This is a genomic window from Alteribacillus sp. YIM 98480, assembly GCF_009765375.1.
Taxonomy (GTDB): domain Bacteria; phylum Bacillota; class Bacilli; order Bacillales; family Marinococcaceae; genus Alteribacillus.
The window spans coordinates 1-57198 of record NZ_VTOK01000014.1 but is presented as its reverse complement, the minus strand read 5'-3'; the positions used below and the strand labels follow the sequence as shown (position 1 = coordinate 57198).

Genomic DNA, 57198 nt, shown 5'->3' with positions numbered 1-57198 from the left:
TGATTACTTCTACTTCATGCTTTACAAACCAATTTTGTACATAATTGCTAAGACGTTTTGGAAACATGGGCAAAATCGTTTCGCCGCGGTCAAAAAGTTTTATATGCAGGTCGGAGCGGCTTTCTCTAAGTTCACTTGCCACTTCTACACCACTTAACCCAGCACCGACAATAGAAACAACAGATTGAGCAGGCAGGTTATTAAGCGCTTCATATGTTCGTCTCGTTTTTTCCATGCTTTGAATGCTGTACGTATTTTCCTCTGCACCGGGTACACCGTGATATTTATCTTCACAGCCAAGGCCAATGATTAATATGTCATAAGAAAGAGGCTCTTCTCCTCTCATATGAATAAGTTTGTTATCTCTGTCGATAGAATCAACGGTGCCAAAATGCAGGGAAAGGCGGTCATGCTTAGGAAAAGGCACTCTTACATCGTGATCGGATTCCGTCCCTGCAGCTAATGCATAATACTCCGTTTTAAAACAATGATATGGAAGTTTGTCTACAAGCACTAATTCTATATCGTCTGGAAGATCGTTAGGAAGCAGCCGCTGTAAAATCCGCATGCCTCCATAACCCCCTCCTAAAATAACTAATCTTTTCATAGCACGATTACCCCTTTTAGTAAGAATTCCTTTTAAGCTGGTATGCAATAATAACATAAGCTCATCTAAAAACGCTTCACGGGTATCTTCCTTGCAAGCTGCTAATGTGTAATAAAAGTGACTGTTAATGACGTTAGCCCATAATGAGACATCTGTATCGGCTTTTACTTCTTCACGTTGTATACCAATTTCTAGCAGTTCATTCCATTTCTCAAGAAGAAGGGAGTCACTTTCAACAACATGCTGCCAAATGCGCCGGGTTAATTCTGGGTTAAAATGATATTCACCTAGAAAAAAACTAAAGTGCGCCCGGAGTTTTGAAATAAATGTTATCGTTTGGAGTCCATATGTTTTTAAATATTCATCTACCTCATAAAGCCGGTCTTCAGCTAACGTTTCCATGATGGACTCTTTTGTAGGGAAATAATTAAAAAAGGTTCCTTTAGCTACCTCTACTGTTTCTGTAATTTCCTGAACTGTGGTCGATTCAAACCCTTTTTCTCGAAAAAGAGAAACGGCAGCACTTAATATTTTTCCCCTGGTTTGTTGTTTTTTTTCAGATCTTTTCATTTTTTTATCTCTCCAATAGAACAGAGAAAATTTAATGTACTAAGAATATGTAAAAAATGACCTCGGTCACTTAAGATTATAACGATTTTATGGCAAATTTACAACAATCTGAAGAAAAATCTAATTATTATGAATTGCCGCGATGTAATAGCGGTTTATTCTTCTCTAAATTCCTGATAAGTAAAACGTGTTGACTTATTGTACATGCAGCGATAGGATAATTGCAGACCCTTAAAGAGGTGAGAATAATGAGGCCGATTATAGAATTTTGTTTAAGTAATCTGGCGAGCGGCACTCAAAAAGTAAAAGAAGAATTAGAAAAAGACCCCAACCTTGATATTATTGAATACGGCTGTCTCGGTAACTGCGGGCAGTGTGCTGTCAGCATGTATGCCCTAGTAAACGGAGAAGTTGTAGAAGGGGAATCTTCAGAAGAGCTGCTTTCCAATATTTATAAATACTTGGATGAAAATCCAATGTTTTAGAAATAAGGAGCTGTTTCTTTAGCATGGAGCCCGAAGCTCCGCTTTGGAAACAGCTTTCTTTTTTACGCCTTACATAGAGAAAAGCAGGCTGCTCAAAATACATAACTAAGGGGGAAGGGATATAATGAAATTGATTCCTTTTGAAAATACGTGGCCGTATGAAAAAATGGGTGATGATATTTACATTGAAGACTGTCCCTATTGTGGTGCTGATAATGTTCTTACGTATATGAAACCAGCTGACTTAGAAAATGCGATGGATGAAATAAAAACACCGCTTGTAATGCCTTGTTGTCACACCAAAATGACAATCGTTCAAGCCGATAATGATTATTTTTGGACCACAGAGCCGTTGAGGAAACGAGGGAGTAAATGATGAAGTTCACTAAAATGCACGGTCTAGGCAACAGTTATATTTATATAAATCTTTTTGAAGAATCATTGAAAGAAGAAGACTTACCTGAACTAGCAATAAATCTTTCAAATAAAAATACAGGCATTGGTTCAGATGGAATGATATTAATTGGACCATCTAATGATCAAGATATTCGGATGCGAGTTTTTAACGCAGACGGTTCCGAAGCAAAGAATTGCGGCAACGGCCTGCGCTGTGTAGCAAAGCTGGCCTTTGAAAAAAACCTCGTGACAAAAAAAGAGTTCACCGTTGAAACGCTTGGGGGCCCAGTGAAAGCAAGTGTAGAGTTAAGCGAAGGTGGACAGCAAGTAAAGCTGATTTCTGTGGATATGGGACCTCCACGTTTACTAAAAAAAGACGTGCCTATGGAGGGGAATCCAGACAGTAAAACAATCGAAGAAGCCGTAGAAGTGTCTGGTACCACTTTTTATATGACTGCCCTTTCAATGGGAAACCCTCATGCAGTGTTTTTTGTAGATGAGATCGAAACTGCTCCAGTGGAGAGAGTAGGCCCTATTCTTGAAAAGCATAGCATGTTTCCAGAATCAGCAAACATTGAATTTGTAGAAATGGCAGCTGATGACAACATGCACTTTCGTGTGTGGGAAAGAGGTTCAGGGGTGACACAAGCATGCGGTACCGGAGCTTGTGCTGCTGTGGCAGCAGCTATAATGACAGGTCGAACCAAAAAGGATATTGATGTAACCGTTCATCTTCTTGGAGGAGATCTTCATATTAGGTGGGAAGAGGACGGCAACATATGGATGACAGGACCGGCCGAGATAATATGTGAAGGAACGTATATAAAGCAAGAGTAAGAGAAAGTAAAAGGTTTAATTGACGCGCTGGCATTCGCCATTGGGACTAAACCACAAGCAGATTGTTCTAATATCCATTTTGGCAGAATAACCTCTCCAAAGAAACCTAAATATAAATGAAAGAATGTTCAATTGATTGGATTAAAATTGTTTGTTGCATGGGAAATAAGGTAAAATGAATTATATCGTTTAACCATTTACTCTAAAAAGGGGAGGGAAGGGAATGGAAAAACATGTATTCCCTGTCATGGAGAAAAAAGAGTTAGAAACTCTACGGCAAAAGATGATGGAAGCTGCTGAACTCCATGGTTTAGAGCATCCTTTAGTCTTGCATTACAGCCAAAAAGTGGATCAGGAACACAATAAAATGCTTAGGACGGACACGAAATCTTTCCCTTCTGTAACTTCCCTCAGTCTAAGAAAATGCCAGATCATTTGAAAGGTACTTTGAAAAACGATATACTACCATAAAGAAATCAATCTCCGAATTGATAAACTTTAAAGGAGGTTTTTCAATGATTAACATTACAGACGCTGCTATTGAGCGTGTAAAGCATATGATGAAAGAAGAAGACGATGATAATCTGAAGCTTAGAGTCGGTGTTAAAGGCGGCGGCTGCAGCGGTTTATCTTATGGAATGGGTTTTGATGCAGAAATAGAAGATACAGATAAGGTACAAGAAAAAAATGGGTTGCAAATACTTGTAGACAAAGAAAGTGCCCCGCTCTTAGATGGGGTAGTCATTGATTATAAAGAAAATATGATGGGCGGCGGCTTTACGATCGACAATCCAAACGCTATCGCTTCTTGTGGATGTGGAAGCTCATTCAAAACAGCGACAAACGCCGGCACACCGGAGGATTGCTAATGAAAACCCCCTTACTGTTCAATATTGAACGGTAGGGGGTTTTTTCAGTAAGAGGTTGTTTTCTTTTGCTCGACATTTATTAGACTTTTGCTTTCTAATATTAAAACATATGAGAGCTGTGGCCTGGCTGAAGACGGGCGCTTGGATCAATATAAGCCTTCGCATTGTTAACTGCTGTAGGAGCTTCACCAAAGCCAGTAGCGATAAGCTTAACTTTTCCATCATACGTTGCGACATCTCCTGCAGCGTAAATTCCTTTAATGTTTGTTTCCATTTTGGAATTAACACGAATCATATTTTTTTCAATATCAAGACTCCATTCCTTAATTGGGCCAAGAGAGGATATAAAACCATAGTTAACGATTAAAGAGTCAACATCTATTGTCTTAACGGCGTCTCCTTTAACTTCTTCAATCGCTACCTGTTTAATTTTTTCTCCATCACCGATAAGTTCTTTCACTTGGAAAGGCGTGACAATATCAACATTTGATTGTTTAAGCTGCTCTACACTGTGCTCGTGAGCACGGAATTTATCACGGCGGTGCACAAGCGCTACATCAGCAATCGGATCAAGCATATTGGCCCAATCTACAGCTGAATCACCGCCTCCGCATATCATAACTTTTTGATCTGCAAATTCTTTTAAGTCATTCACAAAGTAATGAAGATTGGTGTTTTCATAAGGTTCTGCACCTTCTACTTTCAGCTTGCGCGGTTGAAATGCACCTACGCCTGCAGTGATAATAATGGTTTTAGAATAATGGATTTCTTTATCTGTATGCAGTTCAAAGAAGTCGTTATCAGTTTTGATAACATTATTTACCGATTGGTCGAGTACGACCTCCGACTCAAACGTGTGCATTTGTTCAATGAGGTTATTCACTAGTTCTTGTGCCCGTACTTTTGGAAAGCCTGCCACATCGTATATATACTTTTCAGGGTAAAGGGCCGAAAGCTGGCCGCCGAGTTGAGGCATACTTTCAATAATTTTGACTTTCGCCTGCCGCATACCTCCATAAAAAGCAGTAAATAAACCAGTCGGACCTCCCCCGATAATGGTAATATCATATATCTCATTTTCTAGGGTCAACACGTCCACCTCCATATGAACTTATAAAACGCTACCTCCTATTATAAGCATATGCCTTCATTTTTTAAAAGACAAATAGATAACATGTTATGTAAGAAGTTTTGAAAAAAAGGTTGAAAAACGTAAAAAAAAGAAATATCATAATATATGTGATTTGTGACTATTTTGCAATACAAATGTATTATTCATTAAACGGAAAAACAGAAACAGCATGTTCATATCTTATTATGTTTTATTGCTGTTTTCATTTTTACTATCCCGTAGAGAGGGATTTTTCTTACGTTCATATACGTGAAATTAATCACATGTGAATTTAATTTGTCGTAATCGTTAAAGTTCCGGGGAAAATATTAATGAGCAAATACTTTAAAATGGATGTGATTTCGATGGCTACTAAACCAAATATTTTAATTTTAGGTGCTGGTTACGGTGGAATGGTAACCGCTACCAAAATTACGAAAGAGCTAGGACACAATGAGGCAAATGTAACTTTAGTTAGTAAACATGATTATCATTACCAAACAACTTGGCTTCACGAACCGGCTGCGGGAACAATGCATCACGATCGTACACGGATGAAAATTGATGATGTGATTGATATCAATAAAATTAATTTCATTCAAGATGAAGTGGTTGAAATCCACAGAGAAGAAAACAAAGTATCATTGAAAAACAGCGGACAAGTAGAATTTGACTACCTTGTCACTGCTCTTGGTGCGGTTCCAGAAACGTTTGGCGTAGAGGGTGTGTTTGATTATTCCTTTAATAAGTGGACAGTAAATGGTGCTCGCGAAATGAAAGACCATATTGAATATATGTTCGCAAAATATAATAATGAGCCTGAACCAAAAGACGAGCTGTTAACATTTGTCGTTGCAGGTGCCGGCTTTACTGGTATCGAATTTATTGGGGAATTGAGTGAACGTGTGCCTGAGCTTTGTAAGGAATATGATATTCCAAAAAGCAAGGTGAAAATGTATGTTATCGAAGCAGCACCTACTGCTTTACCAGGATTTGATCCTGAACTGGTAGAATACGCCATGAACCTTCTTGAAAATCGCGGTGTAGAATTTAAAATTAATACCCCTATCAGTGAAGTGAAAGAAGACGGCGTCATTTTAAAAGACGGTGAAGAAATAAAATCTTCCACTGTAGTTTGGGCAACTGGTGTTCGAGGTAATCCAGTTATTGAAAAGTCTGGATTTGAGAACATGAGAGGCCGAGTGAAAGTAGACCCTGATCTGCGCGCTCCAGGACATGAAAACATTTTTATTATCGGAGATTGCTCCTTAATGATTAATGAAGAAACAGAGCGTCCTTTCCCTCCTACAGCCCAGATTGCCATGCAGCAAGCTGAAACAGTAGCAGCTAACTTAAAAGCTCTTGTAAAAGGGGAAGAGTTAAAAGAATTTAAGCCGGACATTAAAGGGACTGTTGCTTCTCTAGGTGGAAAAGAAGCAATCGGGGTTGTCGGTAATAAAAAACTCTTTGGAACATCTGCTAACTTTATGAAGAAAATGATTGACAACCGCTACCTTTGGATTTTGGGCGGAGTCGGTCTAACGCTGAAAAAAGGGAAAAACCCATTTTAAAAAAGAAACAAGGCTCTGCAAATGATTAGATGTTGCAGAGCCTTTTTATGCGTTACTATACTGGTATTAAAATATTTAAATAACGATGCCATTTTACGTAAAGGACGCAAAAAAGCGCATGGGCCTCGTTTTTGAAAGATGTCCTCAAAAACATCAATGTTAGAGTAAGCATTGAATCAGGTATTTTCGATACAATTAAAGCTGCTTCACACTTTAGTCATATCTATTGTGTATAATGAAAAAGTGTGAAAAGTTGACGACGGATTTCATCTTTCGGTACACTTACAATGATTTGGGGGTGAAAGAGAATGAGCGGCATAGGAAGCCTTCCTCAATTGATTATTTCAATGGCGTTGTTTTTACTTTTATTTTTTGGTATTGGATTTCTTTTAAATATGATATTGCGGTCTACGTGGATAATGGCGGTTGTTTATCCGCTTATTGTTATTGCCATAATAGATAATGTACGTTTTTTTGATTATATTTTATCGCCGGGAGCATCTTTTAGTGCTTTAGGTAATGATTTAATTTCGTTAAAACTCGTAGATATAGTCATTTTATCAAGCGGATTGATAGGAGCGATTATAGCGGGTATTGCAATAAGAATGCTGCGCGTACGCGGCTATCAAATGTTTTAAGGGTTGTTCTGTAGTAGAGCAGCTCTTTTTTTACTTTAGGAGGTTTAAGTTTGTTAAAAGATCAAAGTATAAGAAAACTATGACTTCCGCGATAGGACTCGGCGACAAGCCGAGTTTTTATAATATGAAAAAACGGAACACTTTTCTTCACAGGAATAAATTCTCTTTTTTTGGAGATGCTGTTTCTGTGAGAGGAGTGATTTTTAATGGATAAAAAAATAACATTTTACAGAAGGATGTCAATGACTTTATTTTTCGTCGTCGCAGTAACTACCACCTTATCTTATGTAACAAATGTAAAAGCACAAGAGCTGCCAGGGTATTTTTATGATTATATAAAAACCGAATATATACAGGATAAAAAGATTTCGGATGTCCCTGAAAAACGAGGAACGAACAACTATAAGCGCGGTATAGATGAAGAGTGGCCGGAACCTGCTTTTAATGAAGAAGCAGAGATATTATTTGAAACAGAAGGACCGACAGAAATGGTAACTGCGACAGGATATACAGCAGGCTATGAGTCTACGGGAAAAACAAAAGAAGATCCCGCCTACGGAATTACGTATTCAGGGGTTAAAGTTAGACGTGATCAGGTTTCTACTATTGCAGCTGATCCTGCGTATTTTCCAATAGGAACGGTTTTATATATTCCGGAGTACGGCTATGGCATTGTAGCAGACACCGGCTCAGCAATAAAAGGAAAAAAACTCGACTTATATTATGATTCTGTAGAAGACGTTTACGACAAATGGGGGAAACGCAATGTAGAAGTGTATGTGCTGAAAAAAGGAGATGGCACGCTGCGAGAAGAAGAATTAATGGCATTAAACAAAGAAGGAGCTTTACCGGTGGTTCAGCAAAGCCCATCTTTTTAAATTAGGATTCTTCTAAAAGGGGATCTAAGTTGGTAGGTTTTTGAAATACTTCCGGGTGTAAAAGGTGAGCAAGTTTTTGCAACCCTATCAACAGTCTTGGAGATGGCCGGCAGTACAAAGGTTCTTCTAAAACATGTACGTTATTCGTTTTTAGTGCTTTCATAGAGGACCAGCCTTCTCTTTTATACAATATTTCAGGTTTGACCTTTTCCGTTTGCACCCCAACCCATGCCATACAAATATGATCAGGTTCCAAATTTTTAATCTCTTCCCAGCTTACTTGGCAGCTTGCTTCGGTTCTGTCTTCTAATATATTTCTTGCACCGGCTAATCTGCTTATAGAAGACAGCCAATTCCCGCCTCCTGGACTGAAAGCCGGTTTAGGCCACCACTCCCAATAAAGACGAACTGGGTTGCATTCTGATGCTTTTCTTTCATAATCAGCCAGTATATCATCCATTCGACTCACCAATGTTTGAGCTTTTTTATAAGTACCGGTAGCTTCTCCAATAAGAAGAAGATCGCTCCTTACATCTTCAAGAGAATTTGGTTTTGATACAATGTACGGTAAATTTTTTTCTTTTAATTTCTCTATGTTTTTTTCCATTCCTGGGACACTTAACGAGGCAAGGACCAGATCAGGATTCAGATCTGCTGCTTTATCCATATCAATAGAAAGGTCAGGACCAAGCCGAGGCAAAGTATTTACAGTGTTCGGCCAATCCGAATAGTCATCAACGCCGATCAATTGCTCTGTTAGGCCAAGGTAAGCAGCGATTTCGGTATTACTGGGACATAGTGAAACGATGCGCATAAATCTTCTCCCTCCATTATCCAAACATCACAAAATGACCAATAACAGCAATAAGAATGCCAAAGAGAGCTCCAAAAAATACTTCGATTGGCTGATGGCCAAGAAGTTCTTTCAGTTCTTCTCTTTTTTCTGTTTCTTCTTTCTGCTGCCATGATTTTGCTTCTGTAACAAACTTATTAAAATCTACAACCAGCTGGTTTAAAACGGTAGCGTGATAACCAGCGTGGCGTCTAACACCCGTTGCATCGAACATAACGATGACTCCAAAAACAGTACATATCGCAAAAAGTGCGGAATCAAAACCGTGGTCCATGCCAATAGCAGTTGAAACGGAAGTGACAGCTGCCGAATGAGAACTAGGCATACCGCCTGTACTAGTAACTAGAGTGATATCCCATTTTTTTGATGCAATGTAGGCAAGAGGAATTTTAATTCCTTGAGCAAATAAGATAGAAATAAGAGCAATCCACAAAGGGAAATTATTCAATAGTTCCATTCATTAGAACGTCCTTTCGGTATATATGCTTTTATATAAGTGAATCAACTTCATAAGCGCTATTTTGATTACGAGGAAAATTTATATAATGTTCGATTATAATGATATAGAAATGAGTGATGAAATTCACTCAAGTAAGATAACTTTTCATTATTTATTATTTCTAATCCTAGTTTCGAAGAACTGCCTCTTTTATAATTTTCCAACTGCTGTTATACTAATATATACCTTGAGTTTTCGAATATTTTAGACAATTACTATATTATTATTTTATATCTTAATCTAATTATATCACAGAAAAACAAGCTACCGTTTTCCGATTTCGGTGACAAACTGTGCACCTTCCTGATGTATTACTGTATTACTCTTTTAGAACTATATGTTTATTAAAAAGAAGTACAATAGAACTAAAAGATATAATTAACAAGGGGGTGTATTGTAACAGGTATGCTACAAATATAGTGTTCTCATTTATGCTCAGGTTCATTATCAGTGAAATTTAAGGTGATATGATTGTTTATGCAATTTGAACAGGGAAAGTCCTTTCAGTTATGATAAAAAATGTTGTTATATGTTAAAAAATGCAAATAAGAAACGGCTGTCAGCGTAATGGACGTTAAATGCCTCTACCAACTGAGATACGGTTCAGGCTGCTTTCTTTACAAGGCGCTATGCTGATTTTTTTAATATTTTTCGAAAAATAAGTATAATAAAAAAACCACCTAAACGTTAGAATGGATGTTGATTAACATGAAAATGGTAAAGTGGTTAGATAACCAATTAAGAAGACTTGAAGAATTTATTTTGAGTCTTTCTATTATTACGATTACTGTAATGGTTGCAGGAAATGCCATCAGCCGGAATTTTGCAGGAAGAAGCTGGGCTTTTGCAGAAGAGATCAGCCAGCTGGCACTATTTATGGCAACATTTATGGGAATTAGTTACGTTGCACGGAAAGGCCGGCATATTAGTATGTCAGCCATATTTGATAATGTGCCTTTTAAGCTGCGGAAAACACTTGCTCTTCTCATTCCCTTCATAACAGGGGTAATCATGCTTGTTTTTGCTTATTATTCTTATGGATATGTACAATCGGTAATTGATGCAAATCGTGTAACATCGGCATTACGCTTACCATATTATTTGATGATCATGTGGGCGCCGATAGGGTTTGTATTAGGGGCGATGCAATTTTTCCGAAATTTCTGGGTAAACGTGAAAAATAAAGATGTTTATCTTGCAGCTGAAAGAAAAGATTATGACAAGGAAGAAGATATAGAACAATCTGGTTCAATATAAAATTTCTTTTGTAGAATGGCGGGGAAAAGCAAATGGTGACAACACTCTTACTTATTATGGTTGTCTTTTTACTTTTAGGTTTTCCAATGATGATTCCATTAACTTTGGCGCCATTGGTCGTTGTACTTATATACTTTCCAAATCTAGAACCATTTTTTATGGTGCAGCAGATGCTCGAAGGGATCTCTAATTATGCACTATTAGCTGTACCGCTGTTTATTTTCGCAGCAGATATTATGTCTATGGGAAGAACTTCCAATCGGCTCCTTGATTTTGTAGGGTCATTTGTAGGGCACTTGCGCGGAGGGTATGCGATCACTACTGCTGCAGCTTGTACATTGTTTGGGTCTATTTCCGGTTCGACACAAGGTACAGTTGTAGCTATCGGAAAACCAATGCGAGAAAGACTATTAAAGGTTGGCTATAAAGATTCTACAGCTATTGCTTTTATTATTAATTCCAGTGACGTGGCGCTTTTAGTTCCACCTAGTATCGGAATGATTATTTATGGTATTATATCCAATACTTCAATTGGAGACTTGTTTATTGCAGGTATCGGTCCAGGAGTGTTAATATTTTTATTTTTTGCTGTTTATGCATATATACACGCTCGGTTGTTTAACATCCCATTAGCGGAGAAGGCAACCTGGTCGGAACGTTTTCGTTTTACATGGAAAGCAATTTTTCCTCTGATGTTTCCGGTTATTATCATCGGAGGGATTTATACAGGATTTTTTACTCCGACAGAAGCTGCTGGGATCTCTGTTTTATACGCGTTATTGCTCGAACTTGTGATTTTCAGGTCATTTAGCTTGAAAAAAATACCAAAAATAGCGCTCTCAACCGGTCTTGTCACTTCAGCTGTTTTTATTCTCGTTGCTGGGGGTCAGGCATTTGCTTATATTATACAATTTGCAAGAATTCCCCAGATGATCTCTGAAGTATTTTTATCGGGAAATCCGGGGCCAATTTATGTATTGATTATTGTTTCTATATTCTTTTTTATAGGGTGCATGTTTGTAGATCCAATCGTTGTTATATTAATTTTAACGCCAATATTTGCACCCGCAGCACAGCAGGCTGGTATTGATCCTGTTCATCTTGGTGTTATTGTGACGTTCCAGGCTGCCCTGGGATCAGCAACACCGCCTTTTGGTGTAGATATATTTACAGCCAGTGCAGTGTTTAACCGATCATACTTAGACACGATAAGAGGGACACCTCCATTTATTGTTATGATGATTATAGTATGTGTGCTGCTTATTATGTTTCCACAGATTTCTCTATTCCTGCTGTAAATTAAAAATAGCTTAATGCAGGATTGAGATAGATTTAAGAAAATTTAAGGGGGTAATGTAACAATGAAAAAAAACAAATTTAGATGGCTGGTCAGCACGGCTTTGCTATCATCACTAATGCTGGCTGCTTGCGGCGGCGGAGAATCTGATGACGGAGGCGGAGACACTGATAATGGTGAATCAGCAGAAGGAAACGGAGAAACATATGAATGGCGTTTTGTAACAGAAGAAAATGATGGACAAGTACAATACGAATATGCAGAAGAATTTGCGAATCGTCTTGAAGAAAAATCAGACGGGCAGATTACAATGGATGTATATGAATTTGGCGGGTTAGGAAGCGAAGTAGACCAGGTCGAACAGCTGCAAAGCGGTGCTGTTGAATTTGCGATCGTTTCCCCAGGTTTCACAGGAACAATGGTGGAAGAAGGACAGATTTTCGCACTGCAGTTTTTGCTTCCGGATGATCAAGAAGTAACACATGAATTATTAAATACAAGTGAAGCACTAAATGACGATTTGGCCGCTCTTTATGAAGAAAACAATATTAAGCCGCTATCTTTCTGGACAGAAGGTGCAATGCAATGGACAGGTAATAGTGAGTTGACTGAGCCTGCAGATTTTGAAGGATTCAAAATGAGAACCCAGGATTCTCCTTTGATCCAAGAATCCTATAAAGCTTATGGTGCAGACCCTTCCGTAATGAGCTGGGGAGAGCTTTACTCTGGACTTCAGACTGGTACGGTAGATGGCCAAGAAAATCCAATTTTCTTTATTGCTGATGCTTCTTTCCATGAAGTACAGGATTATATGACGATTTCCAACCACAATACTTATGTTGCAATGACAACAGTTAATCCATCTTTCTATGATGGTCTGCCAGATGACATTAAAGGCATCATTGATGAAACAGTAGAAGAAATGCGCGATGTTGGTTTTGAACTACAGGATGACTTAAACAACGAATTGTTATCTGAAATTGAAGATAACGAAGAAAATCCAACTGAAGTTACTGAACTAACGGAAGATCAGCGTGATGCATTCCGTGAACTTGCGATTCCACAACGTGATTTTTATAGAGAAAATGCTGGGGATCAAGCAGGAGAGATTCTGGATAAATTAGAATCTGAAATTGAAGAAATACAAGGAGAATAAACGTACAAAAGGAACCCCGTCCAATGGGGTTCCTTTTGCAATAGGTAAGAAAGTAAAGTTATTGCGTTTTTGAACTAACCAGCCGTTGCTGTTCGGAATTTTTTTCCACTTTGCTAAATATTTAAGCAATTCGCTGAGAGAGTTTTAACCTTTTGTTTCGTAACCGATGAAGCTTCGGCACAGAAGCTGCTGCTAACGCAGTGAAAATGGTGTCTTTAATAAGCGGGAGTATCATCCATGCCCAGACCATCGAATAAGAAAAGCCCTCTGGAGCTTCAGCAATCCAAAGATACGCATAGTACATATAATTTGTACCTAACAAATAATTAATAGCTAGTCCAGTAAATGCAGCTATAAAAAATACTGCCATAGAAGGATTCTGTTTTCTTTCTATTATTTTTCCTGTCACATATGCTGATAAAATAAAAGATAAAATAAAGCCGAATGTTGGGCTGACGAGCGCTCGAAATCCTCCTGAAAATTCAGCGAATACAGGCATACCTACTAAGCCAATCAGCATGTAAATAATCATAGAAAGAGCTCCTAATCTGCTGCCAAGAAGAGCACCTGCTAGTATCGCAATAATAGGCTGGAGAGTAATGGGCACACCGCCAATCACTAAATAAGCGGTAATGTTAGCTCCTATTCCCATTAAAGCAGCAAACAGAGCAGCGGAGACTATATCAAGAGATTTTAACTTCATAAACATCCCTGCCTTTTTATGTGGATATATTTTTTTACATTGATAGGAAAGCATAAAATTTTAGCATGGATGAATCAGCGAGTGCTAGCCAAATTTTCTTTATACCTTTGGGAAAGTTTAACTTTGTTTAAAGGATCAAAGTATAAATAAAACGATGACTTCCGCCATAAGGACTTGGCGGCAAGTCGAATTTTACTAATCATATTAAAGGTAAGGGGGTAATATGTCAACTTATATTTTATATAGGTTAACAAAAAAGATTAATCCAAAGTAGTATGGTGTTTTACGTTGGTTTCGTTTGTTCGCTGGTGTGAATATTGTCGTTCTCTTTGAAGTACAATCCATAAAATACATGCGCTTATAATAAAGAGGCTTCCTGAAAGGATAAAAACATAGGATATATTAAGTAGTCCTGCTATTATTCCACCTATGATGGGACCAAAGACATTTCCGAGAAAGCGGAAACTGATATGATAACCTAGTACTTCGCCTTGCATTGAAATCGGACAGATCTGCCGTATGTAGGCTGTCATACAAGGAATTAATCCACCAATCTGCATACCAAATAAAAAACGAAGAACAATTAATTGCCAAATACTAGTGACAAATGCTTGAGGGATAAAGAAACATGCTGAAAGGATTAGAAGTACTACGATTATTTTTTCGTGACCAACCCGATCGCCAAAACGTCCCCATTTTCTTGTTGCGACCAAATTTCCAAGACCTGTAACGGAAAAGGCAATCCCTGCCAGAAAAGCAATATTTTCAGAATGATGCAGGTTATTAACATACAATGCAAGCAAAGGTTGAATGCTGAAATTGGCTGTTTGAATAATCATGGACATCCCAATAACCAATATGAGTACGGGGCGTTTCCAGATAAATGATACTATTTCTTTACTAGAAAAAGTTTGAGTTGTTTCGTTTTTATCAGTGTACACGACTTCTTTTAAACCGACCCATACAAGTGTAGCAGCTGCAGTAATTACGCCTGATGTTATAATAAACGTAAGAAAATAGCCGGTTGTATCTGCGAGCAGACCCCCAAGCACTGGACCTAATAATCCACCGGAAACAGTACCTGTCTGCAATGTTCCGAGTTTGTCTCCTGCATTTTTTTTGGCACTTTGGGCAGAAATAAGAGCCGTTGCAGTAGGAATAAACCCTGTTACAATACCCATTAGCAATCTTATGACAAATAAACTTTCAACGGATTGAGCAAATCCCATACATAAAATACATACTGCGATTCCGTATCCAGTCAGAATTAAAATGATTTTACGTCCATAACGGTCCCCAATTTTTCCCCATAAAGGCGCTGCAAAAAAGGCTACTAAAAAGGTGATCCCGAAAATGTAGCCAGCCCAGCGCTGAACGTATGAATCAGAGAAATCGCCAAATGTTTCAATATATAAGGAGATAAATGGAAGTACCATGGTTGCGCTTGCTGCCACGAAGAAATTAGCAATCCACATAATCAGCAAATTCCTGTTTTCAGTAGAAATAAGTCATCATCCTCAAATATTTCGTCACTCTAAATAGTATAGAATAAATAGAGAGCGTTGAAAAGGATTGAAAAGGGTAGGGTACATCTACGTTCTTATTTGGAATACATAAAAGGGAAACGTATAATGGGTACGAAGACACAAAAAGAGAAAAGAACAGCAAACGGAGGCATGCAGGAGCCATGAGCTTATCGTCATCAGCGCGTTTACAAATTATTTCTCACCGCGGTGCAACGACTGAAAGTATTAAAGAAAATACAATAGAGGCATTTCAACACGCAATTGACGTGCAAGCTGATATGATTGAAACAGACGTAAGACAAACAAAGGATGGAGAATTAGTATGTGCACATAACCCAGATTGGAATGGGATTATACTAAAAGAGATGACTTATGAACACTGGAAAAAGAATACAGAGGCAAAAGAAGGATGGCGCCCGCCGCTTTTAAAAGAAGTTTTGCATCTTTGCAAAGGAGTCATTCCGTTAAATCTTGAATTAAAGGAACATGGGTTAGAAGAACAGGTGATATCGAGCCTGCCTCATTCATATCCGTTAGATGATTTATTGTTTTCCTCTTTTGAAGATGAAGTTATAAAAAAAATAAAAAGTATGAATGAAACATTTCAAACGGCTTTAATCGTTGGCAAGTCCTTATTTAACTCGTCCTCTAAAACATTTTCTTACTGGAAAGACTTTTATCCCGAAAATCGTTTAAAACAAGCGAAAGCAGATGCCATTTGCCCTCATTATCGATTAACAAACAAATCCTTTGTCGATCGTATGCATAAACATGGATACAAAGTAAATGTATGGACTGTAAACAGTGCTGAAAAAATGAAGAAAATGCAAGGAGCAAGGGTGGACGGCATTTTTACAGACAATGTAGCATTAGCACAAAAACAGTTGTAAAGATACATCTTTATTGCCAAATGAAGCATGCTCGTTGTATGATCGTACTAAGAGTTATAAAAAGGAGTGTTAAAATGGCTCGTGTAGAAAGTTTTGAGTTAGACCATACCATTGTAAAAGCCCCGTATGTTCGGCACGCAGGAGTTCAAAGAGTTGGATCTGATGGTGTCGTTAATAAATTTGATATTCGTTTTTGCCAGCCAAACAAACAAAATCTTCAACCTCCGGTAATTCATACTTTAGAACACTTGTTAGCATTAAATATCCGCCGGTTTGCAGAAGAATACGACCATTTTGAAGTGATTGATCTTTCGCCTATGGGTTGTCAAACCGGCTTTTATTTAATCATGAACGGGGAGCCTAAAATCGAAGAATTAATTGATGTTCTTGAAAAAACGATGAAATATTCTCTAGAACTAGAAGAAGTACCTGCTGCAAATGAAGAACAGTGCGGGCAAGCGAAACTTCATAACCTTGAGGGTGCGAAAAAGTGGATGAAATACTGGTTAGAACAAGATAAAAATGCGTTAAAAGAAGTTTTTTAACGATATCAGAAAATTTGGCTTTCATGCCAGTATACTTTGCTAGAGAAAAGGGGCTGATTTATGTCAGCCCCTTTCTTGTGAATAATATTCGCTTGCTTCTTTTATAATGTTAATAAAGTTATAGGTGGAAGAAGAAGAAATATCCGCTTTCAACACCTTGCTCATCAAATCCAGGGCCTGGTCATTATCTTCTTTTTGATTAGAAGCGGTAGCATCAGATGGAATGAGTAATTTGTAATGTCTCATGTAGGCGTCATTAGCGGTGAACTGAATACACATATTACCAGCTACACCCGTGATGATTAACGTTTTTACTTCTAAATAATCAAGCAGCAAATCCAGCGGTGTAGCAAAAAATGCAGAGAATTGTGGTTTTAATACAAAATAATCATCATCCTCAGGCTCAACGAGTTCTGTTATCGGTTTTCCTTTCACGTTATCTTGTTTGCAATGGTCTACTAGTTCTTTGAAATCACTCTGCCAGCGGCCATAGTTGTCATTGACATAGATAACGGGGATGCCATGCTGTTTGGCCCTTTTTTTTAAATGGGCTATATTTTCTGCCGCTTGAAGTGCTTTTGGAAATATTTTTTCACTATCCTCAAATTCCATATCGTTAATCATATCAATAATTAGTAACGCGACACTTGCTTTTTCTTCAATGTGCGGAAGATCTTCTGCCAAAGCTAATCCCTCCTGTCCATAGCACTCTTCCCTTTTTTTATAATGTTCAAAATGAAAAATAAGCTTACACCGGCTTTCACCATAAAAATTCGGGGCAAGTCGAGTTTTTCTAATACTTTAGAATGTTTAACTTTGTTAAAGGATCAAAGTATAAGAAAAACTAAGACTTCCGCCATACGGATTTGGCGGCAAGTCGAGTTTTTCTAAAATTTTATAAATCTGACCATACAACTCCTAGAGTAAAGTGTAATATGATAAGATAGACGTTAAATGTATATACTTTGTTGTTTTAATGAAAAGAAGAGTAATGGTTTTTCAATGGAAAGGAGTCATCAAGGTGGAAGATAAGCTGGAGATTTTACGTTTGTTAGAAGAAAATGGACGCATGGATGTTCCCACCATTGCTAAAATGGTAGATAAATCCGAAGAAGACGTCCAGGCCATTATAAATAAATTAGAAAAAGAAAAAATAATATTAAGCTACGCAGCAGTAGTTGATTGGAGTAAAGTTAACGACCGAGAAGGTGTTACAGCAATGATTGATGTGAAGGTGACTCCTCAACGCGGTGTCGGTTTTGATGAAGTGGCGGAAAGAATTTATCGTTTTCCAGAAGTAAAAGCTCTGTATTTGGTTTCTGGAGCTTATGATTTATCCGTGGTCATTGACGGCAATACGATGTCGGAAATTGCCAGCTTTGTATCCGAAAAACTATCAGCATTAGATTCGGTCATCTCAACCACCACTCATTTTAGGCTGAAAACATATAAACATGATGGGGTTGTGTTTGATGATGAAGACGATGATGATAAAAGGATTGTGGTGTCACCATGACGATTTCTTCTATCAAACAAACAGAAAGATTGTCTCAGGCCGTTCAAAAAATACGTCCTTCAGGAATTCGCCGTTTTTTTGATATGGCCTCTACCATGGAAGATGTCATATCACTTGGCGTTGGGGAACCTGATTTTGTTACGCCTTGGAATGTAAGAGAAGCAAGCATTGCATCGATGGAAAGAGGTTTTACAGCATATACTGCCAATCCCGGCGTAATAGAATTAAGAGAAGAAATTGCTTCTTATTTAGATAAACAATTCTCTACCCTATATAACCCTGAATCGGAAATTATTGTAACAGTTGGAGCAAGTGAAGCGATAGACATTGCAATAAGGGCAACGGTAAATCCAGGAGAGGAAGTAATCGTTATAGAGCCTGGTTTTGTTGCGTATGCACCGATTGTTTCTTTGGCAGGCGGTGTCCCGGTACCAATTGGAACAAAAAAAGAGAATGAGTTTAAAATCACAAAAGAAGAATTGGAAGCTGCTATTACACCGAATACAAAAGCTGTTATGTTGAGTTTTCCAAATAATCCAACGGGAGCTGTAATGGCTAAAGAAGACTTGCTGCCGATTGCAGAAGTTATTGAAAAACATAATTTGCTTGTGTTATCCGATGAAATTTATGCGGAACTAAGCTATGACAACAAACATTACAGTTTTGCGAATCTCCCTGCTATGCGAGATCGAACCATTCTCATTTCAGGTTTTTCTAAAGCGTTTGCGATGACGGGCTGGCGCATAGGTTTTGTATGTGCTCCACAAGATATCGCTCAAGCGATGTTGAAAATTCATCAATATACCATGATGTGTGCTTCTTCTCTTGCTCAATATGGCGCATTAGAAGCACTGCAAAACGGAAGGGAACAAGTAGAACGTATGGTTACAAGCTACAGGCAGCGCCGCAATTTTATTGTTAAAGCTTTTTCTGAAATTGGTCTGCCATGTCACTTGCCGGGCGGTGCCTTTTATGCGTTCCCTTCCATAGAACAAACTGGGATGAGTTCAGAAACATTTGCAGAAGCTCTTTTAAAAGAAGAAAAAGTCGCCGTTGTTCCGGGTGACGTTTTTGGAGAAGGCGGGGAAAATCATATCCGTTGTTCTTACGCGACATCAATGGATTCCCTGCAAACAGCTATTGAACGGATAGGGCGTTTCCTGAAAAAACATCGATAAAGATTTTGATATTTGTAAACCTGTACCCAAAAAATAAGGTACAGGTTTTTTGCTTTCTAAAAAATTATATATTTTCTATTCTGATAACTATCACCATTTTATTTGATCTAAGTCTAGCTTAAGCGCATAGCAGCTCAGGTGCACACGATAATAAGGATCTTTGCTAAAATGGCGAACTTCCTGTTCTAGGACTAGGAGGTTTTTAATGAAAAAAAGACAAAGCGAAGTATGCTTTGCCTTTAAAGAGGGGGAATATACTATTATTTTCCCACATTTTTACTTTTTAATCCCTGGATTTGAAATTTATTACCAAACTCCTAGCACATCTAAAAATGCAAATAAAATAGCTATAGGTGTGATATAACGAATCATAATCATCCAGCTGCGGAAAAACCCTTCTCCTAATCCAGAACCTCGAAGCAGCTCTTCCTTCAAGTCTTGATGCTTCATTTTTAATGGAACAAAAAGCGCAATAAGAAGAGCCCCTAATGGCAGTAAAATATTACTAACAAGAAAATCTATATTATCGAAAAAGGTATTTCCGAAAACAAACCACTCAGAAAGTACCCCATAAGACAAGTTGGACGGAATACCAAGTACAAAAATGCCAAGTCCGCCAATCCATGCGGCTGCCATTCTGCGCTCTGGCTGATTTCTAGCCGTAGAAGATACGACAATCTCAAGTAAAGAAAAAGCAGAAGTTAAGGTAGCAAATAACAATAAAAGCAAAAATAATGATAAAAACACACCGCCAAATGCCATTTCACTAAAAACGGCCGGTAAAACGGTGAATATTAAACTAGGTCCTTCGTTAGGTTCTAAGCCAAAAGCAAATACCCCTGGAAAGATGGCTAAGCCTGATAAAAAGGCAATTAATATGCTTAGACCGACAATGGAAGAAGCTGAGCGGACAAGGCTCTCTTTCTTATCGAGATAAGAGCTGTAGGTCACCATAATGGAAACGCCAAGGCTAAGGGAAAAGAAAGCTTGCCCGAGAGCGAAAAGAATAGTGTCACCGCCAACTTTGCTAAAATCTGGCTGCAAGAAAAATCTGACACCTTCCATTGCGCCGTCAAGAGTAAGTGAACGTATTACTAAAATAATAAAAATGACAAAAAGTGCAGGCATCATAATGCCGCTCGCTCGTTCAATTCCTTTTTGAATGCCTCCTTGTACGACGAGAATCGTTATAATGATAAAGGCAAGGTGAGCAATCCCGACTTCCCAATGGTTCGAAATAATGGAACCAAACAGCATACCGTAGTCACCGGTGGGTGGATTTGTCATGCCGCCAGTTAAGCTGCGAACAAAATAAGTAAGAATCCATCCGCCGACCACAGCATAAAAAGATAAAATTAAGCAAGAAGAAATAATACCAAGAATTCCGACCCAGTACCATGGCGTCCCAGGGGCCAGCTCTTTATATGCTTGAATGGGCGATTTTTGTGTTTTTCTTCCAATGACAAACTCTGCAAGTAAAAGGGAAGTCCCTAATATTAATGTAAAAGCTAAAAATATAATAAAAAAGGCGCCGCCTCCACTTGTTCCTGCTACGTATGGAAGTTTCCATACAGCTCCAAGCCCAATTGCAGACCCGGCTGCTGCCAATATAAAACCTATTTTCGACTTCCACTGATCTCCTGCGTTACTCATAGGTGTCTCCTCTCTCCTTATCATTTGACATTAAATCACATTAGCTGATAAATCCCATCATTGTCAAGTTCACAGCCAATTTTTTAAACAAGTAAGAAATAATAAATATTTGGCGTTTTTGATGTCTAGCTCCAGCGCCCAGCCGCTCAGGCGCACACGATAAAGAGGAACTTTTGCTAAAACCGCGAACGTCCTGTCGCAATGCAAAAGTCAACACCTCCTGTGTAAGCCAGTTCAGCGTTGTCACAGGACGTGTGCGATCTTAGTAGAAGTTCATTAAAATGAGCAGAACGTCTTATGTCTTCCCTTCGACTCCGGGCCGCAGGCGACCCTGCGTGAAAGCTCCAGAACCTGTCGCGGGCTCCCAGGATGGGAGTCAGTTCGGCGTTGTCACAGGACGTGACGCTCGTAGCCGAACTTCCTTCTTTTAAGGCGCTTGCGCTTTTCTTAGTTGTTCATATGTATTGAAATTGCCGAATGCTGAAATTTATGTTACAATTTGTTGGCTAATAAATTGTTAGGAGATGTTTGCATGTCGGTTAAGCAGTATGAAGTTGGTAGTATTGTAGAAGGTAAAGTTACAGGCATAAAGCCCTTCGGAGCGTTTGTAGCACTTGATGACAACAAACAAGGACTTGTGCATATATCAGAGGTCGCTCATGGATACGTTAAAGATATACACGAAGCATTATCTGTTGGTGATCAAGTAAAGGTTAAAATTAAGTCCATTGATGAAGAGTCAGGGAAAATTTCACTTTCCATTCGTGATACGGAGCCAGCTCCTGAAGGAAAAGCAAATGAAACGCGCAGCCAGCGAAGCGGTCCTAGAGGCGGCAGCAAAAATAACAGCCAAAAAAATCAAGGTTTTAATACGCTTGAAGATAAACTAAAAGATTGGCTAAAACAATCCAATGAAATACAAGCTGATTTAAACAAAAGAATGCGCAAATAGTTCATGTAGATAGAAGGGATTATAGACGGAACATATTTTCCGTTATAACCCCTTCTTTTTTTGCAAAAAGAATCAAAGTATAAGCAAAATCACGACTCTCCCCATAAAGACTTGGCGGTAAGTCAAGTTTTAATGAATGTTTTTAATGAAGGCAGAAATAAACTTGTTCAGCATTACCGCTGCGGTTCTGGACTTTTTTCTAATTCTTCATCGGGCTTTAAAAGCAGAGAAATACAATAGAGTCCGGCAATCCCCACTAATGAGTAGATGACACGAGATAAGGCGGCTGCCTGGCTTCCAAAAATAGATGCAATCAAGTCAAAGCCAAAAAAGCCAATCAATCCCCAGTTAATTGCTCCAATGATAGCCAGTACGAGAGCAGTGCGCTGTAATCCGCTCATCCTATTCACCTCCCTTCACGACTTGCTCTTCAACAGTTTTTCTCACTTGTTTGTATTTATTAGGATGATATATATTTTGTAAGATTATGCATGAAACCAAAATTTTTCTCATGTAGCCGTTTACATATAGTAAAGTGCTTGATTTGCAAAACGAGCTTCTTTACATTGAGAATATACGTTAAAAATGGAGGAGATTTTTCATGGCGAAAGGAATCACCATAGATTACAGTAATGTATTGTCTTTTGTAAAAGAAGAGGAGATGGAGCATTTAAAAAGTGCTGTTGCCAATGCTCATCAAGCAGTCCATGAGAAAACGGGAGCAGGAAATGATTTTTTGGGCTGGGTTGACCTTCCGGAAAACTACGATAAGGATGAATTTTCTCGCATTCAAAAAGCAGCAGAAAAAATCCAAAAAGACAGTGATGTTTTGTTAGTTATTGGAATTGGCGGCTCTTATCTAGGGGCGAAGGCCGCAATTGAAAGTTTAAGTCATTCTTTCCGCAATCAGCTTGGCAGCAAAGATCGCAGCGGGCCTGAAATATATTTTGCCGGCCACCAAATCAGTCAATCCTATACTCAAGATTTATTAGACATGTTAGAAGGCAAAGATGTGTCTATTAATGTTATTTCTAAATCTGGTACGACCACAGAACCCGCAATTGCATTTCGGATTTTCCGTAATTATTTAGAAAAAAAATATGGAAAAGAAGAGGCGGCCAAACGTATTTATGCTACAACAGATAAAGAAAAAGGAGCCTTAAAAACACTGGCAGATGAACAAGGGTATGAAACGTTTGTTGTCCCGGATGATGTAGGCGGGCGTTATTCCGTTTTAACGGCAGTGGGACTTTTGCCGATCGCAGCCGCTGGACTTGATATAACTAGTATGATGACTGGAGCAAATGATGCACGAAAGGACCTTTTTGAAGAGGACTTGCATAAAAATTATGCTTATCAATATGCTGCGCTTCGTCATATTTTTTATCAAAAAGGAAAAGCCATTGAATTATTGGTTAATTATGAGCCTCAGCTTCATTATGTTTCCGAGTGGTGGAAGCAGTTATTTGGAGAAAGTGAAGGCAAAGATGGAAAAGGGCTGTTCCCAGCTTCTGTTGACTTTTCTACTGATCTCCACTCCATGGGTCAATATGTCCAAGAAGGCCGCCGCCATCTGTTTGAAACCGTTCTTCAAATCGAAGAAACAGGTAAGAATGTAACCATAGAAGAAACGGAAGATGATCTCGACGGCTTAAACTATCTTGCTGGGGAATCAATGGACTTTGTCAATAAGAAAGCATTCGAAGGAACACTTCTTGCGCATACAGACGGAGATGTACCAAATCTCGTTTTACAAATCCCTGAATTAAATGAATATTATTTTGGCTACCTTGTCTATTTCTTTGAGAAAGCTTGTGCTATAAGCGGATATTTACTCGGAGTTAATCCGTTTGATCAGCCTGGTGTGGAAGCATATAAGAAAAATATGTTTGCCCTTCTCGGGAAGCCTGGTTTTGAAGAAAGAAAAGAAGCATTGCAAAACAGATTAAACCAATCCTAACAGGAATGCCCCTCAGTGCACATGCTGAGGGCATTTTTATTGCGTTTTTCACAAGCCGTGTTTTTCTAATTTTTCTGCGAAGTAGCATGAAATAAAAAAGGAGTGGAAACATACTAACAGAAAACTTTTTTAAAAGGAGCGGGAAAAATGATTGAGGTGTCCTCTAAGATTGAAAACCATAAATTTGTACTATATGACCTGGAAAAGAAATTAAAGCCGATTGGATATGAAATTGGTGGAAATTGGGATTATGACCATGGCAGTTTTGATTATAAAATTTCAAATGAGAATGGATACCAATTTTTTCGTGTGCCATTCACAGCCGTTGACGGGGAGTTAGAACAAAAAGGCGTAGTAGTGCAGATTGGCACTCCTTTTGTATTAACACACAAATACCAGGAGCATGTAGACAATGTTTCTGAACCCTACAATGCTGTACTTAATCAATTTTCAGAACCCGTTGAGCATGACGCAGAAGTACCGCAGTCTTCTGTTGACATGGCGAAGCGGTTAAATACAGAATTAGAAGAAGTTTTATTGTCATAATCAAGTTCCTCTGGTAACGTAAAAGAGTAGATGTTGTCAGGGGGACGCAAAAATGGGAGAAGCCATTATTTTTGGTGCAGCTGTATTTGCAGGGTGGATTATATTAGATTATTCAAAAGAAAAAAAGTGGCGGAAAGTGAGCATACTAGAATCATTTCTGGCAGGGGCAGCAGGAGCTGTTGGCTGGCTTCTCTTAGAATTAGTATTTTAAATTTGACAGAATAAACAAAAAAGCTTATAATAAAAATTGTCGTTTTTAGGAGAAACGGGGTATTAGCTCAGCAGGGAGACGTTGCTGATTGTACTGCCCTTGTCGTAGAATCGATAGACCATACAGTTATGACGGGGCTATAGTTCAGCGGGAGAATGCTACACTGGCAGTGTAGAGGTCGGGGGTTCAAATCCCCCTAGCTCCACCATACATAGTACTAACGACATTACTTTTCGTTTGAACGAGGAGTAGTGTCGTTTTTTAATCTCGTTTTTGATTGGTATGTGTTTCCCAGAAAAGCAATTTGAATTTAGTACGTTAAATAGTAACAGAGAACTTTTGCAACAATGAAGTGGCTGGATAATGAATTACATATAATCCCGTTTGGAACTTTGCCTATCGGAATAGATGGGCATAAACTCAACTACAGTCAACATTACGGAGGTACAAGAGTCAAAATATTTTGATGAAGAGCTGCTATCTATATACAAGGATAAAGACAACTTCTTCATTATCATGTACAATAATTGACATACGATAGCTTGGCCGCACGTAGAAACAGGTACGATGTGAAAGTAACCTGTTGTAAAGATGGCAGTAATGGGAAGATTATTGAAGGATATTTTTAATGCGAAAAGAAGGTGGAAGATATGAACAATAACCAGTTTGACAAAATCAAAAACGGAAAAGGATTTATCGCAGCGCTCGACCAAAGCGGGGGCAGTACTCCGAAAGCATTGGCCGCATACGGTGTACCGGAAGATTCCTACGCCGGGAAAGATGAAATGTTTGACCTGGTCCATGAGATGAGAACAAGAATTATTACTTCCCCTGCCTTCCGTTCCGACTCCATTCTCGGCGCCATTCTGTTCGAACAGACGATGGATCGTGACATCGAAGGCCAATACACTGCCGACTACCTTGCCGATAAAGGAATTGTGCCATTTCTGAAGGTCGATAAAGGACTCGCCGAACAGGAAAATGGTGTCCAGCTCATGAAACCGATCCATGATCTGGATGAAACCTTGCGCCGTGCTAACGAACGAAACATTTTCGGTACCAAAATGCGCTCTGTCATCCATGAACTGAACCAAGAAGGCATCAAGGCTGTCGTTGATCAGCAATTTGACATCGGAAAACGCATCATCGCTGCCGATCTGATACCGATCATTGAACCAGAAGTGAACATTCACAGTGAAAGCAAAGAACAATCAGAAGAAATGCTAAAGGAGGAAATCCTTAAGCATCTGGACGATCTAACTGAAGAAGAAAATGTGATGCTCAAACTAACTATTCCAACGAAAGCTAATTTGTATAAAGAATTGATCGAACATCCGCGTGTCGTTCGTGTTGTCGCTCTATCCGGTGGCTATGCCCGTGAGGAAGCCAATGAAAAATTGAAAAAGAATGATGGCCTCATTGCAAGCTTCTCCCGCGCACTCACCGCTGACTTGAATGTCAATCAGTCGGACGAAGAATTCAACGAGACGTTACAACAGGCTGTCGATACAATTTACGATGCTTCAGTGAACAAAAAATAGAGGAAACACAATGGTGCCTGACCCTCAAATCTGCTGACGTTTTAGCCGATAGGGGTCAGGCATTTTTTCAAAAGGTAAGAAATGATAAATATTTGGCGTTTTACATGTCTAGCGCAAGCGACTACTCGCTCGAGATTCCTTCGGTTCGTCAATGGAAAGCAAAGATCAGCTTTCCATATGCCGACCTTAATCTGAACTAGACGATATTGGAGCAATTGCATGTAATAAATCAAAACGATAACAATTTGAATATTCATTTGTACCGTTCTAATAAAACTATGGTCAACCAGAAATATTTTACCCGGCTGCCTTATAATACGAACGAAGCAGTATGAAGAAGGGTATTAGCATCTTTTTGTCGCATAGCTGCGCCCTTATGTGTAATAAAAAAAGCTGGCAGTAACCAGCTGTAAAAACATTTATTTTTATTTCGGAGCAACATTATTATTACTTACCTTGGTATGCTTCTTTTAATTTTTCTATGTCAAATTTTTTCATTTGAAGAAATGTTTTTGTTAATCGATCCATTTGTTCGTTTGTCCCGTTTGCCATCATTTCTCCCATAACTTTTGGCCAAATTTGCCAAGAGACACCGTACTCATCTTTCAACCAGCCGCATTGTTCTGCTTTTGGATCTGAGGAAAGCTTTTCCCAGTAGTAATCAATCTCTGCTTGATTTTCGCACTGAACTAAAAGTGAAATGGCTTCATTAAATTTGAAGTTATGTGGGTGTGCACTGTCCATAGCAGCAAACCATTGCTTCTCTAGCATAAAATCTGTAAACATTAAAGTTCCTTCCTTGTCTGGCTCCATGTCTGCTGGATAGCGTGCGATTTCCCCTCGTTTTGAATCATTGAAAACAGAAAGATAATAGTCACTGGCTGCTTCTGCCTTACCGTATACATCTTGAACATACATCAATGAAGGTACGATAAATGGTCGTTCTTCACCAGCGGGGTTCGTTAGGATCAGCTGCCATGACAGGCCATACTTATCCTGTATCCATCCGTAGTGCTTACTGAATGGAGATTCTTGAAGCGGCATAAGTGGTGTACCGTCTTGGGACAGCTTTTCCCAAAGCTGATCTAAATTTTCCCACGCGTTCTCATCTCTAGAAGGATCAAAATTGACAAAAAAAGAAATCGAAGGATTGAACTGAAAATGCGGGCCTCCATTTATGGCCATGAATGAATGTCCTGCGAGATTAAAAGAAACGACATTGCTTTCGCCAGATGGTGTGTCGTGAATGGTTGCGATATCGGTGACTTTTGAATCTGGAAAAATGGATGCATAAAATTGTGCAGCTTCTTTTGCTTCATGATTAAACCATAAGTGCGGAACAATTTTTTGTTCTATCATTAACACCCTCCTTTTAATTATGAATTTATACCTTATTTGACCTCGTTCAGATGCTCTTCCAGACGGTTCCAAGTTTCGGTGATGCCTTGTAACATGCCCATGTCCATGACCGACTTGAGAGCTTCTGCAGACACATATTCAGCACGGTTAACTAGTTTCGTCTTGCCGCCCAGATCGATGAATTCTAACGTGATCTCAGAGGATGGCATATTTTCATCGATATTACCATCGGCATCCGAGAAGTAATCGGTGTAAATAATCATTTCTGGCTCGATAATATCCTTGTAAACGACTTTTCCCCAAGACTCCATACCGTAATATTCTCCTTGATTCCGGTCCATACACTTCATACAGAAATGCCATGTACCGCCCGGTCGAAAATCAATGTGGCAAACTGGAAGTTCCCAGCCAATAGGCCCCCACCAATGCATGAGATGCTCAGGTTCTTTAAACATTTTGAAAACGAGATCGCGCGGTGCATCGAAAATACGCTCCAGTACCAGCACCTGATCGTTCTCTACTCTAGATTTTAATTCGTTGATTGACATTTTAACTCCTCCATCCCATTTTTATAATCTTTTCCGTTTATCATGTACTTTTTTCCAGATCAGCAAAGTGTTATCTTCACTATCGCAAAGTTGAAGACTCTTAGGGGAAGGAGGCTATTATGTCTTTGAACTTGATGTTTTAATTAGCCGCATACAATTAAAAGAAGCAACTTTGCTGTAGGTTTTCGCTATCTAATCATTAATTAAGTGGTTTTTTTCGTTGTAATACATTGAGATAATCGTCCAGCCGATTCATCCGCGCTTCCCACACTCGGCGGTAGGAGTCAAGCCACTTATCCAACTCTTGAAACGGTTCTGGTCTTAGCTTATATATTCGGCGATTAGTTATCGGCTGAACCTCGACAAGACCAGCTTCGCTCAAAACGCGAAGATGCTTTGACGTTTGGGGCTGGTTTAGGTTTAGCTTCTCCGCAATTTCCCCGACTGGAAGTGGTTCGTTAAGAAGAAGATCGACGATAGCAAGACGGTTGGGTTCTGCCAGTGCACTAAATGTTTGTACGTTCATGGTGAATTCGCTCCTAACATGTGTATTTTTCTTGTTGTTACATTAAGAATATCACCTCCGGGTTTTTCACTTCACCTATGTCGCACCTTGTTGTTAAATTGATTATTCCATTTAAGGAATATTCCTGTCAAGTAATATTAAAATATTTGGTCAGGACGGTATAAAATACCTATCCAAAGGTCTTATATCAACAAACCGTATCTCGCCAGGTATAGATAAACTTAATAGATGTTGTATTGGCTGCGTGTTCCTTTAGTAGTAAGACATCTGGATAATAATTTGAAATAATAGGAACCCATTACATTTGGTCATTTTGTTAAATAAAAGAAGAGCTTTTAAGCAATCGAAAAGAGCTGTACGAGGTGACTCAATGTCACTAGACGGAATTTTGTTAAAGGATCAAAGTATATTGCCATTTGGACTGTCGGCAAGCCTATTTTTTCTAATCTACATTAAAAGAATAATTCTATAACGATAATAATATAATTAAATGGAATAAATTTTTATTGTTAAACGATAAATTTAAACATAAAATTAAGTGAAACTATTTAAGTGAGGTGCTTTTTATGAAACGAGGGTCCACACTCTTTTTAAGATTGGCTGTTTTTCTAATTGGAACTCCAGTTCTTGCTTTATGTATATTTGGCTTACCTTGGTTAGCGAATAACCCAATAAATCCAGATTATGCCCATATACTATATCCCATTACAGTCATTATGTATGTATCAGTAATACCGTTTATCGTTGCGTTGTATCAGGCGTTCCGACTTCTAAGCTATATTGACAAGAACAAAGCTTTCTCAAGCATTTCTGTAAGGGCTTTAAAGAATATAAAATACTGTGCAAACACAATCAGCGGTTTGTATGTGGCAGGTTTGCCTTTTTTCTATATCTTTGCAGAGCTAGACGATGCCCCGGGGCTTGTTATAATCGGAATGATTCCCATTTTTGCATCGATGGTTATTGCTGTCTTTGCTGCTATTCTTCAAAAGCTTTTACAAGAAGCGATTGATATAAAGTCGGAAAATGACTTAATAGTCTGAGGTGAAAAAAATGGCGATTATTATCAATATTGAGGTGATGTTAGCTAAAAGGAAAATGAGCGTGACAGAACTTTCGGAGAGAGTTGGAATAACAATGGCTAACCTGTCTATATTGAAAAATGGAAAAGCAAAGGCGATTCGATTATCGACTTTAGAGGCGATTTGCCAGGCTTTAGAATGTCAACCCGGTGATATTTTAGAATACAGAAGTGATGATAAGTAATTACTACCACAATATTGCTGTTTTTTGAATAGATTGACATTAAATACGAGAGAAGCTATTCTTAGGTTAAGGTAAATTTCAGATTCATAGTTTTCAATTGAATAGTGAATGAAAATAGGTGTTAGAGAATGCGAAACTCGCTGAATCTACTTAAAAGGGAAGTCGGTTAGAATCCGACACGGACCCGCCACTGTATTGGGTGTCAGCCACAGATGCTGATTCCTTTCATAACACCACTGGGCGTGCTGCCTGGGAAGGTTTGAAAGGAAATGCCCTAAGTCAGGAGATCTGCCTATTTTAACATCACTGTTAGACCTACGGGACAATAGGGAGGTGGTTAGGATGCGACAGCACTGAGTTTGCAGGGAAACGAGTGATCCGCAACGGATTTGTGCCTATTTTAAAGACAAGCATTTCTGACCTCTTTAGCGACGGTGGAAATGCTTTTTTTATTGATCAAAAAGGAGAAAATGATGAAGAAAAATGTATGGAATTTTATTTTTATTGTGATTAGCCTTCTGTTTATGACTTCTTGTCAAAACGATTCTGTTTCAGAGGAACAAAATGGTTCTAATGAAAATTCAACAGCAAATGACGAAAGGTTTACTGTTGCCTTTACATGGAGCCCGGCAAACTTGGACCCTCACGGAACGGAAAGCTGGGAAGTCATGAGGGCTGGTATTGCTGAAACCCTTGTACGCTTAGATGAAAATCTTGAGCCGTCGCCGTGGCTGGCAAAAGATTGGGAACAGGAAGATGAAAACACGTGGATTTTCGAATTGCAAGAAAACGTTTCCTTCCATAACGGAAAAGAAATGAACGCAGAAAACGTGAAGGCTTCCCTGGAACGCTCGTTAGACATCAACCAAAAAACGGTCGATTTGCTTCAGTTAGAATCGATCGAAGTGGTGGACGATAATACGCTGAAGATGGTGACAAAAGAGCCGAATGCTGCGTTAATCCCGCACCTGGCTGATCCCTCCACCATCATTGTTGATGTTGCTACGGTGGAAGACGAAACTGCCTCTCCATCGCTTACTGGTGCTTTCCAGGTAAAAGAGTTTCATAAGGATGAGTCACTGATTGTCGAGCGATTTGACGAATACTGGGGAGAGCAGGCACTGTTATCGGAAATTGAAATACGTTTTATTTCAGAGGGAGAAACTCGGTTAATGGCTTTGCAATCCGGTGAGGTGCATGCAGCCACGGATGTTCCGATTGATAACCTCCCGGTATTAGAAAACGACGATGATTTGGAAGTGTTAACCACGCCATCGCTTCGTACCCATATGATGCTGTATAATCTGGAGTCACCGTTTTTTGAGGATTTGACTCATCGAAAGGCGGTCGATGCTTCGATTCCAAAAGAGGATATTGTGCAGTCAGTCATGATGGGGGAAGGGACAGCGGCTAATAGCCCGTTTGCTGACATTCTGCCGTTTGGTGAGATGCCAGAAGAAGAAACACAATCCATAGAAGAAATCATGAAAAAATCTGGTTGGAATAAAAACAAATCAGGTATGTGGGAAAAAGAAGGAGAGATCGTTGAATTGACTATGCTTACCTTTCCGCAGCGACCAGAGCTGACGGTTATGGGAGAAATCATTCAAAGCGAACTATTGGATGAAGGTATATCCGTCGATTTAAGGCAAGTGGAAAACATTGATGAGGCTCTTTCTTCAGAAAAGTGGGACATTGCCATGTACAGCATGTTAACTGCTCACACCGGTGATCCTCAATATTTCCAGAACATCTTTTACCATTCGTCAAGCTCATCAAATGTGAGCAGTTACAAATCAGAGGATATGGATAGGATGATTGAGGAAATCAACCGAACGACAGACGATGAAAAGCGTAATGATTTGGCTGTAAGAATGCAGGAGCAGTTAAATGAGGATCTGCCACAGTCGTTTATTGTTTATCCGAACACAGTCTTTGCGGCTAGAAGTGAAGTGAAAGAATTTACCCCTCATCCTATTGAATACTATTACATTCATCCTTTGATTGACATGGAGTAATGACTAAGTGCAATGAGACTTATATACTTTTTAGGAGATCGGTTTTTACAACTTTTGATTGTAGTGTTTACGGTATCAACGCTTACGTTTCTTTTGCTGCGTCTCACACCTGGTGATCCTGCTTATATTTTGCTCCATGCCAATGATATGCCCGTTTCCGAAACTGCAATAGAAGCACTTAGAGAAGAACTGGGGCTGACAGCACCACTATGGGTACAATACGGTCAGTGGCTTATGAACGTTTTTACATGGCAATGGGGTGACTCTTATGTGTCAAATGAACCGGTCGTCACAGAGTTACTCAGCCGGTTTCCCGCCACGGTTGAACTAGCGGCAGCGGGACTGCTGGTTATGCTGACGGTTACAGTGGGGCTCGGGGTGTTAACAGCTGTTTTTTCAAACGGGTGGATGGATCGAACTGGAAGAGTTCTAGCTATTATCGGGGCAGCTGTGCCTTCATTCTGGCTTGCTTTATTGATGATTTATTTTTTTTCCGTTAAAGAGGGATGGTTTCCGACAATGGGGCGGGGGGAATGGAGCCATCTCGTCTTGCCGTCCTTGACACTTGGTCTAGGAATAGGTGCGGTTTACGCCCGGGTTTTGCGAAAAAACATGCTGGAAATGTTTAACCAAAACTTCATTAAAGCTTCAAAGGCCCGCGGGTTGTCGAATGGACGTATTCTCGTGTTTCAAGTGTTTAAACATGCGAGTATGCCGATTGTGACTATGCTTGGTACTAGTTTTGCCTTCATGCTAGGGGGAAGCATCATCGTTGAGACGATTTTTGCCTGGCCAGGTCTTGGAAGCTATATCATTCAATCCATTAACGCCAGAGATTATCCGGTCATTCAAGGATACGTGATTTTTGCCTCGATTGTATTTGTTAAGATTCATATTCTGGTCGATGTGATATTTTATATGATTGATCCACGTTTGCGAAGGTAACGAGGGGGATTTCGAAATGTTTTGCAAAAAACAAACCTCAAAGCTTGAGGGCAGCAGCCTGTGGCTAGGAACAGCAGGGATTCTCTTCATTGTGTTGACAGGCATCTTTGCCCCTTGGATTGCCCCTCATGATCCGCTTGCAGTGGATGCGTCTAACCGGTTGGCATCCCCCGGCCTTGTCTATCCGTTTGGTACAGATCACCTTGGACGTTGTGTACTCTCCCGCATCATTTACGGGATTCGTGTCACGGTTATATCGGCTTTTTGTATTATGCTTATCACGGTGGCCATCAGTATTCCAATAGCTCTTTTGGCGGGATATATTCGGGGAAATACCGATAATATTATTATGCGAATGATCGATGGTATGTTAGCAGTACCGGATTTTGTGCTGACCATTGCGATTGTCGGAATGCTTGGACCAAGTTTTATAAACACGATTATTGCCATTGTAATGGTACGCTGGGCAGACTATGTTCGATTTATTCGGAGCCTAGTGATAAAAGAGGGACAGGAAGACTATATCTTGTATGCGAGAATGACGGGGAATTCTCATATTCGCATTCTTTCTCGTTACATACTGCCGCAAATATTGTCGAGGGTTTTGGTGTTTGCAGCTCTTGACTTAGGCAGAATCGTACTATTGATTGCAGGACTTTCTTTTTTAGGCGTAGGTGTGCAACCGCCGACCCCGGAGTGGGGTGTGATGCTGCAGGATGCGACCGGGTACTTTCAGGTAGCGCCTCACGTCATGGTTTTTCCAGGAATAGCTGTCGTTTTGTTTGTACTTGTCTGCCAGCTTGTAAGCGACCAATTCAATGAACCGGTTACGAAAGAGGGGTAGTTAAAATATGTCTCGCCTCCATCGATTACTGCAAGTAGATCAGCTGGAGATTTCTCATTACAAAGATGGTGTGTTTGAACCACTGGTGCGCGATGTTTCATTTCACGTTCAGGCTGGTGAGATGGTTGCGCTCACCGGACCAAGCGGATGCGGAAAAAGCTTAACAGCACAGGCGATCGTTGGTCTGCTCGGAAAAAGGCTGGACGTGACGGGCGGGCGGATTATATATCAGCAGCAAAATGTAGTTCCGTTTAATGATAGACAGTGGAAGCAGCTTCGCCGTCACCATATTGCGCTTTTAATTCAAGATTCGCTGAATGGCTTAAATCCGATCCGCACGATTAAAAAACAAATGGTAGAAACGATCGGCCAAAACCGAAAATGGAAGCGAAAAGACATTCTATTACAGCTTCATACCCTTCTTAATGAAGTGGGATTTGCCGATCCAGCCGATATTTTACGAGCCTATCCGTTTGAATTAAGCGGAGGAATGAGACAGCGGGTACTACTGGCCATTATGCTGAGCCTTGAACCAAAAGTCATTATTGCTGACGAACCAACTGCCGCTCTAGATATTATTAACCGGGAAAGGGTATTATCGCTATTGAAGAAGCTTCAGTACGACTATTCACTGACTGTTTTGCTCATTTCCCATGATAAAAAGAGCGTGAGGAAGTTTGCAGACCGCATACTAAAAATGCGTATAGAAGGGGTGACATCATGAGCCTGCTAGAGCTCGATCAAGTGACAAAGGAATATCCACTTAGGTCAAGAAAGCGCTTATGGTGGAAAAAAGCAGAACAGTTTCAGGCAGTGAAGCAGGTGTCACTTCAATTGAAACGAGGAGAGTGTCTCGGACTTGTCGGGGAAAGCGGCAGTGGTAAAAGCACGCTCGCAAAACTTATCATGAACCTAGAGCCTGTTACTAAAGGGGATATTCTTCTGAACGGATGCTCCATTAGACAAATGAAAGACTTGGAAATTTTTAAACGAATGCAGCTTGTGCTGCAAGACTCCCATTCAGCGCTTCACCCGAAAATGAACGTACGAGATATTATCCAAGAGCCGCTTCATAATTTTTTTCCCGGTGAAAACATAAAACGGGAAGCAAGATGCTTGCAGCTAATGGAAATGGCAGGTATAGATAATAGTCTGTTAGAACGACGACCCTATCAGCTAAGTGGCGGGCAAAAGCAGCGAGTTTGTATCGCTCGAGCTCTTGCCGTTAAGCCGGAAGTTATCATTTTTGATGAATCGATTGCTAGTATCGATCAAGAGGCTCAGCAATCTATCCTTAAACGGTTAAAGTACATTCAATCAAAAGAGAAAGTGGCTTATTTATTCATCACACATGATATAGATACATTGAGAGAATTTTGTCAACGGGTCGCGGTTATGTATAAAGGGGAAATCATAGACATCTTTGAAGAATGGAAAGTTAATCATCTGACTCACCCATACTCACGCTTATTGTTAGAAACGTCAGAGGAAACAGAAATCGAATTTGCCCAAGAAAGTTAAACAACTTTAACCCGCGGCCGTGATAAAAAAACAGAGCTAAACTAACGAAAAATAAAGAAGATGATGATTGATATGGTATAAAAAAAGGAGAGATATGAAATGAGTATCATAGAGGCACTGCATACTAGAAGAGCTATTCGGAGCTTCGAACTTCGGGAAATCGAACAAGAAAAAATAGAACAATTGCTGAAAGCAGCGACGCTTGCTCCCAATGATCGTATGAGAGAGCCTTGGAGTTTCTTTGTTATACAAGGAGAAGCAAAAAAAAGATATGAAGAAGTAACCTATGAGTACTTACAAGAGCGTTTTCCAACGAAACCGAAATTAGTAGAAAGTTCTTTGGCAGTAGTAAAAAAAACTCCGGTTATGATTATAGTGACTTCTGATATTGCTTCAACGGAAGCTGACACAAAGGACAATGAATATGCTGTGTGCTGTGCTATTCACTCCATGTGGTTAGCTGCCCAGGAACTGGATCTTGGCTTTGTATGGAGAACGAGAGGAGTAGGACTTGTCCATGATAATCGGTCACATGAGTTTATAGGGGCTCCTGAAGGTAAGAAGGTGATTGGAACCATTTGCTTAGGTTATCCAGATGAAAAGGAATTGAAAGACAAAAATGAGAAAAAAAGAACTTCCTTTAAAGAAAAAACAGTATGGCTTTAGTATTGTAAATCCCTTAATATAAGATAAGAAAAATCCGTGTATAAAATGGAAGTAGAAGGAGCTCAAAGTCTCTTAAAAGCAAAAAATCAAAAAGACCATTGGTTATACCTTTACATGATTTAAAAAATTGTTTATGGACTAGAGGTATCAGGTGGAAATTTAGATGCAAAAGATATCAAGAAATGGATAAGTGCTCATCAATAAATGATTGATGAGTACTTTTTTACCCTTTAAAGAATGTTTAATTTTATTAAAGGTTTAAAGTATAAAGCAAAACTACGGATTCCGCTATAAGAGGATGCAGCAGCAAGTGTTAAAAACTTCTTAGAAAATGAGATGTTATTTCGAAGTGGATTTATTAGCTTTGTAATTATTGGAAATTTCTTGATTATAGCAGTTTACAAAAATGCTCCAGATTTTGGCGTTATTGTTATTCTAGTTTTTTGGCTGGTGTCGTTTCCTTTATAGGTTGACAAAATACACGAGGGGGTATATTATGAATGCTGTATTTAAAAACAACCATTCATCACGCCGCTATAAATAAAAAATATACAAAGGGGGGGGTATAGGAGGAATTTGATAAAGAAGTGAAAGACAAGTTAGAGGTTTGTTAAAAAGGATGGAAGAAGAAAAAGATTGCCGAGACGTATCACCCAGGTAACATCAGTAAGAAGTGCTTTAGATCGTACAGCTACAATAATTGTCAGCAAGAATCTTGAACACTGTATTTGTGAAGAGAAGGAAAATGGAGAAAGATCCGAAAAACTTATAAGAGAAGCAGTTGATCTTTTGGTAAAAGCAAGTAATTAGTATTTTTTTTAGCATATTAAATACCCATACAAGTATATGTAAATGATGTGTAGGAGGGAAATTTTTATGACGGAGAAAAAGAAAACGACAATTATTTTGTTTAGTGGTGATTATGATAAAACGATGGCTGCTTATATTATCGCAAATGGGGCGGCCGCCTATGATCATGAGGTGACCATTTTTCATACTTTCTGGGGATTAAATGCGCTTCGAAAAGATAATCAGGTCCCTGTCAAAAAAGGTCTTTTGGAAAAACTGTTTGGGAAAATGATGCCAAGAGGCGCGGATAAAATGGGGCTTTCCAAAATGAATTATTTGGGAATCGGTCCTAAAATGATAAAAAATGTAATCAAAAAGCATAATGCAATGCCTCTTCCTCAATTAGTGGATATGGCGCACGAGCAGGATATTAAATTGCTGGCATGTACCATGACGATGGATTTACTCGGTCTTCAAAAAGATGAACTGATAGATGGGATAGATTACGGTGGAGTAGCCGCCTATATTGGAGAATCAGAAGATGGAAATATAACATTGTTTATCTAAAAATTTTTGCATTATAAAATACCTATACAGGTATTCCTATGATGGAAAGTGATGACTGAGGAATTATATCAAAAAATAGGAGAAGAGAGAATTACGAAAGAGGCTAAAACAAATGAATTAGCTGAAAAAATAAAAAATGGAGAAGATGTCCATGTCATCGATGTCGGTGGAAATAATGAAGTAGTGCATGGGAAAATTCCTGGAGCACGTCATATACCGCTTGCTGAGATTCTTGATCGTTTAGGTGAAATCGATAGAAACCAGCATTATTATATCGTATGCCGTTCAGGTGGAAGATACGGAAAGGCCGGTGAATTTTTAACAGAAAAAGAATATATCGTCACAAATGTAAATGGCGGCAAGCTCATTGGGTAGATGAAGTAGAGAAATAGGAGGGTTTTTCATGAACATTACCGCAAATGAAATATTAGATGCGAAAGGTTTGGCATGTCCGATGCCAATTGTCCGTACAAAAAAAGCTATGACAGATTTAAAACCTGGTCAGGTGATGGAAGTGCAGGCTACAGATAAAGGATCCACAGCAGATTTAAAAGCCTGGGTGGAAAGCACCGGCCATCAATATCTCGGAACTGTTGAAGAGGGAGATGTCCTCAAACATTACGTGCGGAAAGCGAGTGAAGAGGAAACCAAAGAAGAAACCAAATATGAAGATGTAATCGATTTGACAGAACTGCACAGCAAAATAGAAAACAATGAAGAAATCACTATTCTGGATGTACGGGAGCCAGCTGAATATGCGTTTGGTCATATTCCAGGTGCAGTCAATATTCCGCTTAATGAACTTGAAGAGAGCATCAATGAAATGGATAAAGAAAAAGATGTTCACGTGATCTGCCGGACAGGAAGCCGCAGTGATTTGGCCTCTCAAAAGCTAGCCGAAAAAGGGTTTCAAAAGGTAAAAAATGTCGTCCCAGGTATGACAGAATGGGACGGTCCAACGGAGAAAAACAACTAACTTAGGAGCATTATGCCAAAGAAGCAGATAACAGCCTAACATTTAAATTTGGGAGGGTAACCAGAATGACAAAAATATTGAGCACAAAAGATTTGGCGAAAAAAATCGTCAATCATGAAGACACACTTATTTTAGATGTTCGAAACACGGATGAATTTGATAATTGGAAAATTGAAGGCGGAAACGTTGAAGTCGTAAACGAACCTTATTTCAACTTACTAGATGGTGTCGATGCTGTTGTAGGAAAAATCCAAAAGAGCCAGGAAATCATCGTGGTTTGTGCCAAAGGCGGTTCTTCCAAAATGATAGCAGATATGCTCGAAGAAGAAGGCTTCTCAAACGTCTACAGTCTTGAAGGCGGCATGAAAGCATGGAGTGAACATCTAGAGCCTGTTAAAATCAGTGATTTGAGTGACGGTGGAAGTATTTATCAGTTTGTCCGTTTAGGTAAAGGTTGCTTGTCCTATTTCATTGAATCCAACGGGGAGGCAGCTGTTGTCGATGCAAACCGGATGATTGATGTGTATGAAAGATTTGCAGAAGAAAAAGGCGTCAAGATCAAATATACGATCGATACTCACCTGCATGCGGATCATATTTCAGGCGGTCTTCAGCTGGCTGAAAAAACTGGGGGAACGTATTATCTTCCAGAAAAAGATGCCACAGAGGTAACGTTTGATTATGCGGCTTTGGAAGAAGGTAACGATATTATAGTAGGCAATACAGCAATTAAAGTTCAGCCGTTTTATTCTCCAGGTCATACGGTTGGGAGTACTTCCTTCATTGTAGATGACAAATATTTACTGACTGGTGACATTTTATTTGTGAAATCAATCGGACGGCCAGATCTTTCAGGAAAAGCAGAAGACTGGGTAGAAGATCTGCGTCACACGCTTTACAGTCGTTATAAAAACCTTTCCGACGATCTTATTGTTATGCCAGCTCACTATTCTTTCGCTGACGAGCTGGGCAAAGGCGGAAGCGTCTCTGCCCGTCTAGGAGATCTTTATCTAAGAAATTCCGGGCTGCAGGTGGAAAATGAAAATGAATTTAGAAAGATGGTGACCGAAAACCTTCCGCCGCAGCCTAATGCATATGAAGATATCCGTAAAACAAACATGGGTAAAATCACCCCGGAACCAGAAGATCAAAAAGTAATGGAAACAGGTCCAAACCGCTGTGCGGTAGAAGGATAATAAATGTTAAAGAGGAGGAATTATCATGGAAGCAACAAAATTATTAGATGCAAAAGGGCTGGCATGTCCAATGCCGATTGTAAGAACAAAAAAAGCAATGGAAGAGCTGAATTTAGGGGACATCCTGGAAGTCCATGCCACAGATAAAGGAGCAAAAAGTGACCTCTCTGCTTGGACGAAATCCAGTGGACACGAGCTGTTGAAAGACACAGAGGAAGATGATGTACTAAAATTCTGGATTAGAAAAGCATAAAAAAGGCCCATTTGATGGGTCTCTTTTCATGAAGGAGATAAATTATTATAGCGTTTTTATTTATTGTCGTTCTTTTCCTATATGATTCATTGGTTCTTATATTTCTATGAAATTCATTCAAGTAAATTTTATTTCTACTTAATTCCTCGCTGCAAAAGGAATTTGCATTAGTACGGAGCTTTTTTTTTATTTTTAAAGAGTTGTATATTTATCGAATAAAATAGTCTTAAACTCCTCTGCATTATTTTTAGTAAATTATGAATGATTCAAATGTTCGTTGTTGACAAAAAATTCTCAAAATAGTAATATACACATCGTATACAATAGGAATTCATGAAATGTGCACAATGAGTTTTTAATAGCCGCTTGTCCGTTTGCTGATTATGTTAATAGAGAGGAGAAGTTCTACAGGAGGTGAAAAAATCGTTTTAAGAAACTGCCAGTAGGAAGTTCTAGAGGGAATGGTGAACATATGGAAACCATAACCAACAATATATAAGCATTATCGTGATACAGAGGAATTAGAAAACCATTGAGCCCAGTTCGTTGCTGTAGTGACTATTACTTTAGTTTGAATGGTGTGATTACTAATTGACCTTTCATTTGTAATACTTATATTTGCTATTGGATTTGTAGGTTCTTTTATTTCAGGAATGCTGGGGATTGGTGGATCTATAATTAAATACCCAATGCTTTTATATATTCCTTCTTTTCTAGGTTTTATAGCTTTTAATGCTCACGAGGTCTCTGGAATTAGTGCGGTTCAAGTGTTATTTGCTTCAATCGCAGGGGTATGGGCTTTTAGAAAAGAAAATTACTTAAATAAAAGCTTAATACTTATTATGGGTACAAACATACTCATTGGGAGCTTTATCGGAGGATATGGTTCTAAGTATTTAACGGTAGAAAAAATTAATTTTACATATGCCATATTAGCAACGATCGCAGCTGTAATGATGTTATTTCCTAAAAAAGGGTTAGATCATATTCCTCATGAACCAGTGACTTATAACAAAATACTAGCTTCCATTCTCGCTCTCATCATAGGAGCTTCTGCTGGAATTGTTGGAGCTGCAGGAGCTTTCATTCTCGTTCCCGTTCTGTTAGTAGTGTTGAAAATTCCTACTAAAATGACCATTGCAACCTCATTAGCGATTACATTTATATCTTCTATAGGAACAACAGTTGGAAAAGTCATGACAAATCAAGTTCTATATATACCAGCGTTGATTATGATTGTTGCTAGCATTCTAGCATCACCATTAGGAGCTAATCTAAGCAAAAAAGTAGATAGTATGGTATTACGGGGAATGTTAGCAATTTTAATTCTCGGTACAGCTATTAAAATTTGGTTTGATATTATTAGCTAAAGTTTAAAGAGCAAATATCAGCAATTGGAACCATGATATTTTAAAGTTTTTATGGTTTGAATGATAAACAAGGTCAGTCCTTTAGTAATACGATTTACAGTTCAAGAGTAAAAATTGAGGAGGTAAAAGTAATGGATCAAAAAGAGTACAAAGTAGTTATTGTAGGAGGAGGAACCGCAGGCATATCTGTTGCTTCAAGATTAGTCAGAGCTTCTAAAGCATTGAAAGATCAAACGGTAATTATTGATCCTGCAAAAAAACATTATTACCAACCGTTGTGGACTCTAGTTGGTGGAGGTGCAGCTAAAAAAGAGGATTCCGTGCGCTCTATGGAGTCTTTAATTCCAAAGGGAGTAGATTGGATACAGAACGCTGTGGCAGAAGTGAGACCAGAAGAAAATAGGGTAGTTACAGATGACGGGAGACAAATTAAGTATGATTATCTAGTAATGGGAGCAGGGTTGCAAATTAATTGGAAGGGCATAAAAGGCCTTGAAGAGTCACTTGGCAAAAATGGAGTTTGTAGTAATTATTCTGCTGAACATGTTGAGTATACGTGGGAAGCTATCCGTAAATTCAAGGGTGGAAACGCTATTTTTACTCACCCAAGTACACCAATCAAATGTGGAGGGGCACCTCAAAAAATAATGTATTTAGCCGATGACTATTTTCGTAAATCTGGAGTTAGAGATAAATCTGAAATTATTTTCCGTCATGCGGGAGGAGCTATATTTGCAGTTGAAAAGTATGCAAATGCTCTCAACAAAGTCATTGATCGCAAAAATATCAAGGTAAATTATTTGAAAAATCTTGTTGAAATCCTTCCTGACCAGAAAGAAGCAGTGTTTGAACACATGGAAACGAAAGAGACAGAAGTTTTAAAGTATGACATGATTCATGTTACTCCCCCGATGGAATCACCCGATTTTATTAAAAATAGTTCATTAGCAGATAAGAGCGGCTGGGTGGATGTAGATCAGTACACATTACAACATAAGCGTTATTCCAATGTATTTGGGATTGGAGATTGCAGTAATTTACCCACGTCTAAAACAGGTGCTGCTATTCGCAAACAAGCTCCAGTTGTGGAAAAAAACCTCTTAATGCTAATGCAGGAAAAAGAATTAGAAGCAAAATATAATGGCTATACTTCTTGTCCACTAGTCACTGGGTATAATCGATTAATTATGGCTGAATTCGACTATAATTTGGAACCGCAAGAATCTTTTCCGGTTGACCAAGGAATAGAACGCAGAAGCATGTATCTTGTCAAGAAAGAATTATTACCTCTTATTTATTGGAATGGAATGCTAAAAGGCGTAATGTAAGGAAATTCTTATTACTAATTTGATAAGGAGGAGAAAGATGGCGGTTACTAAATCATTTAAAGATGAAAGTAGATCTGATTGGGAATTACAACTGTCTGATCCTGAAATACAAGAATCCCTAACTATACTTCTCCAAAAGCTCCCGCGAATAAAAGAAGCTGTTCTATTCTCAGAACGGGCCATTGATTTTGTTGCAGCAGTTTCTCAGGACGAGGAAACTTTACAAAAATTTATCGGAAATGCAGGTAAAGAATTATCGGCTTATCATCTAAATGAGGAATCATTACGTTCATTGACAACCCTTATAAAGAAATTACCGAATATAATAAAAGTGGTTTCTGTATTAGAGGATTTATTGGAGTTTGGTAAGAATGTTCTTCAAGACGACGACTCTCTTGATTATATAAAAGAAGGAATGGAAGAAATGGCGACTCCAATTTTTAGTCCTCTTAAAGAGGCTAAGGAAAGAACAGAACAAGATAATCAACAGGTATCTATTTTTACATTATTAAAGTGGTTGAAAGAACCCCAAGTTCAAAAAGGGTTGAAATACGTACATGCTTTACTAGAAGTTTACTCTGAAAAACATAAGAAATAAACTTTTCCAAAGGGAGGACAAATGGATGCTGCTTCGATATTTTTTTGATGAAAATTTAGCTCATGCTTCATACATGGTAGGGTGTCAAGCTACTGGAGAGGCGATTATCATAGACCCGTCTAGAGACATCACTCCTTATTTAAAAGCGGCAAAGGCAGAAGGTTTAAATATTATTGCTGGAGCGGAAACCCATATTCACGCCGACTTTGTTTCAGGATCAAGAGAATTGGCTAATGATTGTCAGGCTGAACTATTTCTTTCAGATGAAGGTGGTGATGGGTGGAGTTATAAAAATCAAAACAATAAAACTCGTTATCTAAAAGACGGTGACGAATTTAATATTGGTAACATCTTCTTTGAAGTTATGCATTCACCGGGGCATACCCCTGAAAGTCTCTCTTTTATTTTGACTGATAAGGGAGACGGTGCTACTCAACCGATGGGTATTTTTACTGGGGATTTTGTATTCGTAGGGGACGTGGGAAGACCTGATTTATTGGAAAAGGCAGCGGATGAAGTGGGTGCTGCTGATGAGGGGGCCAGGACCATGTACCATTCACTTAAAAAATTTAAAGAACTACCAGACCATCTCCAGGTTTGGCCTGCACATGGCGCAGGCAGTGCATGTGGAAAGGCTCTAGGATCCGTTCCTTCATCTACAGTTGGTTATGAAAAATTATTTAATAAAGCTTTATCATATAACAACGAAGAAGATTTTGTTCAAGCTCTTCTGAAAGGACAGCCCGAACCACCAAAATATTTCGGAATTATGAAAAAAATAAATAAAGAAGGTCCAATTCTTTTAGATGACCTTGGGTTTCCTAAAGAGATACCAACGGAACAATTGCAAGAATTGTTGAATGAAGAGGCTCAGATTCTCGATACGAGTTCTTATAAAAAATTTGCAGATAAACATATACAGGGAACAATTAATATTCCATATGCCTACAAACAATTCCTTACCTGGGCCGGGTGGCTAATAGATTATGATAAACCTTTGTACCTCTTAGCAGATCCAAATCATATTGAAAATATCGTTCATTCCCTCCGTTCAATTGGAATTGATCAATTAGAGGGATATGTGGATATAAAGTCGGCACTTAATGGTGATTTCTTATTTGAAAGTTATAAGAATGAAGAACCCTCAAAAATTAATCAAGAAGTTAAGGAAAACAAAGTTCATCTCATTGATGTTCGAAATCAGAGTGAGTGGGAGGAAGGATCGATTCCAGGAGCCCGTCATATTATGCTAGGAACCATTCCATACCGATTGAAGGAGATTCCAATAGACAAGCCAATTGTTCTCCACTGTCGTACCGGAATACGCTCAGCAATTGGCGCTAGTGTATTACAAGCGAAAGGAATTAAGAATGTAATTAATCTTTCTGGTGGATATCACCAATGGAGGAATGATGTGGGCGTAATAGTTTAATAGCAACAACCAAGACGAGATCTGCAATTTGTTGACGTGTTTTTCTGCAGCAGCCGTTTAAACAGTAATACTATTCAAACGCTATGGAAATCATAACGAATAAATGTATAAAAAATGCCAGGGTAAACCTAAAAGTATACGTCAAGTTTTTCTCGACAGGTAAGAAATTATAAATATGTGGCGTTTTTGATGTCTAGCTTCAGCGCCCAGCCGCTCAGGCGCACACGATGTGGGTCAGTTCAACGTTGTCACAGGACGTGACGGTTTTAGCTGAACGTCTTATGTCTTCCCTTTCGACTCCGGGCCGCAGGCGACCCTGCGAGAAAGCTCCAGAACCTGTCGCGGGCTCCCAGGATGGGAGTCAGTGTCAGTTCGGCGTTGTCACAGGACGTGACGCTCGTAGCCGAACTTCCTTCTTTTAAGGCGCTTACGCTTTTCTTAACAAGGGTAAAACCCCACTATTTTTAACACTCTATTTTTTCTATTTTTGAACACTTTAAAAACCGGCTGCCGTGCTTCGCTTGGTGGCCTTCACTTTTTCGGAACACTTGCGATGCTGGTTGGATTCCAAAGTCACAAGACACTTAGGTTTTCTCATAAGAATAGCGATTGGCGGTAAGGTCCTGCACTTCCTTCCAAAGGTCCGAGAGCGGCTGTGTTGTCAATATCACTTTGGGGTGAAGAGAGATGTTTTTGATTAGTTTCCCAACCTTAAAACACCACCGCGCGCTGACTTCGAGTGCATTTCTTTTTCTCTGTTCCGCGAATAAATATGCCGTCTGACGTCTGATTCCGTATATAAATAGTCGACATATTTCACTTCTGGCTGAACAGCTGCTTCCTCTAGTTCCGTTACCAAGTATTTATCCTCCTGAACTTGCGCCGTTCCTACCTGCTTCACAATATTCCCTGCCCTCTGATGACTGATGTCTACAACTGTCCATTTCATTAATAAGCGCGTTGTTCTCCCTATACATCGATTCACTAGCCATTTCTGCCCTTTTACTTGACCAAAGGACTTTGTCTTTGATTTTTTTGTTTCCACAGCCATTCATCAAGGGGATAATGATAGTCGCTCTGAGGGTCAATCATCAACGTACGGCGGTAACGGGTCGGTTCAAACATAAATTGAATCGTCTTTTTATCTTCACGTTTGACCAGCCAACCTTCTACCTGCTTTTCTTTACGATCCAGAAACGTAAACATTTCTTCTATCATATCGGAGAAACATTCATACATAAGACGATTCATGCTTATTGATTCAATTAATAAATTAAATAAATTTATTGACACAATATTCACTACAATGATAATATACAAAGTGTATACAAAAAAAGCTCAATTTTAATCTAAATAATTATTAGTAGTTTAGTTAACGTTAGAAATGAATTAATGAGTATTGGGAAAGATTTTAGAGTAAGGCTACATTATCTAAATCTTAAATAAGAAAAGTTAAAATTATTTTTAACGAATTGATTTGTTTTGATATGCGTAAGAGTTCCATCTTGTTCCACAAAGAGTCACGCCACTGTTACAAGGGGGAAAGTAATCTAGATCCCCGTAATTGACCCACATTGTAAAGAAAATTGGCTAGTTCATTGCACACTAGCAGCTCCAAATGTATAAATAAATGGAGTGAATCCAAGAAAACTAACTCACATTTTTTTAGAATATCTCCCAACATGATGTTTGCCTTATAGATTCATCATCAATTGCAATAGAACTTTAAAATAGTTGAAATGGATGAATTGTTAACAAAATTTTATAGAAATTTCTCATTAATTACAGTAAAGTATTTATTGGTTCATAGAATATCACTATTAACCCAAGTCAAATCCAAAAAATCTTAAAAAATAGTTTGGAGGAAAACATGTCAGTTTCACGAAGGCAGTTAGCTTATGAGACACTACGAGAACGTATACTTTCTTTGGAATTAAAACCTCTTTCCCCGATACCAGAGACAGAAGTAGCAAATGAATTTGGAATTAGCAGAACACCTATTCGAGAAGCCTTAGCAGCCCTAGAGCGAGACGGGTTAGTTACTATTATCAGGGGGAAAGGAGCCTTTGTAGCACCTTCCTCTACGAATATCGTTCTTGAGATCTATGAAGTTCGGGAAGTTTTAGAAGCCTTAGCAGCCCGTAAGGCAGTGGGTTTTGTAAGTCATATGGAATTGATTGATTTAAGGGAAGTGTTTATGGATTACCTTGAAAATTCAAATGATGACACGAGAAAGGTTCTTGAAGCTGCTAACAAACTCCACCTTCTAATAGCGGAAGGAGCTAAAAACAAACATTTACAGTTTTTACTAAAACAATTTACTGAACAAGTCTCTAGAATTAGGGAAGTTTCTAGTGAAGGTAATGGAAGACTTCAGGAATCCTCACGTGAACACATTGAAATAATTGATGCCATTTTAGAAGAAAATCCTGATATGGCAGAAAAAATGATGAAGAAACATATCCAAAACATAAGGAAGAGTATTAGTTACGTGATTGGACATGTATAAAAAAGCGTGTTTATGATTTGGGAAACAAGAAACAAATTCGATAATTGCCATAAGGTTTTAAATTGAATCCATTTCATAAATGCTATTTTGATTATCAAAAACGAACATTATATCGATTGGAGCGGAAGACGACGACTCCTGTGGGATAAGCTTGAGCTGAAGACCCCGCAGGCAGCTTGCTGCCAAGGAGGCTGAAGCCAAGCCCTCGGCAAAGAAGACACTACGATAACGACCAAAGGAAGTTGAAGTAGATGTCGCACTTGTGTCCCGAGGGTGAAAGCGTCCGCCCGAAGCGAAAATCGAATGATAGCGAGGGGATTTTATATAAAGTTCGTTTATATTAATTCCAGATCTTAATAAAAATATATCAATCCTTAACGATCATTCCATATACACGATCTCCACCTAAGAATATTTCATAGCAATTTTTCCTTAATATGAACAAAGTTAATTAAGGTTTTTCCCTCTTGTTATTTAAAATGGGAAAAACCACTAAAAATAAACTGAAAATAAATTATTTTTATAATTTGCCGAAAATTTATGAAATTACAGAATGGATTTCCGGACTACAATTAATATTTTTTCTTGTCTCTAAACACTGTTATTAAATGGGGGTGGTAAAAGGATAAGTATATATAAATTTAATTATTATACGTGGAGGTGTCTAAATATGGAAGGGTAATAAAGAACTATTAATAATTCATAACTATAAAAATCATATTTAGTGGATAGTAAGGAAAATTATCTAGGGCATAAATGAATTCCACTAAAAATTAGAAATTTTTACTTAACGAGAGTACATTCATTAAAGTGAGAAGGAGAATTTAAATGGCAAATTGGATCTACGAGTTTGAGAGACAAGTTCATAATCGGGGACACGAAATTGCCATTATTTACAATGGCCAGTCTAAAACATATGATCAATTAAATAGGCAGGCAAGTTCATTTGCAAATTGGGTGTATAACAATAACCTTAAAAGGATTGCTATGTATGTCCCAAACTGTTATGAATTTTATATTGCACAATTTGGCACATTGAAAGCAGGGGCATCTGGTGTTCCCGTTAACTACATGTTTGCTGAGGATATTATTGAATATGTATTAAAAGACTCAGGATCGGAAGCAATTCTCGTCCATAGTGAGAATGCAGAATTAGTTGCTTCTGCTGCAAAAGATACCTCTATAAAGTATATTATTACGGTGGGAGAATCACCTTATGCGGATATTACTCTTAATGAGATTTTAGCTGCAAATGAAGAAACCTTTTCCTCGCTTCCAAAAAATGATGATGACATGTTTAATATTACGTATACAAGTGGGACAACAGGCCGTCCTAAAGGTGTAATTAAGAGTCATCGTAATATGAGTGTTCATATAGATAACTTAGCACATGTATGGAAGTTGGGTCCTCATAGTAAATGGCTCTGTGCGGGTCCTGTTTACCACACTTCAGGATTAGAATCTTCCTCATTACCAGTTTTAGCAAGTGGTGGAACTGTTATATCAATTAAGTGGCATGTTGATAAATTTTTTGAACATGTCCACAAGTATAAACCAGATGCCGTTTATGTAGCTGGTTCAATGATGGTAGATATAGCTAATTATGAACACCCTGAAAAATGGGATTTAAGTTCGTTAAAATTCGTATGCGGTGGCGGAGCCCCGATGAATGAAACAGCCTTTAATAAAATTATTAATAGGTATGATTTCCAATTCACTGAACGTTTAGGGATGACAGAAGCTGGAATTATATTTGTTTATCCGGTAGGAAAGCCAGGGAGATATAATCCACGTGAAGAATTACCGTATCGAATTGATGGTTCTTGTGGTAAACCATTGTATAACCAAATTAATTTTCGTCTAATAGATCTTGAAACCGGTGAAGTTAAGGAGACTGGAGAAGGTGAGCTTCAGTTAAAAGGTGACTCTTTATTTAAAGGATATTGGAATTTGCCTGAATTAACTAAAAATTCGTTTACGGATGATGGATGGTATCGAACGGGAGATATTATTAGGATTGAGGAAGACAGACACGTATATCACGTTAGAAGAAAAGATGAGATTATAATTAGTGGAGGAGAAAATGTAAGCCCACGAGCCATTGAAAACGCAGTGTTAAAACACGAAGATGTTCTTGAAGCAGCCGTGTTCGCCCTTCCTCATGAGCGTTGGGGGCAAGAGGTTTGCTTGGCAGTTGTAACCAAACAGATTTCTACTCTAAATGAAGAAGAAGTGATCCAATATTGTAAAACGACAGGTAGGTTGGCTCGTTATGAGGTACCAAAGCGGATCTTTTTTAGAGATTCTTTGCCAAAAACACCTACTGGTTCCGTTCCTCGTAAAAAATTAACTGAAGAGTATAAAAATTTAGCACAAGTTGTACAAGAAAATTAATTGTAAGACTGTGAACATGTAGGGAGGCATTAAAATGGAAAATAAAATGAAAGAAAAGATGGCAGACAAGGTAGTAAAACCTAATGCCATTAATGTATACAGCTTGCGTACAACAATTGAAGATTTGAAAAAGCAAGGAGAATTGGTTGAAACAGATCAACCTGTTGATCCGGATCTAGAGTTTGCAGCATTACAAAAAAGGATGGATGGTGGTCCAACAACTCTATTTAATCATGTTAAAGGTTATGATCATGCCCGTTTTGTGATGAATTTGTTTGCAAAAAGGGAACGAGTTGATGAGTTATTTGGCTTTAAAGATGCCAAAGATCGAACAAAAAAACTTGCTCAAGCAGTACGAAGCCCGCTTAAGCCGGTCATAGTGGATCGTGAAAATGCTCCCGTACAAGAAGTTGTTAAGACAGGAAAAGATTTAAATGTGAATGATTTAATTGTACCGATTCGTCATACAGAAAAGGAAGAAGAACCGACGATCGGAAGCGGTGTAAGTGTGCTGAGTGGAAGATTTTTTGATGGGGGAACCCATGTCGGTTATAACCGAATGAATTTTCGTTGGGATGATGTCGCAACGTTTCAAGTCGCGCCAGGCAGCCACATTTGGATGTCCATGAATAAATTTTATAAAAAGGAACGTATTCCTATAACAATGAACTTTGGAATCCCGCCTGCTGCTACGATTGCTGCTGGTGGAGGGTTTGACTATGTTATGTTGCCATATGGGTGTGACGAATTGGGGATTGCTGGAGCTATTCAAGGTTCTCCGATTGAACTTGTTCCAGCAGCTACTGTTGATGGAGCTTATTCAATTGCAGGTGCAGAATATGTTATTGAAGGGTACCTTGACCCAACAGATAGACGCTTTGAGACTGAAATGGCTGAGAAAACAAAACAACAAGGAGAACATCCATTTCATCCTGAATGGGCAGGGTACATGGGTAAGGCATATCGAGCTCCCACATTTCATGTTACAGCTGTTACCCATCGTCGTTTAGAATCTCGTCCAATCATTCAACCGATGATTGTACATGGTGCAGAAGAAAATACGATCCAAACTACTACTCGTGAAGGGGCATTGTATGAACTAGCAGATCGTATCATGCCAGGTTTTACTGAAGATGTTCATATACCTTTTAGTATGACGGATTGGGGCGGAGCAGTTTATCAAGTCAACAAACGAAACGCTGTAGATGAAGGTTACCAGAGAAATATATTGGTTTCAGCACTTGGTACATCCCGGGGTATGAGAATGGCCATTGCAGTGGATACAGATATAAACATTTACAGTATGGATGATTTGATGTGGGCTCTAACTACGAGAGTTAGTCCTCAATCTGACATGCTTAATCCACTCCCAGGGGCAGCAGGACAAGCCTTTCAACCGAGTGAAGGATTGATTGCAGGAGCTAAAGAACATAAAGGTTCTACTACACGTTTTGAAGGTGGAATGGCAATTGATGCAACCGTGCCATATGGAATGTCAGAACACTATGAACGTCCAAAATATCCTATACACCGAGTTGATATGAGTCATTGGTTTTCCGATGAAGTTATTAAAAAGGTAGATTCCGAACAAGAGGGCTGGATTAAAATGCTTTCCCAAACAGGATGGTAAAAACAAATAAAAGTTTTAAGGGAGAATATGTAATTCACACATTTTTATTGATTAGGCAAATAAAAAGAATAAGGCGGGATTTATTTTGGCTTACCGTGACATGAGAGAATTCTTGAAAACATTACAAGAGAATAATGAGTTATTAGAGGTCGACCGACCAGTAAATTTGTATTTAGAAGTTAGTAAGGCGTTAAAAAAATCATATGCAAAAGAAGGTCCAGCAATAATCTTTAATCAAAACGGAACAAAATTCCCTTTAATAGCTGGATTGTACTCTACTAGAAAGAAAGCATTATTAGCCTTTGAAAGTACGGAAGAGGAGATATTTGATAAAGTATTAAATGGCCTTAATAATCCAATTGAGCCTTTAAACCTTGAAAGTAATAAAGCTCCCGTTCATGAGGAAGTTATACTAAAAGATGATATTAATATGAATGAAATACCTGTGCCAACCTATAGTGAAAAGGACGGGGGGCCGTTCATTACACCAGGTATTGTAGTGAGTAAAGACCCAGAAACCGGAGTGCCTGATATGGGGCATTATCGCTTTCAGGTGATGGGAAAGGATACTTTATCATTTTTAGCACAACCTTTTCATCGATTCGGTAAAAATTTAAACAAAGCAAGAGAAATGGGCTTTAATCAGTATGAAGCTGCCATAGTTATTGGAACAGATCCAATATTAGCATATACTTGTCAGGCTCAAGTTTCGGATACAACGAACGATTTTTCTGTTGCAGGGGGGCTCCGAGGAGAACCAGTAGAATTGGTTAAATGTAAAACAATTGATGTTGAAGTACCTGCCACGGCTGAAATGGTAATTGAATTAAAGATTGACTTTAATGAAACTGTTATGGAAGGACCACTTGGTGAGTATACCGGTTATTACACACCGGCATCAGAAAAACCAGTTGCGTTCATTTCAGCAATTACACACCGTAAAGATGCTTATGTGCAAGGCCTTCTTACTGGCAAGCCTACAACGGAAAATCACATATTAAAGCAAATACCATTTGAGGCAACATTCTTTCAAATGATGAAAGAGAGATTTCCTACAATTGAAAAGATATCTATTCCTCCTTCAGGCGGTGTGTCGTTTTACGTTGTAATAGCAATGAAGCCGAGGTATGCAGGCGAAGCTCGTCACGCTATTCTTTCAGCTATGGCAAGTAATATCAGACCAAAGTATATTATTGTAGTTGACCCTGATATTGATATAAATAATTCAACAGATGTAGAATGGGCTCTTAGTTTTAGAGTTTTACCACATCGCGACGTGGTCATCATCGATGATCTCCCTGCGGGACCGCTTGATCCTGCAGTAGGAGAGAAAGAGGAATTACAAAATAGAAAAATGTCAGCGATGGGTATAGATGCCACAAGAGCGTTTGGAGAAGATTTTGCTGAGGTTGCAGATGTTGAAGGTTGGAAAGACTATGATTTCCCTGAACTTGACAATAAATAAAGTTTTATTCAAATGGGTTGATATTCCAGCATTCTACCTAATCAAACTAGTAACCAAACATAAAGGGGAATTTTAGAAATCGTTCTTTTCGTATAGATTGTTGTTTTTATTGCTACATCGAAGAACCTAAGGACGATGAACTCAGTGGTCGGCGGCTAAGAAAAAGAAACTTCTAATAAAACCGCAGACGTTCTGTGACTAACGCAGATATTAGAACGTCCAGTTCCTTAAAGCAGCATCTGAAAATCCCGCAGAGAGCAGAAGTTTTAGTAAAAGGATGCTGAAGTGTGTCTGTGGAAAGCGTCCGCTTCTAACGGATTTGATCAATCATCTTATCATAAGCAACAATCTTTTAAAAAACAGCCTTAAAAAATGAGGGGGAGCCGATGAAATCAAAAACCAGATTACTTTTCTTTTTAATGTTGATCCTTTTTATGGTAGCGTTTACAACTGCTTGTGGTAATGACCAAGCAGAAAATTCTGAAGCAGATGGACCGGAGGATAATGAAGTTGAAAGTGATGCAGATACCGAGAGTTTTCCGGAAAAAGATGTCACATTAGTCGTTACTCATAGTGCTGGAGGATCTGTGGATAACGTTGCAAGATCTATTCAACCTTACTTACAAGAGCATCTGGGTGTTTCAGTAGTTGTGGAAAATCGTGAGGGGGCTGGAGGAAACATTGCTAGACAAGAAGTATTTAAGGAAGATCCAGATGGATACACACTTTTAGTCACTCTTTCTCCTTCTATACAAATGGGAGAAATTGTGGAAGATGGAAACTTCAATACACTAGAGATGACACCTATTTATAACTGGCATGGAGATGATGCCTTTGTTGTAGCTGTTCATGAGGACGCACCATATGAATCTTATGAAGATTTATTAAATGAATCAAAAGAAAACGATATTGCTATTGGTGGAGCTGGGAATGGGTCTGCAGGACACTTGTCTTCTCTAGTTGTCCAGGAAACAGGAGGAATTGAGCACACTTATGTACCTTATGATAGTGGCGCTGAAGCTGCAAAAGGAGTATTAGGAGGAGAGACAGATGCGGTAGTAACACCAGGGGCTAATGCATTGAACCAAGATGGACTAAAAATATTAGCAAGCTTGTCTTCTGAAAGATTGTCTATTTTACCTGATACACCTACCCTTGAAGAACTTGGTTATGAAGGAGCTATCGTTCCATCGTTAGGAGGAGCTTTTGGACCACCTGGTGTTCCAGAAGAACGGGTTGAAATTCTAGAAGAAGCCTTTGAAAAGGCAGTTAACGAACCTGAGTTTATTGAATGGGCAGAGAACGCAGATTTTGGAATAGAGAAAATGGGATCATCTGAATTTGCGGATGAAACGCAACGGTTATACGACACTGTAGAAGAATTTTCAGAGTTATTAAATTAGTCATAATTTTAAAGTAATAAAATTAGTTAGTCCTTGGGTTAAACCAAGGATTAACTGAATTTATAAGAGGGGAGTGTTAGGTGTGCATATATCTATTCCTAAAAATAGCCCATTGATGTTTTCTATTATTTTATTTATTAGCGTCGTTAGTATGGTTTTCATGACAACTCAATACAATAGTGAAGCTAGATTGTTGCCTCAATTGGTAGGTGGAACTTTAAGCATATTATTACTAGTAGATATTGTCAAACAGATGAAGGCTACGAAGAAAGGTGAAACGCAAAAGTCTAAGACAGTTTTACATCCTGGTTTTGAAAAGGTATTAATAGCCATGCCTGTATATATAGTATTAGTTTCAATATTAGGTTTTTTATTAGCAAGTGCAATTTTAATTTTCGGTTTACCTGTATGGCTAGGTAAAAGAGAGAAAACACCAATTATCGTTTTGGGTTCCATTATATGGGTTGTAGTATTTGTAATGTTCGACGTTATTTTAAATGTCCCGTTTCCACAAGGAATATTAGGTTAATATTTTTTGTTTAAAGGTAAGAAATTATAAATATTTGGCGTTTTACATGTCTAGCTCCAGCGCCTCCTCGCTCGAGATTCCTTCTGTTCGTCAATGGAAAGCAAAGATCAGCTTTCCATATGCCGCCCCTCCAGGACTTGTCGTTCGTGAGCAAGGCGCTTGCGCTTTTCTTATGTCATTAATTTAATTGGATATGGAGGTGAAAAGTCGTGGACTTTTTAGTAGCTGGGCTTTCGAATGTATTTACTTTTGAGAGTTTGTTAGCAGTATTAATAGGCACGTTAATAGGCATTATAATGGGGGCACTTCCGGGGGTTGGACCGGCTTTAGCGATTGCATTAACATTACCGTTCACTTTTGGGATGGCACCAGAAACATCTTTAATTTTGCTCGGTTCAATATTTAGTGGTTCAGTATATGGTGGGTCGATATCTGCAATACTTATAAATACTCCTGGAACCCCTGGAAATGCAGCTACTAGTTTTGATGGTTATCCAATGACCCGTAAAGGAGAAGGAGGTATTGCATTAGGAATATCAGCTATGTCTTCGGCTATTGGAGGTATTATTAGTATATTAGTATTAAGCTTTTTTTCTCCATTATTGGCTAATATTGCTGTTCACTTTGGTGCTGCTGAACAATGTATGCTTGGACTTCTAGGATTAAGTGTTGTTTCGTTAGCAGCAGATAATGACTTTCTAAAAGGCTGGATTAGTGCAGGCCTTGGACTGATGTTAAGTATGGTAGGATTTGATTTAGTAACAGGAGAAGAAAGGTTCACTTTTGGTTGGGATTACCTTTATGATGGGTTACAGTTTATTCCACTGATGGTAGGACTTTTTGCTATTACACAAGTGTTAACACTTGCGCAAATGAAAGGAACGATTTCTGGACCAGGTCATGTATCAGGTGGTTTTTTAAAAGGAGCATTATCTGCTTTAAAATATCGAATTACGCTTATACGTTCGGCTTTAATAGGTGTTATGTTCGGTACAGTGCCTGCATTAGGATTAGATGCAGCTGCCTTTTTTGCATATATAACGGAAAAACGGTCTGCTAAGAAGGAAGCAAAATCTTTTGGGAAAGGCTTACATAGAGCTGTAGTAGCGCCTGAAGCTGCAAACAACGCGGTAGTTGGAGGCTCATTAATCCCTACATTAGCCTTAGGTATTCCAGGGAGTGCAGCAACAGCTGTATTGCTAGGTGGTCTCATTATTGTAGGTATTACTCCTGGATCTAAATTGTTTACAGAGCAAGCTGGTATGGTAGGAACTTTCTTTGTTGCTATGTTGTTTGCTCAAATAGCATTTTTACTAATGGGATTACTATTTGCTAGACCTATATCTAAAATTGTCACTCTCCCAAATGAAATACTTCTTTCGGGAATTCTAATTCTGGCAACAGCTGGCTCGTTTGCGATTAGAAATAGTTTAATGGATGTTATAGTGTGCCTAACCTTTGGGGTAATTGGTTATATTTTTATCAAAACAAATTTTAACATAGTTTGTTTTGTATTAGCCTTTCTTCTAGGACCAATTATTGAAACGGGTTTTCAAAGAGCCCTTGTTGTATCAGGTGGATCGTATAGTATTTTTTTTACTCGTCCAATTTCTCTCGTTCTATTTGTGCTTGTGGTTTTAATGATTCTTTATGGAGTAATAAGAAGCAGAAAAAAAGATAATAATGTGGATTCGAGTCTTAATATGTAAAAGCGTCTATTTATCTCTTTTAGAGTTTCTGTATATTTCTAAAGGATCGAATGCGCCGAATCAATTATTACCAAGGAGTAGAGTCAATAATAAAAACCATAATTTTAAGAATATTTAAATATTTATACAGAAGACTAATATTTAAATAAATGCTATTATCTACTATCTAGATCTAATCTAGATATGAAGGCCCTTTATGTAGTATTTGTTTTTTAGCTGGACATTCATGTTACTATTTGCAAAATGCATAACAAACTTCATCCATATTCTAAGTGAAGCAATTCCATTACTGAAAAGATCAGAAATTCTAATATTGTTCTCGTTTGATGTTACCCTCTTCATACGGCCGACTTAAACAAGTCGGTCGTTTTCATATGATTGTAGTAATACTGTATTTTATTCATTTATTTGTGCTCTGTAGATAGGGTAAAACTGTTTTACGATAACAGTCTTCTAAACAATATATCAAATAGGAGCTTCTTTCTATCTTAAATGGTAGAGGATGTCATTCACTCTGAGTTATCAGATAATGTCCATATAAAGAGACTGCAATGTTTTATTAAGGAAAGGGATTTTCGAATACTTTTATTACGAACAGGATAGTGGGGGGGGGGAGAAGTGGTTTTTGGTCCTTTATGGGATCAACTTCCCTGGTAGAAGCAATTGCCCTAAGCCATTTAATATAAAAGACTTTCATGTATTTAGTAGAGTAGGTAAGTAATTGGGGGAGATTCATAATGATAAACGGCCAGAGTGTCTCTTCTTAAAATGTTATGAAGAGGAAAACACCCTGCCGTTTATACATTTTATTCCTTACTGCTATCTCATCTTTTATTTTTATTATAGAACCATTTGGTATCTTTGTTGATCCATTCAGGGCCTACTCGTTCGTTTATTTGCTCTTCTCCCGTTTTGAAGTAGTCGCCTTTCACGGCACGCTGAGCCATTTCGTCATTGAACTCATCCCAATCTCCCATTGAAAAACCGTGCCAAGGCCATTCCGGACGGATTGATGGTAGTTCAAGTTCTTCCCACAGTTCTTTAGCCCGTTCCATATACTCTTTTTTCGGTAAAGACAACGGCGGCAAGTTTTCCTTTTTCGTTGCATTCAT

The 57198-nt window shown here is 38.7% G+C and carries 62 protein-coding genes, 1 tRNA gene, 1 pseudogene and 1 riboswitch (1 of these 65 only partly in view); of the genes and pseudogenes, 47 read left to right on the top strand and 17 right to left on the bottom strand.

Translation table 11 applies throughout. The features are described 5' to 3' along the window. Positions 1–607: the 5' portion of an NAD(P)/FAD-dependent oxidoreductase gene (locus FZF09_RS17080; RefSeq protein ID WP_370514493.1), read on the bottom strand. 464 nt of this gene lie to the left of the window's left edge; only the first 607 of its 1071 coding nucleotides appear in the window; the start codon lies at positions 605–607; its stop codon lies off the left edge, out of view. 456 nt (positions 608–1063) lie between these two features. Further along, positions 1064–1177, bottom strand: a pseudogene (locus tag FZF09_RS23400) (TetR/AcrR family transcriptional regulator); the annotation flags it as partial. Positions 1178–1425: 248 nt separating this feature from the next. Here FZF09_RS23400 and FZF09_RS17075 point away from each other — a divergent pair. The 5 genes from FZF09_RS17075 to erpA all read left to right on the top strand — a co-directional run bounded on the left by FZF09_RS17075 (position 1426) and on the right by erpA (position 3764). Continuing rightward, complete coding sequence (locus FZF09_RS17075) at positions 1426–1662, top strand: YuzB family protein (protein WP_091581403.1); 237 nt, start codon at positions 1426–1428, stop codon at positions 1660–1662. Between the two features lie 124 nt (positions 1663–1786). Then, entirely contained in the window at positions 1787–2038 is a 252-nt protein-coding gene (locus FZF09_RS17070; protein ID WP_199256816.1) for a hypothetical protein, read from the top strand. Then, a complete protein-coding gene (gene dapF, locus FZF09_RS17065) occupies positions 2038–2895 on the top strand; it encodes a diaminopimelate epimerase (RefSeq protein WP_158737878.1) in 858 nt (285 codons plus the stop codon). Before FZF09_RS17070 ends, dapF begins: the two co-directional genes overlap by 1 nt. Before the next feature lie 223 nt (positions 2896–3118). Continuing rightward, positions 3119–3334, top strand: a complete 216-nt coding sequence (locus tag FZF09_RS17060; RefSeq protein WP_158737806.1) for an aspartyl-phosphate phosphatase Spo0E family protein — start codon at positions 3119–3121, stop codon at positions 3332–3334. A 76-nt stretch (positions 3335–3410) separates the two neighbouring features. Next, positions 3411–3764, top strand: a complete 354-nt coding sequence (erpA, locus tag FZF09_RS17055) for an iron-sulfur cluster insertion protein ErpA (RefSeq protein ID WP_158737805.1) — start codon at positions 3411–3413, stop codon at positions 3762–3764. Positions 3765–3864: 100 nt separating this feature from the next. Here erpA and FZF09_RS17050 read toward each other — a convergent pair whose 3' ends face one another. Continuing rightward, positions 3865–4854 carry an NAD(P)/FAD-dependent oxidoreductase gene (locus FZF09_RS17050; RefSeq protein WP_158737877.1) on the bottom strand — a complete coding sequence of 330 codons (990 nt, stop codon included), beginning with the start codon at positions 4852–4854 and terminating at the stop codon, positions 3865–3867. Between the two features lie 353 nt (positions 4855–5207). Here FZF09_RS17050 and FZF09_RS17045 point away from each other — a divergent pair, with 353 nt between their 5' ends. The 3 genes from FZF09_RS17045 to FZF09_RS17035 all read left to right on the top strand — a co-directional run bounded on the left by FZF09_RS17045 (position 5208) and on the right by FZF09_RS17035 (position 7962). Beyond that, positions 5208–6446 (top strand): NAD(P)/FAD-dependent oxidoreductase, encoded by a 1239-nt coding sequence (locus FZF09_RS17045; protein WP_233269535.1) that lies wholly within the window; start codon positions 5208–5210, stop codon positions 6444–6446. 308 nt (positions 6447–6754) lie between these two features. Continuing rightward, the gene (locus FZF09_RS17040; RefSeq protein ID WP_158737804.1) at positions 6755–7084 is read left to right on the top strand and encodes a YuiB family protein; all 330 of its coding nucleotides are present in this window, start codon (positions 6755–6757) and stop codon (positions 7082–7084) included. 206 nt (positions 7085–7290) lie between these two features. Next, positions 7291–7962, top strand: a complete 672-nt coding sequence (locus FZF09_RS17035) for a 3D domain-containing protein (RefSeq protein WP_158737803.1) — start codon at positions 7291–7293, stop codon at positions 7960–7962. A gap of 1 nt (position 7963) precedes the next feature. Here FZF09_RS17035 and FZF09_RS17030 read toward each other — a convergent pair whose 3' ends face one another. Both FZF09_RS17030 and FZF09_RS17025 read right to left on the bottom strand, forming a co-directional pair. Then, a complete protein-coding gene (locus tag FZF09_RS17030; protein WP_158737802.1) occupies positions 7964–8776 on the bottom strand; it encodes a cobalamin-binding protein in 813 nt (270 codons plus the stop codon). A gap of 16 nt (positions 8777–8792) precedes the next feature. Then, on the bottom strand, positions 8793–9272 hold the full coding sequence (locus FZF09_RS17025; protein WP_158737801.1) for a divergent PAP2 family protein: 480 nt from the start codon (positions 9270–9272) through the stop codon (positions 8793–8795). 750 nt (positions 9273–10022) lie between these two features. Here FZF09_RS17025 and FZF09_RS17020 point away from each other — a divergent pair. The 3 genes from FZF09_RS17020 (at position 10023) to FZF09_RS17010 (ending at position 13024) form a co-directional block, all read left to right on the top strand. Beyond that, positions 10023–10571: a TRAP transporter small permease gene (locus FZF09_RS17020; RefSeq protein WP_158737800.1), complete on the top strand. Its 549-nt coding sequence runs from the start codon at positions 10023–10025 to the stop codon at positions 10569–10571. A 32-nt stretch (positions 10572–10603) separates the two neighbouring features. Beyond that, positions 10604–11869, top strand: a complete 1266-nt coding sequence (locus FZF09_RS17015; protein WP_158737799.1) for a TRAP transporter large permease — start codon at positions 10604–10606, stop codon at positions 11867–11869. Between the two features lie 63 nt (positions 11870–11932). Next, positions 11933–13024, top strand: coding sequence for a TRAP transporter substrate-binding protein (locus tag FZF09_RS17010; protein WP_158737798.1), 1092 nt, complete (start codon positions 11933–11935; stop codon positions 13022–13024). Between the two features lie 121 nt (positions 13025–13145). On the opposite strand, the gene FZF09_RS17005 is transcribed toward FZF09_RS17010, so the two are convergent. Then, the gene (locus FZF09_RS17005; protein ID WP_158737797.1) at positions 13146–13727 is read right to left on the bottom strand and encodes a biotin transporter BioY; all 582 of its coding nucleotides are present in this window, start codon (positions 13725–13727) and stop codon (positions 13146–13148) included. A 260-nt stretch (positions 13728–13987) separates the two neighbouring features. After that, a complete protein-coding gene (locus tag FZF09_RS17000; RefSeq protein WP_158737796.1) occupies positions 13988–15202 on the bottom strand; it encodes an MFS transporter in 1215 nt (404 codons plus the stop codon). A 212-nt stretch (positions 15203–15414) separates the two neighbouring features. Here FZF09_RS17000 and FZF09_RS16995 point away from each other — a divergent pair, with 212 nt between their 5' ends. Beyond that, a complete protein-coding gene (locus tag FZF09_RS16995; RefSeq protein WP_158737795.1) occupies positions 15415–16143 on the top strand; it encodes a glycerophosphodiester phosphodiesterase in 729 nt (242 codons plus the stop codon). Between the two features lie 74 nt (positions 16144–16217). Then, positions 16218–16688 (top strand): S-ribosylhomocysteine lyase, encoded by a 471-nt coding sequence (locus FZF09_RS16990; RefSeq protein ID WP_158737794.1) that lies wholly within the window; start codon positions 16218–16220, stop codon positions 16686–16688. Positions 16689–16751: 63 nt separating this feature from the next. On the opposite strand, the gene FZF09_RS16985 is transcribed toward FZF09_RS16990, so the two are convergent. Beyond that, positions 16752–17372 carry a cysteine hydrolase family protein gene (locus tag FZF09_RS16985; RefSeq protein WP_233269534.1) on the bottom strand — a complete coding sequence of 207 codons (621 nt, stop codon included), beginning with the start codon at positions 17370–17372 and terminating at the stop codon, positions 16752–16754. Between the two features lie 307 nt (positions 17373–17679). Here FZF09_RS16985 and FZF09_RS16980 point away from each other — a divergent pair, with 307 nt between their 5' ends. Beyond that, positions 17680–18204 (top strand): Lrp/AsnC family transcriptional regulator, encoded by a 525-nt coding sequence (locus tag FZF09_RS16980; protein WP_370514491.1) that lies wholly within the window; start codon positions 17680–17682, stop codon positions 18202–18204. Beyond that, positions 18201–19382 (top strand): aminotransferase, encoded by a 1182-nt coding sequence (locus FZF09_RS16975; RefSeq protein WP_158737792.1) that lies wholly within the window; start codon positions 18201–18203, stop codon positions 19380–19382. The genes FZF09_RS16980 and FZF09_RS16975 overlap by 4 nt, the downstream gene beginning before the upstream one ends. 306 nt (positions 19383–19688) lie before the next feature. Here the strand turns inward: FZF09_RS16975 and FZF09_RS16970 are convergent, their stop codons facing one another. Both FZF09_RS16970 and FZF09_RS22840 read right to left on the bottom strand, forming a co-directional pair. Beyond that, positions 19689–21035 (bottom strand): sodium-dependent transporter, encoded by a 1347-nt coding sequence (locus tag FZF09_RS16970; protein ID WP_158737791.1) that lies wholly within the window; start codon positions 21033–21035, stop codon positions 19689–19691. A 69-nt stretch (positions 21036–21104) separates the two neighbouring features. Next, positions 21105–21242, bottom strand: a complete 138-nt coding sequence (locus tag FZF09_RS22840) for a hypothetical protein (protein ID WP_233269533.1) — start codon at positions 21240–21242, stop codon at positions 21105–21107. A gap of 325 nt (positions 21243–21567) precedes the next feature. Here FZF09_RS22840 and yugI point away from each other — a divergent pair, with 325 nt between their 5' ends. Then, positions 21568–21987, top strand: a complete 420-nt coding sequence (gene yugI, locus FZF09_RS16965; protein WP_158737790.1) for a S1 domain-containing post-transcriptional regulator GSP13 — start codon at positions 21568–21570, stop codon at positions 21985–21987. A 173-nt stretch (positions 21988–22160) separates the two neighbouring features. Here yugI and FZF09_RS16960 read toward each other — a convergent pair whose 3' ends face one another. Further along, positions 22161–22388: a DUF378 domain-containing protein gene (locus FZF09_RS16960; protein ID WP_091581457.1), complete on the bottom strand. Its 228-nt coding sequence runs from the start codon at positions 22386–22388 to the stop codon at positions 22161–22163. A 200-nt stretch (positions 22389–22588) separates the two neighbouring features. On the opposite strand from FZF09_RS16960, the gene FZF09_RS16955 reads away from it, so the two are divergent. The 5 genes from FZF09_RS16955 (at position 22589) to FZF09_RS16935 (ending at position 26245) form a co-directional block, all read left to right on the top strand. Beyond that, on the top strand, positions 22589–23947 hold the full coding sequence (locus FZF09_RS16955; protein ID WP_158737789.1) for a glucose-6-phosphate isomerase: 1359 nt from the start codon (positions 22589–22591) through the stop codon (positions 23945–23947). 147 nt (positions 23948–24094) lie between these two features. After that, positions 24095–24493, top strand: a complete 399-nt coding sequence (locus tag FZF09_RS16950) for a YugN family protein (protein WP_158737788.1) — start codon at positions 24095–24097, stop codon at positions 24491–24493. A 52-nt stretch (positions 24494–24545) separates the two neighbouring features. Beyond that, positions 24546–24704: a hypothetical protein gene (locus FZF09_RS16945; protein ID WP_158737787.1), complete on the top strand. Its 159-nt coding sequence runs from the start codon at positions 24546–24548 to the stop codon at positions 24702–24704. Positions 24705–24837: 133 nt separating this feature from the next. Continuing rightward, positions 24838–24912, top strand: a tRNA-Ala gene (locus FZF09_RS16940). A 442-nt stretch (positions 24913–25354) separates the two neighbouring features. Then, on the top strand, positions 25355–26245 hold the full coding sequence (locus FZF09_RS16935; RefSeq protein ID WP_158737786.1) for a fructose bisphosphate aldolase: 891 nt from the start codon (positions 25355–25357) through the stop codon (positions 26243–26245). 447 nt (positions 26246–26692) lie between these two features. Here the strand turns inward: FZF09_RS16935 and FZF09_RS16930 are convergent, their stop codons facing one another. From FZF09_RS16930 to FZF09_RS16920, 3 genes are all read right to left on the bottom strand, one after another. After that, positions 26693–27604 (bottom strand): VOC family protein, encoded by a 912-nt coding sequence (locus FZF09_RS16930; protein WP_158737785.1) that lies wholly within the window; start codon positions 27602–27604, stop codon positions 26693–26695. A 32-nt stretch (positions 27605–27636) separates the two neighbouring features. Then, entirely contained in the window at positions 27637–28152 is a 516-nt protein-coding gene (locus FZF09_RS16925; RefSeq protein WP_158737784.1) for an SRPBCC domain-containing protein, read from the bottom strand. 199 nt (positions 28153–28351) lie between these two features. Continuing rightward, entirely contained in the window at positions 28352–28678 is a 327-nt protein-coding gene (locus FZF09_RS16920) for an ArsR/SmtB family transcription factor (RefSeq protein WP_158737783.1), read from the bottom strand. A gap of 566 nt (positions 28679–29244) precedes the next feature. Between FZF09_RS16920 and FZF09_RS16915 the strand changes: the two genes are divergently transcribed. The 18 genes from FZF09_RS16915 to FZF09_RS16830 all read left to right on the top strand — a co-directional run bounded on the left by FZF09_RS16915 (position 29245) and on the right by FZF09_RS16830 (position 44447). Then, positions 29245–29721: a DUF2975 domain-containing protein gene (locus FZF09_RS16915; RefSeq protein WP_158737782.1), complete on the top strand. Its 477-nt coding sequence runs from the start codon at positions 29245–29247 to the stop codon at positions 29719–29721. A gap of 10 nt (positions 29722–29731) precedes the next feature. Beyond that, on the top strand, positions 29732–29944 hold the full coding sequence (locus FZF09_RS16910) for a helix-turn-helix domain-containing protein (RefSeq protein WP_158737781.1): 213 nt from the start codon (positions 29732–29734) through the stop codon (positions 29942–29944). Between the two features lie 99 nt (positions 29945–30043). After that, positions 30044–30254, top strand: a riboswitch (cobalamin riboswitch). A 160-nt stretch (positions 30255–30414) separates the two neighbouring features. Next, positions 30415–31962: an ABC transporter substrate-binding protein gene (locus FZF09_RS16905; protein WP_158737780.1), complete on the top strand. Its 1548-nt coding sequence runs from the start codon at positions 30415–30417 to the stop codon at positions 31960–31962. A gap of 12 nt (positions 31963–31974) precedes the next feature. After that, positions 31975–32907, top strand: a complete 933-nt coding sequence (nikB, locus tag FZF09_RS16900; protein WP_158737779.1) for a nickel ABC transporter permease — start codon at positions 31975–31977, stop codon at positions 32905–32907. A gap of 16 nt (positions 32908–32923) precedes the next feature. Then, positions 32924–33751, top strand: coding sequence for an ABC transporter permease (locus FZF09_RS16895; RefSeq protein ID WP_158737778.1), 828 nt, complete (start codon positions 32924–32926; stop codon positions 33749–33751). A 7-nt stretch (positions 33752–33758) separates the two neighbouring features. Further along, on the top strand, positions 33759–34475 hold the full coding sequence (locus FZF09_RS16890) for an ATP-binding cassette domain-containing protein (RefSeq protein ID WP_158737777.1): 717 nt from the start codon (positions 33759–33761) through the stop codon (positions 34473–34475). Further along, a complete protein-coding gene (locus tag FZF09_RS16885; RefSeq protein WP_158737776.1) occupies positions 34472–35272 on the top strand; it encodes an ABC transporter ATP-binding protein in 801 nt (266 codons plus the stop codon). The genes FZF09_RS16890 and FZF09_RS16885 overlap by 4 nt, the downstream gene beginning before the upstream one ends. A 99-nt stretch (positions 35273–35371) precedes the next feature. Further along, a complete protein-coding gene (locus tag FZF09_RS16880; RefSeq protein ID WP_158737775.1) occupies positions 35372–35938 on the top strand; it encodes a nitroreductase family protein in 567 nt (188 codons plus the stop codon). Positions 35939–36574: 636 nt separating this feature from the next. Further along, positions 36575–36748 (top strand): metal-sensing transcriptional repressor, encoded by a 174-nt coding sequence (locus FZF09_RS16875; protein WP_370514488.1) that lies wholly within the window; start codon positions 36575–36577, stop codon positions 36746–36748. 66 nt (positions 36749–36814) lie between these two features. Further along, positions 36815–37294, top strand: coding sequence for a DsrE/DsrF/DrsH-like family protein (locus tag FZF09_RS16870; RefSeq protein WP_158737774.1), 480 nt, complete (start codon positions 36815–36817; stop codon positions 37292–37294). A 51-nt stretch (positions 37295–37345) separates the two neighbouring features. After that, entirely contained in the window at positions 37346–37669 is a 324-nt protein-coding gene (locus tag FZF09_RS16865; RefSeq protein WP_370514487.1) for a rhodanese-like domain-containing protein, read from the top strand. 28 nt (positions 37670–37697) lie between these two features. Next, positions 37698–38270, top strand: a complete 573-nt coding sequence (locus FZF09_RS16860) for a sulfurtransferase TusA family protein (RefSeq protein ID WP_158737773.1) — start codon at positions 37698–37700, stop codon at positions 38268–38270. 65 nt (positions 38271–38335) lie between these two features. Beyond that, positions 38336–39466, top strand: coding sequence for an MBL fold metallo-hydrolase (locus FZF09_RS16855; protein WP_158737772.1), 1131 nt, complete (start codon positions 38336–38338; stop codon positions 39464–39466). Between the two features lie 25 nt (positions 39467–39491). After that, positions 39492–39719, top strand: a complete 228-nt coding sequence (locus tag FZF09_RS16850) for a sulfurtransferase TusA family protein (protein ID WP_158737771.1) — start codon at positions 39492–39494, stop codon at positions 39717–39719. Between the two features lie 590 nt (positions 39720–40309). Next, on the top strand, positions 40310–41089 hold the full coding sequence (locus tag FZF09_RS16845) for a sulfite exporter TauE/SafE family protein (RefSeq protein ID WP_158737874.1): 780 nt from the start codon (positions 40310–40312) through the stop codon (positions 41087–41089). A 131-nt stretch (positions 41090–41220) separates the two neighbouring features. Then, complete coding sequence (locus FZF09_RS16840; protein WP_158737770.1) at positions 41221–42417, top strand: NAD(P)/FAD-dependent oxidoreductase; 1197 nt, start codon at positions 41221–41223, stop codon at positions 42415–42417. A 37-nt stretch (positions 42418–42454) separates the two neighbouring features. Next, a complete protein-coding gene (locus tag FZF09_RS16835; protein ID WP_158737769.1) occupies positions 42455–43015 on the top strand; it encodes a helical membrane plugin domain-containing protein in 561 nt (186 codons plus the stop codon). A 25-nt stretch (positions 43016–43040) separates the two neighbouring features. Continuing rightward, a complete protein-coding gene (locus FZF09_RS16830; protein ID WP_158737768.1) occupies positions 43041–44447 on the top strand; it encodes an MBL fold metallo-hydrolase in 1407 nt (468 codons plus the stop codon). Between the two features lie 697 nt (positions 44448–45144). On the opposite strand, the gene FZF09_RS16825 is transcribed toward FZF09_RS16830, so the two are convergent. Beyond that, complete coding sequence (locus FZF09_RS16825) at positions 45145–45432, bottom strand: hypothetical protein (RefSeq protein WP_158737767.1); 288 nt, start codon at positions 45430–45432, stop codon at positions 45145–45147. Positions 45433–45449: 17 nt separating this feature from the next. Then, positions 45450–45740, bottom strand: a complete 291-nt coding sequence (locus FZF09_RS16820) for a UPF0236 family transposase-like protein (protein ID WP_158737766.1) — start codon at positions 45738–45740, stop codon at positions 45450–45452. Positions 45741–46317: 577 nt separating this feature from the next. Here FZF09_RS16820 and FZF09_RS16815 point away from each other — a divergent pair. The 8 genes from FZF09_RS16815 to FZF09_RS16780 all read left to right on the top strand — a co-directional run bounded on the left by FZF09_RS16815 (position 46318) and on the right by FZF09_RS16780 (position 56086). After that, a complete protein-coding gene (locus FZF09_RS16815) occupies positions 46318–46956 on the top strand; it encodes a GntR family transcriptional regulator (protein ID WP_158737765.1) in 639 nt (212 codons plus the stop codon). Positions 46957–47784: 828 nt separating this feature from the next. After that, a complete protein-coding gene (locus tag FZF09_RS16810) occupies positions 47785–49350 on the top strand; it encodes a class I adenylate-forming enzyme family protein (protein WP_158737764.1) in 1566 nt (521 codons plus the stop codon). Between the two features lie 34 nt (positions 49351–49384). After that, a complete protein-coding gene (locus FZF09_RS16805) occupies positions 49385–50980 on the top strand; it encodes a UbiD family decarboxylase (RefSeq protein WP_199256815.1) in 1596 nt (531 codons plus the stop codon). 85 nt (positions 50981–51065) lie between these two features. Then, positions 51066–52445 (top strand): UbiD family decarboxylase, encoded by a 1380-nt coding sequence (locus tag FZF09_RS16800; protein WP_158737763.1) that lies wholly within the window; start codon positions 51066–51068, stop codon positions 52443–52445. Between the two features lie 386 nt (positions 52446–52831). After that, a complete protein-coding gene (locus FZF09_RS16795) occupies positions 52832–53848 on the top strand; it encodes a tripartite tricarboxylate transporter substrate binding protein (protein ID WP_158737762.1) in 1017 nt (338 codons plus the stop codon). An 82-nt stretch (positions 53849–53930) separates the two neighbouring features. Further along, positions 53931–54377: a tripartite tricarboxylate transporter TctB family protein gene (locus FZF09_RS16790; RefSeq protein WP_158737761.1), complete on the top strand. Its 447-nt coding sequence runs from the start codon at positions 53931–53933 to the stop codon at positions 54375–54377. A gap of 46 nt (positions 54378–54423) precedes the next feature. Continuing rightward, positions 54424–54564, top strand: a complete 141-nt coding sequence (locus tag FZF09_RS16785; protein WP_158737760.1) for a hypothetical protein — start codon at positions 54424–54426, stop codon at positions 54562–54564. Positions 54565–54586: 22 nt separating this feature from the next. After that, positions 54587–56086, top strand: coding sequence for a tripartite tricarboxylate transporter permease (locus FZF09_RS16780; RefSeq protein WP_158737759.1), 1500 nt, complete (start codon positions 54587–54589; stop codon positions 56084–56086). Positions 56087–56910: 824 nt separating this feature from the next. Here the strand turns inward: FZF09_RS16780 and FZF09_RS16775 are convergent. After that, positions 56911–57198, bottom strand: a 288-nt coding sequence (locus FZF09_RS16775) for a hypothetical protein (RefSeq protein ID WP_199256814.1), incomplete at its 5' end; no start/stop codon positions are given.

Excerpts from the sequence above, each read along its gene's own strand:
- FZF09_RS16815 (WP_158737765.1), top strand. The coding sequence starts at position 46,318 with ATGTCAGTTTCACGAAGGCAGTTAGCTTATGAGACACTACGAGAACGT.
- FZF09_RS16855 (WP_158737772.1), top strand. The coding sequence starts at position 38,336 with ATGACAAAAATATTGAGCACAAAAGATTTGGCGAAAAAAATCGTCAAT.
- FZF09_RS17015 (WP_158737799.1), top strand. The coding sequence starts at position 10,604 with ATGGTGACAACACTCTTACTTATTATGGTTGTCTTTTTACTTTTAGGT.
- FZF09_RS16895 (WP_158737778.1), top strand. The coding sequence starts at position 32,924 with ATGTTTTGCAAAAAACAAACCTCAAAGCTTGAGGGCAGCAGCCTGTGG.
- FZF09_RS17010 (WP_158737798.1), top strand. The coding sequence starts at position 11,933 with ATGAAAAAAAACAAATTTAGATGGCTGGTCAGCACGGCTTTGCTATCA.
- FZF09_RS16930 (WP_158737785.1), bottom strand. The coding sequence starts at position 27,604 with ATGATAGAACAAAAAATTGTTCCGCACTTATGGTTTAATCATGAAGCA.
- FZF09_RS17070 (WP_199256816.1), top strand. The coding sequence starts at position 1,787 with ATGAAATTGATTCCTTTTGAAAATACGTGGCCGTATGAAAAAATGGGT.
- FZF09_RS17000 (WP_158737796.1), bottom strand. The coding sequence starts at position 15,202 with ATGTGGATTGCTAATTTCTTCGTGGCAGCAAGCGCAACCATGGTACTT.
- FZF09_RS16880 (WP_158737775.1), top strand. The coding sequence starts at position 35,372 with ATGAGTATCATAGAGGCACTGCATACTAGAAGAGCTATTCGGAGCTTC.
- FZF09_RS16905 (WP_158737780.1), top strand. The coding sequence starts at position 30,415 with ATGATGAAGAAAAATGTATGGAATTTTATTTTTATTGTGATTAGCCTT.
- FZF09_RS16885 (WP_158737776.1), top strand. The coding sequence starts at position 34,472 with ATGAGCCTGCTAGAGCTCGATCAAGTGACAAAGGAATATCCACTTAGG.
- FZF09_RS16830 (WP_158737768.1), top strand. The coding sequence starts at position 43,041 with ATGCTGCTTCGATATTTTTTTGATGAAAATTTAGCTCATGCTTCATAC.
- FZF09_RS17020 (WP_158737800.1), top strand. The coding sequence starts at position 10,023 with ATGAAAATGGTAAAGTGGTTAGATAACCAATTAAGAAGACTTGAAGAA.
- FZF09_RS16795 (WP_158737762.1), top strand. The coding sequence starts at position 52,832 with ATGAAATCAAAAACCAGATTACTTTTCTTTTTAATGTTGATCCTTTTT.
- FZF09_RS16850 (WP_158737771.1), top strand. The coding sequence starts at position 39,492 with ATGGAAGCAACAAAATTATTAGATGCAAAAGGGCTGGCATGTCCAATG.
- dapF (WP_158737878.1), top strand. The coding sequence starts at position 2,038 with ATGAAGTTCACTAAAATGCACGGTCTAGGCAACAGTTATATTTATATA.
- FZF09_RS16935 (WP_158737786.1), top strand. The coding sequence starts at position 25,355 with ATGAACAATAACCAGTTTGACAAAATCAAAAACGGAAAAGGATTTATC.
- FZF09_RS16955 (WP_158737789.1), top strand. The coding sequence starts at position 22,589 with ATGGCGAAAGGAATCACCATAGATTACAGTAATGTATTGTCTTTTGTA.
- FZF09_RS16835 (WP_158737769.1), top strand. The coding sequence starts at position 42,455 with ATGGCGGTTACTAAATCATTTAAAGATGAAAGTAGATCTGATTGGGAA.
- FZF09_RS16860 (WP_158737773.1), top strand. The coding sequence starts at position 37,698 with ATGAACATTACCGCAAATGAAATATTAGATGCGAAAGGTTTGGCATGT.
- FZF09_RS17045 (WP_233269535.1), top strand. The coding sequence starts at position 5,208 with ATGAGCAAATACTTTAAAATGGATGTGATTTCGATGGCTACTAAACCA.
- FZF09_RS16890 (WP_158737777.1), top strand. The coding sequence starts at position 33,759 with ATGTCTCGCCTCCATCGATTACTGCAAGTAGATCAGCTGGAGATTTCT.
- FZF09_RS16810 (WP_158737764.1), top strand. The coding sequence starts at position 47,785 with ATGGCAAATTGGATCTACGAGTTTGAGAGACAAGTTCATAATCGGGGA.
- FZF09_RS16995 (WP_158737795.1), top strand. The coding sequence starts at position 15,415 with ATGAGCTTATCGTCATCAGCGCGTTTACAAATTATTTCTCACCGCGGT.
- FZF09_RS16925 (WP_158737784.1), bottom strand. The coding sequence starts at position 28,152 with ATGTCAATCAACGAATTAAAATCTAGAGTAGAGAACGATCAGGTGCTG.
- FZF09_RS16865 (WP_370514487.1), top strand. The coding sequence starts at position 37,346 with ATGACTGAGGAATTATATCAAAAAATAGGAGAAGAGAGAATTACGAAA.
- FZF09_RS17025 (WP_158737801.1), bottom strand. The coding sequence starts at position 9,272 with ATGGAACTATTGAATAATTTCCCTTTGTGGATTGCTCTTATTTCTATC.
- FZF09_RS16920 (WP_158737783.1), bottom strand. The coding sequence starts at position 28,678 with ATGAACGTACAAACATTTAGTGCACTGGCAGAACCCAACCGTCTTGCT.
- FZF09_RS16960 (WP_091581457.1), bottom strand. The coding sequence starts at position 22,388 with ATGAGCGGATTACAGCGCACTGCTCTCGTACTGGCTATCATTGGAGCA.
- FZF09_RS17035 (WP_158737803.1), top strand. The coding sequence starts at position 7,291 with ATGGATAAAAAAATAACATTTTACAGAAGGATGTCAATGACTTTATTT.
- FZF09_RS16945 (WP_158737787.1), top strand. The coding sequence starts at position 24,546 with ATGGGAGAAGCCATTATTTTTGGTGCAGCTGTATTTGCAGGGTGGATT.
- FZF09_RS17030 (WP_158737802.1), bottom strand. The coding sequence starts at position 8,776 with ATGCGCATCGTTTCACTATGTCCCAGTAATACCGAAATCGCTGCTTAC.
- FZF09_RS17075 (WP_091581403.1), top strand. The coding sequence starts at position 1,426 with ATGAGGCCGATTATAGAATTTTGTTTAAGTAATCTGGCGAGCGGCACT.
- FZF09_RS16980 (WP_370514491.1), top strand. The coding sequence starts at position 17,680 with ATGGTTTTTCAATGGAAAGGAGTCATCAAGGTGGAAGATAAGCTGGAG.
- FZF09_RS16915 (WP_158737782.1), top strand. The coding sequence starts at position 29,245 with ATGAAACGAGGGTCCACACTCTTTTTAAGATTGGCTGTTTTTCTAATT.
- FZF09_RS16805 (WP_199256815.1), top strand. The coding sequence starts at position 49,385 with ATGGAAAATAAAATGAAAGAAAAGATGGCAGACAAGGTAGTAAAACCT.
- FZF09_RS16970 (WP_158737791.1), bottom strand. The coding sequence starts at position 21,035 with ATGAGTAACGCAGGAGATCAGTGGAAGTCGAAAATAGGTTTTATATTG.
- FZF09_RS16910 (WP_158737781.1), top strand. The coding sequence starts at position 29,732 with ATGGCGATTATTATCAATATTGAGGTGATGTTAGCTAAAAGGAAAATG.
- FZF09_RS17040 (WP_158737804.1), top strand. The coding sequence starts at position 6,755 with ATGAGCGGCATAGGAAGCCTTCCTCAATTGATTATTTCAATGGCGTTG.
- FZF09_RS17005 (WP_158737797.1), bottom strand. The coding sequence starts at position 13,727 with ATGAAGTTAAAATCTCTTGATATAGTCTCCGCTGCTCTGTTTGCTGCT.
- FZF09_RS16990 (WP_158737794.1), top strand. The coding sequence starts at position 16,218 with ATGGCTCGTGTAGAAAGTTTTGAGTTAGACCATACCATTGTAAAAGCC.
- FZF09_RS16840 (WP_158737770.1), top strand. The coding sequence starts at position 41,221 with ATGGATCAAAAAGAGTACAAAGTAGTTATTGTAGGAGGAGGAACCGCA.
- FZF09_RS16975 (WP_158737792.1), top strand. The coding sequence starts at position 18,201 with ATGACGATTTCTTCTATCAAACAAACAGAAAGATTGTCTCAGGCCGTT.
- nikB (WP_158737779.1), top strand. The coding sequence starts at position 31,975 with ATGAGACTTATATACTTTTTAGGAGATCGGTTTTTACAACTTTTGATT.
- yugI (WP_158737790.1), top strand. The coding sequence starts at position 21,568 with ATGTCGGTTAAGCAGTATGAAGTTGGTAGTATTGTAGAAGGTAAAGTT.
- FZF09_RS16870 (WP_158737774.1), top strand. The coding sequence starts at position 36,815 with ATGACGGAGAAAAAGAAAACGACAATTATTTTGTTTAGTGGTGATTAT.
- FZF09_RS16950 (WP_158737788.1), top strand. The coding sequence starts at position 24,095 with ATGATTGAGGTGTCCTCTAAGATTGAAAACCATAAATTTGTACTATAT.
- FZF09_RS16785 (WP_158737760.1), top strand. The coding sequence starts at position 54,424 with ATGTCTAGCTCCAGCGCCTCCTCGCTCGAGATTCCTTCTGTTCGTCAA.
- FZF09_RS17060 (WP_158737806.1), top strand. The coding sequence starts at position 3,119 with ATGGAAAAACATGTATTCCCTGTCATGGAGAAAAAAGAGTTAGAAACT.
- erpA (WP_158737805.1), top strand. The coding sequence starts at position 3,411 with ATGATTAACATTACAGACGCTGCTATTGAGCGTGTAAAGCATATGATG.